Annotated in this window: 56 protein-coding genes, 1 other RNA gene and 1 riboswitch (1 of these 58 only partly in view); of the genes, 40 read left to right on the plus strand and 17 right to left on the minus strand. The window is 60.6% G+C overall.

Annotated features, from left to right (window positions below; all coding sequences use genetic code 11):
* Positions 1-60: 60 nt before the first annotated feature.
* A complete protein-coding gene (locus tag L6D82_RS22730; protein ID WP_102687538.1) occupies positions 61-963 on the plus strand; it encodes a TIGR01777 family oxidoreductase in 903 nt (300 codons plus the stop codon).
* Between the two features lie 13 nt (positions 964-976).
* Positions 977-2,002 (plus strand): ferrochelatase, encoded by a 1,026-nt coding sequence (gene hemH, locus L6D82_RS22735; protein ID WP_102716914.1) that lies wholly within the window; start codon positions 977-979, stop codon positions 2,000-2,002.
* 132 nt (positions 2,003-2,134) lie between these two features.
* Here hemH and L6D82_RS22740 read toward each other — a convergent pair whose 3' ends face one another.
* Together L6D82_RS22740 and upp are read right to left on the minus strand one after the other, a co-directional pair.
* Positions 2,135-3,409: a uracil-xanthine permease family protein gene (locus L6D82_RS22740; protein WP_007951684.1), complete on the minus strand. Its 1,275-nt coding sequence runs from the start codon at positions 3,407-3,409 to the stop codon at positions 2,135-2,137.
* Between the two features lie 2 nt (positions 3,410-3,411).
* The gene (gene upp / locus L6D82_RS22745) at positions 3,412-4,050 is read right to left on the minus strand and encodes a uracil phosphoribosyltransferase (protein WP_007951682.1); all 639 of its coding nucleotides are present in this window, start codon (positions 4,048-4,050) and stop codon (positions 3,412-3,414) included.
* Positions 4,051-4,215: 165 nt separating this feature from the next.
* Here upp and L6D82_RS22750 point away from each other — a divergent pair, with 165 nt between their 5' ends.
* The 4 genes from L6D82_RS22750 to L6D82_RS22765 all read left to right on the plus strand — a co-directional run bounded on the left by L6D82_RS22750 (position 4,216) and on the right by L6D82_RS22765 (position 6,195).
* Entirely contained in the window at positions 4,216-4,773 is a 558-nt protein-coding gene (locus tag L6D82_RS22750) for a hypoxanthine-guanine phosphoribosyltransferase (protein WP_007951681.1), read from the plus strand.
* Between the two features lie 3 nt (positions 4,774-4,776).
* Entirely contained in the window at positions 4,777-5,250 is a 474-nt protein-coding gene (locus L6D82_RS22755; RefSeq protein WP_102716913.1) for a WbuC family cupin fold metalloprotein, read from the plus strand.
* 114 nt (positions 5,251-5,364) lie between these two features.
* Entirely contained in the window at positions 5,365-5,844 is a 480-nt protein-coding gene (locus L6D82_RS22760; protein ID WP_085745374.1) for a hypothetical protein, read from the plus strand.
* A 63-nt stretch (positions 5,845-5,907) separates the two neighbouring features.
* The gene (locus L6D82_RS22765) at positions 5,908-6,195 is read left to right on the plus strand and encodes a PA4642 family protein (protein ID WP_007951679.1); all 288 of its coding nucleotides are present in this window, start codon (positions 5,908-5,910) and stop codon (positions 6,193-6,195) included.
* Positions 6,196-6,270: 75 nt separating this feature from the next.
* On the opposite strand, the gene mqo is transcribed toward L6D82_RS22765, so the two are convergent.
* The gene (gene mqo, locus L6D82_RS22770) at positions 6,271-7,779 is read right to left on the minus strand and encodes a malate dehydrogenase (quinone) (RefSeq protein WP_085745373.1); all 1,509 of its coding nucleotides are present in this window, start codon (positions 7,777-7,779) and stop codon (positions 6,271-6,273) included.
* Positions 7,780-8,479: 700 nt separating this feature from the next.
* Positions 8,480-8,713: a hypothetical protein gene (locus L6D82_RS22775; RefSeq protein ID WP_039766297.1), complete on the minus strand. Its 234-nt coding sequence runs from the start codon at positions 8,711-8,713 to the stop codon at positions 8,480-8,482.
* A gap of 190 nt (positions 8,714-8,903) precedes the next feature.
* Here L6D82_RS22775 and L6D82_RS22780 point away from each other — a divergent pair, with 190 nt between their 5' ends.
* Positions 8,904-9,488: a YajG family lipoprotein gene (locus L6D82_RS22780; protein ID WP_007951676.1), complete on the plus strand. Its 585-nt coding sequence runs from the start codon at positions 8,904-8,906 to the stop codon at positions 9,486-9,488.
* Between the two features lie 55 nt (positions 9,489-9,543).
* On the opposite strand, the gene L6D82_RS22785 is transcribed toward L6D82_RS22780, so the two are convergent.
* On the minus strand, positions 9,544-9,750 hold the full coding sequence (locus L6D82_RS22785; RefSeq protein WP_102687541.1) for a hypothetical protein: 207 nt from the start codon (positions 9,748-9,750) through the stop codon (positions 9,544-9,546).
* Between the two features lie 193 nt (positions 9,751-9,943).
* Here L6D82_RS22785 and L6D82_RS22790 point away from each other — a divergent pair, with 193 nt between their 5' ends.
* On the plus strand, positions 9,944-10,222 hold the full coding sequence (locus L6D82_RS22790) for a hypothetical protein (protein WP_011335898.1): 279 nt from the start codon (positions 9,944-9,946) through the stop codon (positions 10,220-10,222).
* A 49-nt stretch (positions 10,223-10,271) separates the two neighbouring features.
* On the opposite strand, the gene L6D82_RS22795 is transcribed toward L6D82_RS22790, so the two are convergent.
* Positions 10,272-11,435 carry a 1-acyl-sn-glycerol-3-phosphate acyltransferase gene (locus L6D82_RS22795; RefSeq protein WP_173892773.1) on the minus strand — a complete coding sequence of 388 codons (1,164 nt, stop codon included), beginning with the start codon at positions 11,433-11,435 and terminating at the stop codon, positions 10,272-10,274.
* A 142-nt stretch (positions 11,436-11,577) separates the two neighbouring features.
* Here L6D82_RS22795 and L6D82_RS22800 point away from each other — a divergent pair, with 142 nt between their 5' ends.
* Genes L6D82_RS22800 through L6D82_RS22810 form a run of 3 tightly spaced genes read left to right on the plus strand, consistent with a single transcriptional unit; the run spans position 11,578 to position 12,690 of the window.
* Positions 11,578-11,760 (plus strand): CPXCG motif-containing cysteine-rich protein, encoded by a 183-nt coding sequence (locus tag L6D82_RS22800; protein WP_011335896.1) that lies wholly within the window; start codon positions 11,578-11,580, stop codon positions 11,758-11,760.
* 9 nt (positions 11,761-11,769) lie between these two features.
* On the plus strand, positions 11,770-12,030 hold the full coding sequence (locus L6D82_RS22805; protein WP_011335895.1) for a putative signal transducing protein: 261 nt from the start codon (positions 11,770-11,772) through the stop codon (positions 12,028-12,030).
* Between the two features lie 36 nt (positions 12,031-12,066).
* Complete coding sequence (locus tag L6D82_RS22810; RefSeq protein ID WP_085745370.1) at positions 12,067-12,690, plus strand: SOS response-associated peptidase; 624 nt, start codon at positions 12,067-12,069, stop codon at positions 12,688-12,690.
* Between the two features lie 201 nt (positions 12,691-12,891).
* Here the strand turns inward: L6D82_RS22810 and L6D82_RS28860 are convergent, their stop codons facing one another.
* Positions 12,892-15,033: a methyl-accepting chemotaxis protein gene (locus L6D82_RS28860; protein WP_085745369.1), complete on the minus strand. Its 2,142-nt coding sequence runs from the start codon at positions 15,031-15,033 to the stop codon at positions 12,892-12,894.
* A 263-nt stretch (positions 15,034-15,296) separates the two neighbouring features.
* On the opposite strand from L6D82_RS28860, the gene L6D82_RS22820 reads away from it, so the two are divergent.
* Positions 15,297-16,115, plus strand: a complete 819-nt coding sequence (locus tag L6D82_RS22820; RefSeq protein ID WP_236191698.1) for a M48 family metallopeptidase — start codon at positions 15,297-15,299, stop codon at positions 16,113-16,115.
* A 44-nt stretch (positions 16,116-16,159) separates the two neighbouring features.
* On the opposite strand, the gene L6D82_RS22825 is transcribed toward L6D82_RS22820, so the two are convergent.
* The 3 genes from L6D82_RS22825 to L6D82_RS22835 all read right to left on the minus strand — a co-directional run bounded on the left by L6D82_RS22825 (position 16,160) and on the right by L6D82_RS22835 (position 18,993).
* On the minus strand, positions 16,160-16,744 hold the full coding sequence (locus L6D82_RS22825; RefSeq protein ID WP_007956837.1) for a TMEM165/GDT1 family protein: 585 nt from the start codon (positions 16,742-16,744) through the stop codon (positions 16,160-16,162).
* An 87-nt stretch (positions 16,745-16,831) separates the two neighbouring features.
* Positions 16,832-16,956: riboswitch (yybP-ykoY riboswitch) on the minus strand.
* A 39-nt stretch (positions 16,957-16,995) separates the two neighbouring features.
* Entirely contained in the window at positions 16,996-17,994 is a 999-nt protein-coding gene (locus tag L6D82_RS22830) for a class I SAM-dependent methyltransferase (protein ID WP_236191699.1), read from the minus strand.
* A 33-nt stretch (positions 17,995-18,027) separates the two neighbouring features.
* Positions 18,028-18,993 (minus strand): 2-hydroxyacid dehydrogenase, encoded by a 966-nt coding sequence (locus L6D82_RS22835; RefSeq protein WP_236191700.1) that lies wholly within the window; start codon positions 18,991-18,993, stop codon positions 18,028-18,030.
* A 91-nt stretch (positions 18,994-19,084) separates the two neighbouring features.
* On the opposite strand from L6D82_RS22835, the gene L6D82_RS22840 reads away from it, so the two are divergent.
* From L6D82_RS22840 to L6D82_RS22870, 7 genes are all read left to right on the plus strand, one after another.
* Complete coding sequence (locus L6D82_RS22840; protein ID WP_007956831.1) at positions 19,085-19,714, plus strand: LysE family translocator; 630 nt, start codon at positions 19,085-19,087, stop codon at positions 19,712-19,714.
* A 156-nt stretch (positions 19,715-19,870) separates the two neighbouring features.
* Positions 19,871-21,553, plus strand: coding sequence for a fatty acid--CoA ligase (locus L6D82_RS22845; protein WP_085606947.1), 1,683 nt, complete (start codon positions 19,871-19,873; stop codon positions 21,551-21,553).
* 336 nt (positions 21,554-21,889) lie between these two features.
* Positions 21,890-23,779, plus strand: a complete 1,890-nt coding sequence (locus L6D82_RS22850; RefSeq protein ID WP_085745365.1) for a DUF1302 domain-containing protein — start codon at positions 21,890-21,892, stop codon at positions 23,777-23,779.
* A gap of 26 nt (positions 23,780-23,805) precedes the next feature.
* Positions 23,806-25,170 (plus strand): DUF1329 domain-containing protein, encoded by a 1,365-nt coding sequence (locus L6D82_RS22855; RefSeq protein ID WP_085745364.1) that lies wholly within the window; start codon positions 23,806-23,808, stop codon positions 25,168-25,170.
* A gap of 187 nt (positions 25,171-25,357) precedes the next feature.
* Positions 25,358-28,093 carry a winged helix-turn-helix domain-containing protein gene (locus L6D82_RS22860; RefSeq protein ID WP_085745363.1) on the plus strand — a complete coding sequence of 912 codons (2,736 nt, stop codon included), beginning with the start codon at positions 25,358-25,360 and terminating at the stop codon, positions 28,091-28,093.
* Positions 28,094-28,195: 102 nt separating this feature from the next.
* Positions 28,196-28,840: an MBL fold metallo-hydrolase gene (locus tag L6D82_RS22865; RefSeq protein WP_085745362.1), complete on the plus strand. Its 645-nt coding sequence runs from the start codon at positions 28,196-28,198 to the stop codon at positions 28,838-28,840.
* Positions 28,841-28,954: 114 nt separating this feature from the next.
* Complete coding sequence (locus L6D82_RS22870; RefSeq protein WP_007956806.1) at positions 28,955-29,686, plus strand: YiaD family glycine zipper/OmpA-like lipoprotein; 732 nt, start codon at positions 28,955-28,957, stop codon at positions 29,684-29,686.
* 67 nt (positions 29,687-29,753) lie between these two features.
* On the opposite strand, the gene L6D82_RS22875 is transcribed toward L6D82_RS22870, so the two are convergent.
* On the minus strand, positions 29,754-30,188 hold the full coding sequence (locus tag L6D82_RS22875; RefSeq protein WP_007956803.1) for a Z-ring associated ZapG family protein: 435 nt from the start codon (positions 30,186-30,188) through the stop codon (positions 29,754-29,756).
* 144 nt (positions 30,189-30,332) lie between these two features.
* On the opposite strand from L6D82_RS22875, the gene L6D82_RS22880 reads away from it, so the two are divergent.
* The 3 genes from L6D82_RS22880 (at position 30,333) to zapE (ending at position 33,527) form a co-directional block, all read left to right on the plus strand.
* The gene (locus L6D82_RS22880) at positions 30,333-30,962 is read left to right on the plus strand and encodes an alpha/beta hydrolase (RefSeq protein ID WP_085745432.1); all 630 of its coding nucleotides are present in this window, start codon (positions 30,333-30,335) and stop codon (positions 30,960-30,962) included.
* A gap of 24 nt (positions 30,963-30,986) precedes the next feature.
* The gene (locus tag L6D82_RS22885; RefSeq protein ID WP_085745361.1) at positions 30,987-32,342 is read left to right on the plus strand and encodes a tryptophan--tRNA ligase; all 1,356 of its coding nucleotides are present in this window, start codon (positions 30,987-30,989) and stop codon (positions 32,340-32,342) included.
* 90 nt (positions 32,343-32,432) lie between these two features.
* Positions 32,433-33,527 (plus strand): cell division protein ZapE, encoded by a 1,095-nt coding sequence (zapE, locus tag L6D82_RS22890; protein WP_085606932.1) that lies wholly within the window; start codon positions 32,433-32,435, stop codon positions 33,525-33,527.
* Positions 33,528-33,589: 62 nt separating this feature from the next.
* Here zapE and L6D82_RS22895 read toward each other — a convergent pair whose 3' ends face one another.
* Positions 33,590-34,486 carry a GlxA family transcriptional regulator gene (locus L6D82_RS22895; RefSeq protein ID WP_236191721.1) on the minus strand — a complete coding sequence of 299 codons (897 nt, stop codon included), beginning with the start codon at positions 34,484-34,486 and terminating at the stop codon, positions 33,590-33,592.
* A gap of 246 nt (positions 34,487-34,732) precedes the next feature.
* Between L6D82_RS22895 and L6D82_RS22900 the strand changes: the two genes are divergently transcribed.
* Entirely contained in the window at positions 34,733-35,869 is a 1,137-nt protein-coding gene (locus tag L6D82_RS22900; protein ID WP_007956797.1) for an acyl-CoA dehydrogenase family protein, read from the plus strand.
* A gap of 132 nt (positions 35,870-36,001) precedes the next feature.
* Here L6D82_RS22900 and L6D82_RS22905 read toward each other — a convergent pair whose 3' ends face one another.
* Positions 36,002-37,042: an NADP(H)-dependent aldo-keto reductase gene (locus tag L6D82_RS22905; protein WP_085655282.1), complete on the minus strand. Its 1,041-nt coding sequence runs from the start codon at positions 37,040-37,042 to the stop codon at positions 36,002-36,004.
* Between the two features lie 244 nt (positions 37,043-37,286).
* Between L6D82_RS22905 and rplM the strand changes: the two genes are divergently transcribed.
* The 7 genes from rplM (at position 37,287) to L6D82_RS22940 (ending at position 42,172) form a co-directional block, all read left to right on the plus strand.
* Positions 37,287-37,715 (plus strand): 50S ribosomal protein L13, encoded by a 429-nt coding sequence (gene rplM, locus L6D82_RS22910; protein WP_003228062.1) that lies wholly within the window; start codon positions 37,287-37,289, stop codon positions 37,713-37,715.
* Positions 37,716-37,729: 14 nt separating this feature from the next.
* A complete protein-coding gene (gene rpsI / locus L6D82_RS22915) occupies positions 37,730-38,122 on the plus strand; it encodes a 30S ribosomal protein S9 (RefSeq protein ID WP_007956794.1) in 393 nt (130 codons plus the stop codon).
* Positions 38,123-38,390: 268 nt separating this feature from the next.
* Positions 38,391-38,984, plus strand: a complete 594-nt coding sequence (gene petA, locus L6D82_RS22920) for a ubiquinol-cytochrome c reductase iron-sulfur subunit (RefSeq protein ID WP_007917031.1) — start codon at positions 38,391-38,393, stop codon at positions 38,982-38,984.
* Positions 38,984-40,195: a cytochrome b gene (locus L6D82_RS22925; RefSeq protein ID WP_007956792.1), complete on the plus strand. Its 1,212-nt coding sequence runs from the start codon at positions 38,984-38,986 to the stop codon at positions 40,193-40,195. Before petA ends, L6D82_RS22925 begins: the two co-directional genes overlap by 1 nt.
* Entirely contained in the window at positions 40,195-40,977 is a 783-nt protein-coding gene (locus L6D82_RS22930) for a cytochrome c1 (protein WP_007956790.1), read from the plus strand. The genes L6D82_RS22925 and L6D82_RS22930 overlap by 1 nt, the downstream gene beginning before the upstream one ends.
* 147 nt (positions 40,978-41,124) lie before the next feature.
* Positions 41,125-41,742: a glutathione S-transferase N-terminal domain-containing protein gene (locus tag L6D82_RS22935; protein WP_011335872.1), complete on the plus strand. Its 618-nt coding sequence runs from the start codon at positions 41,125-41,127 to the stop codon at positions 41,740-41,742.
* Positions 41,743-41,758: 16 nt separating this feature from the next.
* A complete protein-coding gene (locus tag L6D82_RS22940) occupies positions 41,759-42,172 on the plus strand; it encodes a ClpXP protease specificity-enhancing factor (RefSeq protein ID WP_236191701.1) in 414 nt (137 codons plus the stop codon).
* Positions 42,173-42,223: 51 nt separating this feature from the next.
* Here L6D82_RS22940 and L6D82_RS22945 read toward each other — a convergent pair whose 3' ends face one another.
* The 4 genes from L6D82_RS22945 to L6D82_RS22960 form a co-directional block, all read right to left on the minus strand.
* On the minus strand, positions 42,224-42,802 hold the full coding sequence (locus tag L6D82_RS22945) for a BON domain-containing protein (RefSeq protein ID WP_011335871.1): 579 nt from the start codon (positions 42,800-42,802) through the stop codon (positions 42,224-42,226).
* Positions 42,799-43,392, minus strand: coding sequence for a phosphoheptose isomerase (locus tag L6D82_RS22950; RefSeq protein ID WP_007928463.1), 594 nt, complete (start codon positions 43,390-43,392; stop codon positions 42,799-42,801). Before L6D82_RS22950 ends, L6D82_RS22945 begins: the two co-directional genes overlap by 4 nt.
* Positions 43,393-43,494: 102 nt before the next feature.
* Complete coding sequence (locus L6D82_RS22955; protein WP_007956783.1) at positions 43,495-43,857, minus strand: YraN family protein; 363 nt, start codon at positions 43,855-43,857, stop codon at positions 43,495-43,497.
* Positions 43,857-45,668 (minus strand): penicillin-binding protein activator, encoded by a 1,812-nt coding sequence (locus L6D82_RS22960; protein WP_064599306.1) that lies wholly within the window; start codon positions 45,666-45,668, stop codon positions 43,857-43,859. The genes L6D82_RS22955 and L6D82_RS22960 overlap by 1 nt, the downstream gene beginning before the upstream one ends.
* 177 nt (positions 45,669-45,845) lie before the next feature.
* Between L6D82_RS22960 and rsmI the strand changes: the two genes are divergently transcribed.
* From rsmI to murD, 10 genes are all read left to right on the plus strand, one after another.
* Positions 45,846-46,751 (plus strand): 16S rRNA (cytidine(1402)-2'-O)-methyltransferase, encoded by a 906-nt coding sequence (gene rsmI / locus L6D82_RS22965; protein ID WP_085745355.1) that lies wholly within the window; start codon positions 45,846-45,848, stop codon positions 46,749-46,751.
* A 73-nt stretch (positions 46,752-46,824) separates the two neighbouring features.
* Positions 46,825-47,178: RNase P RNA component class A (gene rnpB, locus L6D82_RS22970), an RNA gene on the plus strand.
* Positions 47,179-47,579: 401 nt separating this feature from the next.
* Entirely contained in the window at positions 47,580-48,035 is a 456-nt protein-coding gene (gene mraZ, locus L6D82_RS22975) for a division/cell wall cluster transcriptional repressor MraZ (RefSeq protein ID WP_007917012.1), read from the plus strand.
* A complete protein-coding gene (gene rsmH / locus L6D82_RS22980) occupies positions 48,032-48,979 on the plus strand; it encodes a 16S rRNA (cytosine(1402)-N(4))-methyltransferase RsmH (RefSeq protein ID WP_085745354.1) in 948 nt (315 codons plus the stop codon). Before mraZ ends, rsmH begins: the two co-directional genes overlap by 4 nt.
* The gene (gene ftsL / locus L6D82_RS22985; protein ID WP_007956777.1) at positions 48,976-49,269 is read left to right on the plus strand and encodes a cell division protein FtsL; all 294 of its coding nucleotides are present in this window, start codon (positions 48,976-48,978) and stop codon (positions 49,267-49,269) included. The genes rsmH and ftsL overlap by 4 nt, the downstream gene beginning before the upstream one ends.
* A complete protein-coding gene (locus L6D82_RS22990; protein ID WP_170929382.1) occupies positions 49,269-51,008 on the plus strand; it encodes a peptidoglycan D,D-transpeptidase FtsI family protein in 1,740 nt (579 codons plus the stop codon). The genes ftsL and L6D82_RS22990 overlap by 1 nt, the downstream gene beginning before the upstream one ends.
* Positions 51,008-52,471 (plus strand): UDP-N-acetylmuramoyl-L-alanyl-D-glutamate--2,6-diaminopimelate ligase, encoded by a 1,464-nt coding sequence (locus tag L6D82_RS22995; RefSeq protein WP_236191703.1) that lies wholly within the window; start codon positions 51,008-51,010, stop codon positions 52,469-52,471. The genes L6D82_RS22990 and L6D82_RS22995 overlap by 1 nt, the downstream gene beginning before the upstream one ends.
* The gene (locus tag L6D82_RS23000; RefSeq protein WP_102716907.1) at positions 52,464-53,831 is read left to right on the plus strand and encodes a UDP-N-acetylmuramoyl-tripeptide--D-alanyl-D-alanine ligase; all 1,368 of its coding nucleotides are present in this window, start codon (positions 52,464-52,466) and stop codon (positions 53,829-53,831) included. The genes L6D82_RS22995 and L6D82_RS23000 overlap by 8 nt, the downstream gene beginning before the upstream one ends.
* Positions 53,831-54,913 (plus strand): phospho-N-acetylmuramoyl-pentapeptide-transferase, encoded by a 1,083-nt coding sequence (gene mraY / locus L6D82_RS23005; protein WP_007956769.1) that lies wholly within the window; start codon positions 53,831-53,833, stop codon positions 54,911-54,913. The genes L6D82_RS23000 and mraY overlap by 1 nt, the downstream gene beginning before the upstream one ends.
* A 5-nt stretch (positions 54,914-54,918) precedes the next feature.
* Positions 54,919-55,046: the 5' end (the start) of a UDP-N-acetylmuramoyl-L-alanine--D-glutamate ligase gene (gene murD / locus L6D82_RS23010; RefSeq protein WP_236191710.1), read on the plus strand. 1,219 nt of this gene lie beyond the right edge of the window; 128 of the gene's 1,347 nt are visible here — the first part of the coding sequence; its start codon is at positions 54,919-54,921; its stop codon lies off the right edge, out of view.

The raw sequence follows: 55,046 nt of genomic DNA on the forward strand, positions 1-55,046 counted from the left end.
GATCCCTGTTTATAAAAATAGACTAGTGATCGGGGTAAAACGCCACGCGAGGTTGAAGTCATGCACATATTGCTGACCGGCGGTACTGGATTGATCGGACGTCAGCTTTGCCGGCACTGGTCCGGGCAGGGTCATCGCCTGACGGTCTGGAGTCGTCGTCCGGAAAAAGTCGCGAAAATCTGTGGCGACCAGGTGCGTGGTATTGCGCGTCTGGAAGAACTTGGCGACGAGCCGGTCGACGTGATCGTCAACCTCGCCGGCGCGCCGATTGCCGACCGGCCGTGGACCCATCGGCGAAAGGCATTGTTGTGGAGCAGCCGGATTACGCTGACCGAATCGTTACTGGCGTGGCTGGAACATCGCGGGCAGAAACCGTCGCTGCTGATCTCGGGTTCGGCCGTGGGTTGGTACGGTGACGGCGGCGAGCGCGAGTTGACCGAAGACTCGCCGCCGGTGATCGACGATTTCGCCAGCCAGTTGTGCATCGCCTGGGAGGAAACCGCGCAACGCGCCGAAGCGATGGATATTCGTGTGGTGCTGGTGCGCACCGGGCTGGTGCTGTCGGCCGAGGGCGGCTTTTTGTCGCGCCTGCTGCTGCCGTTCAAGCTCGGGCTGGGCGGGCCTTTGGGCAACGGTCGGCAGTGGATGCCGTGGATTCATATCGATGACCAAATCGCCCTGATTGATTTTCTTCTGCACCGCAATCAGGCGAGCGGTCCTTATAATGCGTGCGCGCCGAAACCTGTGCGCAATCGCGAATTCGCCAAGACGCTGGGCAGCGTGCTGCACCGCCCGGCGTTCATGCCGATGCCGGCCCTCGCGTTGAAGGTCGGGCTCGGCGAGATGTCATTGCTATTGCTGGGTGGCCAACGGGCCACGCCGAAACGCTTGCTGGAAGCGGGATTCACTTTCCGGTTCACGGATTTACGCGCGGCCCTGGACGATCTTTCCGGCCGCCTCTGAAATAGGACGTTGCATGACCGATCACGCCTTGCTTCTGGTCAACCTGGGGTCGCCGGCCTCCACTTCGGTGGCCGACGTGCGCAGCTACCTCAATCAATTCCTGATGGACCCGTACGTGATCGACCTGCCGTGGCCGGTGCGGCGTCTGCTGGTGTCGCTGATCCTGATCAAGCGCCCGGAGCAGTCGGCCCATGCCTACGCCTCGATCTGGTGGGACGAAGGTTCGCCGCTGGTGGTGCTCAGTCGCCGTCTGCAGCAGCAGATGAAGGCGCAGTGGACTCACGGCCCGGTTGAGCTGGCCATGCGTTACGGCGAGCCATCCATTGAGACAAGCCTGTTGAAGCTGGTCGCGGCGGGGCATAAACGCATCACCCTCGCGCCGCTTTATCCACAGTTCGCCGACAGCACCACCACCACGGTGATTGAAGAAGCCAAGCGTGTGGTGCGTGAGAAAAAGCTCGATGTGCAGCTGTCGGTGTTGCAGCCGTTCTACGATCAGCCGGAATACCTCGACGCGCTGGTGGCGAGCGCCAAGCCGCACTTGCAGCAGGATTACGATCACCTGTTGCTGAGCTTCCACGGTTTGCCGGAACGGCATCTGACCAAGCTCGACCCGACCGGCAATCATTGCTTCAAAAATGAAGATTGCTGCAAGAACGCCTCGGCGGCCGTAATGGCCACCTGTTATCGCGCCCAATGCCTGCGCACAGCGGCGCTGTTCGCTGAGCGCATGGGGCTACCGGACGGCAAGTGGTCGGTGTCGTTTCAGTCGCGGCTGGGCCGGGCGAAGTGGATCGAACCCTACACCGAAGCGCGGCTGGATGAGCTGGCCAAAAACGGCGTGAAGAAGATTCTGGTGATGTGCCCGGCGTTTGTTGCCGATTGCATCGAGACCCTGGAAGAGATCGGCGATCGCGGCAAGGAACAGTTCTGCGAAGCGGGGGGAGAGGAGTTGGTGCTGGTGCCGTGCCTGAATGACGACCCGCAATGGGCGAAGGCGTTGGCAACGCTGTGTGAACGGGCGCCACTGGCCCTTTGATGATCGTCGATGATTGATCGTTCCCACGCTCCGCGTCACTGGACGCGGAGCGTCCCCAGAGGCATTCCCGCGCAGAGCGTGGGAACGATCAGTGTGGGGTGATCCGCGTGGGAACGATCTTGAAGCCAAGGCTTAGATCAGCGGCTCATCCGCCTTCTTGTGCTTCCAGCTGTCATTGCCCGGCAGGATCAGGTTCAGCGCAATCGCCACCACCGCGCACAGCGCGATGCCTTTGAGGCCGAAGTCGTCCGGGCCGGTGCCGGTGCCGACCAGCACACCGCCAATCCCGAACACCAGGGTCACCGACACGATCACCAGGTTGCGCGCCTCGCCCAGGTCGATCTTGTGACGGATCAGGGTGTTCATCCCCACCGCCGCGATCGAACCGAACAACAGGCACAGAATCCCGCCCATCACCGGCACCGGAATGCTTTGCAGCAGGGCGCCGAACTTGCCGATGAACGCCAGAGTGATGGCGAAGATCGCCGCCCAGGTCATGATTTTCGGGTTGTAGTTCTTGGTCAGCATCACCGCGCCGGTGACTTCCGCGTAGGTCGTGTTGGGTGGACCGCCGAACAGGCCGGCTGCGGTGGTGGCGATGCCGTCACCGAGCAGGGTGCGATGCAGGCCTGGTTTCTTCAGGTAGTCGCGACCGGTCACGCTGCCGACCGCAATCACGCCGCCGATGTGCTCGATCGCCGGGGCCAATGCTACCGGGACGATGAACAGGATCGCCTGCCAGTTGAACTCCGGCGCGGTGAAATGAGGAAGCGCAAACCATGGGGCCGCCGCAATCTTAGCGGTGTCGACGACACCGAAATAGAAGGACATGGCGAAACCCACGAGCACGCCGGAAATGATCGGCACCAGACGGAAGATGCCTTTGCCGAACACCGCCACGATCAACGTGGTCAGCAGCGCCGGCATCGAGATCATCATTGCGGTCTGGTAATGGATCAACTCCGAACCGTCGCCGGCCTTGCCCATCGCCATGTTCGCGGCAATCGGCGCCATGGCCAGGCCGATGGAGATGATCACCGGGCCAATTACGACTGGCGGCAGCAGACGGTCAATGAAACCGGTGCCTTTGATCTTCACGGCCAGGCCGAGGAAGGTGTAGACGAAACCGGCCGCCATCACGCCGCCCATGGTCGCGGCGAGGCCGAACTGGCCCTTGGCGAGAATGATCGGGGTGATGAAGGCGAAGCTCGATGCCAGGAACACCGGCACCTGACGCCCGGTGACGATCTGGAACAGAATCGTGCCCAGACCCGCGGTAAACAGTGCCACGTTCGGGTCCAGGCCCGTGATCAGTGGCATCAGCACCAGGGCGCCGAAAGCCACGAACAGCATCTGTGCGCCGGACAGCACCGTGCGCCAGAGCGGATCGTTGAACTCTTGCTGCATGCTTACGCGTCCTTCTGCTTGGTGCCGAAGATCTTGTCACCGGCATCGCCAAGCCCAGGAATGATGTAACCGTGCTCGTTGAGTTTCTGATCGATGGACGCGGTGTAGATGATCACGTCCGGGTGAGCTTTCTCGACAGCGGCAATGCCTTCCGGCGCGGCAACCAGCACCATCGCGCGGATGTCCTTGCAACCGGCCTTCTTCAGCAGGTCGATGGTCGCAACCATGGAGCTGCCGGTGGCGAGCATCGGGTCGATGATCATGGCCAGGCGTTCGTCGATTTCCGGAACCAGTTTTTCCAGATAGGTGTGGGCCTGCAGGGTTTCTTCGTTACGGGCAACGCCGACAGCGCTGACCTTGGCACCCGGGATCAGGCTCAGCACGCCTTCGAGCATGCCGATGCCGGCACGCAGGATCGGCACGACGGTAATCTTCTTGCCGGCGATTTTCTCGACCGACACGGTGCCGCACCAACCTTCGATGTCGTAGGTTTCCAGTGGCAGGTCTTTTGTAGCTTCATAGGTCAACAGGGCACCGACTTCCTGCGCGAGTTCGCGGAAATTCTTGGTGCTGATGTCTGCACGGCGCATAAGGCCAAGTTTGTGACGGATCAGCGGATGGCGGATCTCTTGGATGGACATGGGGAAAGGCTCCGGCGGCGGGCAAAAAAACCGGCCTAGATTAATCTATCCGAGGGTGATGTCCTATAGGACATACAGTACGTTAGTCCACAAATGCTTGATTCGGCCCCGGTTGATGCGTACCTTTGCCCGCTTTTCCGAAATCCGTCCCCCCTGGAGAGCGCCATGTCCGCTGATCTCGAGCATATCCGTCAAATCATGCGAGAGGCTGACTGCCTGTACACCGAAGCTGAAGTCGAGGCTGCCATTGCCCGCGTCGGTGCACAAATCAACGAACAACTGGCCGACAGCAACCCGGTGGTGTTCTGCGTGATGAACGGTGGTCTGATTTTTTCCGGCAAACTGCTGACTCATCTGCAGTTCCCGCTGGAAGCGTCCTACCTGCACGCCACCCGTTATCGCAACGAAACCAGCGGCGGCGACCTGTTCTGGAAAGCCAAGCCGGAAGTCTCGTTCATTGACCGCGACGTGCTGATCATCGACGACATCCTCGACGAAGGTCACACCCTGGGCGCGATCATCGACTTCTGCCGTCACGCCGGCGCGCGCAAAGTGCACACCGCTGTGCTGATCGACAAGGACCACGACCGCAAGGCTCGTCCTGACCTCAAAGCCGACTTCGTCGGTCTGCCGTGCATCGACCGTTACATCTTCGGCTACGGCATGGACTACAAAGGTTACTGGCGCAACGCCAACGGAATTTTTGCCGTCAAGGGAATGTAATCAATGAACACGCCGGGCTTTCTTGATCAAACGCTGTTTGCCGAGTTGGCCGAGAAAGCCGCGGCCAGTCCTCGCGGGCGTCAGCACCACAACTTCCATCAGATGGAGGAGGCCTGCCACCGCATGGCGGTAGGGCTGCAACCTTGCACCTACATTCCGCCACACCGTCATTTGGGTGACAACAAGGCGGAAACCTTGCTGGTACTCAAAGGAAAGCTCGGTTTGCTGATCTTTGACGAAACCGGTGCGGTGGTGAAAAAGCAGGTATTGCAGGCCGGTGGCGAGTGCCTTGGGGTGGATCTGCCAGTCGGGGTATTCCACGGTCTGGTCGTTCTGGAAGCCGACAGTCTGATGTTCGAGTGCAAGGCTGGGCCCTATCGTCCGGTTGGAGAGGGCGAGCTTGCGCACTGGGCCCCACGCGAAGGCGAGGCCGGGGTTGCGGAGTATCAGGCCTGGATGCACGCGCAATTCGACTGAGCGAATCCGCAATGAAAAGGCGCAAGCGTCCGTAGGTGAAGCTTGCGCCTTTTGCTTTACAGAACCCTGTAAAACCCGTGCTAGAGTGCTCGGCCCCGCCCCCCGGAGCCTGTCATGAGCCTCTTGATCCGCAGCTGCGCCGCCCTGTTGCTGACCCTCAGCCTGCCCCTGGCCGCCGCCCCGATGCACAGTCAATTCCTGCCGCCGGACGACCTGACCCTGCGCGATGCCGAACCCGAGCAGCAGCAACTGTTGCAGGTCACCGATTATTCCGTGGTCGTGGGGGCCCAGCGCCAGTCCAACCAACAGCCGATCCCGGTGACCTCGCCATTGATGATCCGCCTCAAGGGCAAATCCCTGAACAAGGGCGCGACGATCAATCAGGTGCTGGTCAACTTCGATGGCGAAAGCAAAAGCCTGAAAAAACCGATTTATGACGACAAGAGCAAGACCCTGACGCTCTTCTACCCGCTGGCCCAGTACCGGGTGGTGATCGATCTGTTGCGCAACGACACCGTGTATTGCCAGTTCCTGACCTATGCCAATGGCCACATCTGGGCCGATTTGCACACCGGCAGCACGCGCTCGCGTTGAGCCTTGTGCCTGCGCAGAGGTAAACTGCCCGCCCCGTGAAATGTCTGCGAGCTGGAGTCGGCAATGCGTAAAGATAAGAAGCAAGTGATTGGTGACGAGATCGGCGATGAGCAGATCAAGCTGTTCCTCGATTTTGAGCCGGTCGACGCCACCTCGCCGTCGCTGCACAAACTGGTCAAGGCTTACCGTGGCCTGCGCATCGACGATTTCGAGCGTTTTCTGACGTTCTTCGTTGCAGCCGGTTATGACGTGGACGGCAAGGACGAGCACGGCAAGACCTTCGTCGACCAGATCCGCGATCAGCGCAACGCCCCGGAATACATCGAGCTGATCGAGAAAGCACGCGGCTGATCGCCCGAAGTTTTCCACAGGCATAAAAAAACGCCCCGCACTCACCGAGTGCGGGGCGTTTTTCATGGAGACGAATCAGGCGTAGCTTTCGGTCTCGTTGCTGGCTTCAACCAGTTCCAGCGCGACGTTGTTCTGCGTGTTGATCTTGCGATACAGCGCAGCGTCGGTTTCCAGGACCTTTTCACGGGCCGGGAAGATTTCCGCCAGTTTGGCAGCCCACTCACCCTTGGCCTTGGCCGGGAAGCACTTCTCGATCAGTTCCAGCATGATCGAAACGGTCACCGAAGCACCCGGCGAAGCGCCGAGCAGGGCGGCGAGGGAGCCGTCCTTCGCAGCCACCAGTTCGGTACCGAACTGCAGGATGCCGCCTTTTTTCGGGTCTTTCTTGATGATCTGTACCCGTTGGCCGGCCACTTCGAGGCGCCAGTCTTCGGCTTTCGCCTCCGGGTAGAAACGACGCAGGGATTCCAGGCGCTGTTCCATCGACTGCATCACTTCGCTGACCAGGTACTTGGTCAGGTCCATGTTGTTTTTCGCCACGGCCAGCATCGGCCCGATGTTGCCGGCGCGAACCGACAGCGGCAGGTCCATGAAGGAGCCATGCTTGAGGAACTTGGTGGTGAAGCCGGCGTATGGCCCGAACAGCAGGGATTTCTTGCCGTCGACCACGCGGGTGTCGAGGTGCGGCACGGACATCGGTGGCGAACCCACGGCGGCCTGGCTGTAAACCTTGGCCTGGTGATGCTTGACCACTTCCGGGTTGTCGCAACGCAGCCACTGGCCGCTGATCGGGAAGCCGCCGAAGCCTTTGCTTTCTTCGATGCCCGAAGCTTGCAGCAGCGGCAGGGCCGCGCCACCGGCGCCGAGGAATACGAATTTGGCGTCGACTTCACGGCTGCTGCCGCTGTTGACGTCCTTGATGCTGACGGTCCAGCCGTTAGCGTTGCGCTTGAGACCGGTCACGCGCTTGCAGTACTTGACCTGGGCATCGGGTGCGCTGGTCAGGTGCTTGAGCAGCTGATTGGTCAGGGCGCCGAAGTTGACGTCGGTGCCGTTGATCACGCGGGTGGCGGCGAGCACCTGGTCTTTTGGACGACCCGGCATCATCAGCGGCATCCACTCGGCCATCTTCGCCTTGTCTTCGGTGTATTCCATGTCGGCGAAGGCGTGGTGCTTGCGCAGCGTATTGAAACGTTCCTTGAGGAACGACACGCCTTTCTCACCCTCGACGTAACTCAGGTGCGGAACCGGGCTGATGAAGGATTTGCACGAGCCGAACGTGCCTTTCTTGGTCAGGTACGACCAGAACTGCTTCGACACCTCGAACTGGGTGTTGATGTGCACGGCTTTCTTGATGTCGACGGTGCCGTCGGCAGCCTGTGGCGTGTAGTTCAGCTCGCACAGGCCGGCGTGGCCGGTACCGGCGTTGTTCCAGGGGTTGGAACTCTCCGCGGCACCGGAATCCATCAGCTCGACGACTTCCAGCTTGATCGCCGGGTCGAGCTCTTTGAGCAGTACTGCGAGGGTGGCACTCATGATGCCGGCCCCAACCAGAACTACGTCGACTGCTTCGTTATGCGCCATTTAACGCGTCTCCAAAATCTGCAGCACCAAATTGTCGGCATGGCTGCCAGGCGTCCAGGGCAGGTCAGTTGAGCCCCGGGTATCCTTGGTCAGGTGTGCCATGTCCGAATCTTCGCAATTTTTCGCAACTTCGACGGATGCGTGCGGCCTGGCTTCAAGAGTCCTATGAACTCATTTCGGCACGGGGCTGGCAATTCGACTTATGGTCGAGACATCCGTTTGTGCAACCAAATCCGTAGCGGACAGGCTTCAGGCTCCGGTATTCGAGGCGTTCCCGTTCCTGTGTCGTTGGGCTGTTTCAGACGCTAATGGTGCATGTTCAGACGCAAAACTATTCATTTGCTCGCCACACTCTTGTGAAGTTGTGAAAACCCGTTTTTTTCACGCTCTTTTGAAGACGTGAACCTCAAAAAGGGCTGTCCGGGGCTGGCACCGTGCCCGAGGGGGCAAACAACTCAGTGGCCGAGCGTCATGACAGCTCTGCAGATTCGCGAAAAGCGGGATTTGCCAGGGAAACAGCAAGCACGCCAGCTTCACTCGATCTGTGTGGGCGGCTCTCTGTGGGCGATTTGGATGCCAATGCAAGCGCATTGACGCTGTTGCGGGGCCCGATCAGGAGACGTCCTTATAATCGGGGGGAGATTGTATCGAAGAAATGCGGGGAGTTGGTCGAGTTTAATGACTTTTATTAGGCATCCGGTCAGATGCTCAACATCGCCTGAGCACGTGCGCGTGGGCGCTGCTGTTCGACCCGGGCGCTGGCGGGCAGTGGCTGGTGCAGCCAGTTGAGGCGGATTTCCTCGATTTCCACCCAGCCGTCACCCATCGGTTGCAGGCTGCATTGCTTGAAGGCCTGGCAATGGCCGTTGCGGTCGAGCAGGGCGAAGCTGCGGTGCAGCGGGCGTGGGGCGAACAACGAGATCAGATAGCGCATGGCAGTGCTCCTTTTGGGGATCTGTGAGCAAGATTGTCAAAAGGCCGTGACGCGAACGTGTATGGGGAGTGAAGAATGTGTGACAGGAACCGCTGGCGGCGGGTTTTGTCTGACATTTCAGTGCTGGTGACCCACAGTGGCCCACCGCTATACTGCCGGCCTGTCTGTGCCTGATTCTGGAGAGAAGAGCATGTTGCAACGCCTGTTGTTCGGTTTGATCACTGTGACCAGTTTGACCCTGGTTGGCTGCGCCCACAGCCCGCAACAACTGAGCCCGGAACCGAAGCTGACCACTCAGCTGGCACCGGTCGGCCATGGTCAGCCTGTCGTGGTCCGCGTGGTCGACGGTCGTCCGTCGCCAACTCTCGGCACCCGTGGCGGCCTGTACCCGGAAACCAGCGCCATCACCGTGCAGCGCGAGCAGATCCTGCCGAAGCTGCAGGCCCAGGCTGAAGCCGCCGTGCGTCTGCTCGGGTTCACCCCGACCAACAACGCGCCCAATGCACCGCAACTGACCGTGACCCTGGCCGAACTGAAATACCAGTCGCCGAAGGAAGGCATGTACGTGACTGAAGCCACCATCGGTGCGACCTTCCGCTCCGACGTGCAGAACGCCAACCGTCGCTACAGCGGCCGTTACGGTGCCTCGCTGGACCAGCGTTTCGGCATGGCGCCGAACCAGGAAACCAACACCAAACTGGTCAGCGATGTGCTGAGCGATGCGCTGACCCGTCTGTTCAAGGATCCGACCGTGGGTCAGGTCCTCGCCGAATAATTTTTCGGTTGATGTGAAAAAGCCCGGGGCCAGTGATGGTTCCGGGCTTTTTCGTTCAGGCAGCTTGCGAATAGAAGTCGAGGACGCTGACACCAGTCAGCAAATCAGTCTCGGGCAAGTCCGCATGCTGGTGCCCGCCGAGGGCGCAATACACCAGCCAGTGACGGTCCTGAACATTGAAGGCAAGGCTGCCGATGAGGGTCTGCTGTTCGTCGGACGGGGAGATGAGGTACAGGCGATCCTGGTTTTCAGCGTGAAGCATGTCGCGTTCCGTGTCGGTTTAGAGGCGCGCAGGGTGACTGAAACAAATGACGATGCCGTGACACAGGACAGCCATCGGTCGATTGACGGGTTATTTGTCGCAAAGGCTAGGGCAGTCGGGGAGGGTTTCGGTAGAATCCGCGCCGCGGTCGTCGGTCTGGCGTTCGCCATACCGGTTTAGATTGAGGTCTGTGATGTCGCTGCATTTGATGACGCTGTTTACCGCCCATCCCGCCAAACTGATCAACCTGCTGGCCCTGCTGTTGGCCTTCCCCGGCAGTTGGCTGCTGCACGCGACCCGCCGCCGTGAACAACGGGCGATGGCCAGTATCGCGGCCCAGCGTCAGAGTCAGCCGGATCAGGAACCGGTGCTGGATTGGGCGACCCTGCGCATGAACCGCTTCTTCTACCGCTTCGGTTTTGCCTGCCTGGGCCTGGCGTTGCTGGTGTCCTGGATCAGTACCCGCTTCTGAACGAAAAACGGCGCCCGAAGGCGCCGTTCTTGTATCCAGCCGACACCGCTTACAGCGGCAGTCCAGCCTTGACCCGGTACTGATTGCGCACCGGCGTCGCATATTGCAGCACCAGATACGGACGATGCTCTTGCGGGCAAGCGTCCAGACGGCTTTGCCATTCTTCCTGGGCCTTGGCCAGTTCCTCGGCACCGAACACTTCGGCAGCCTTCGGTACGTTCAACTGCGGATCGGCATCAGCCCACTGCGCGTATGCCAGGTAATGCACCGGGAACAACCGGTAGCCGCCGAGAATCTGCTTGTCCATTTCGACCGCCAATTGCTTGGTGTCCTCGAACAGCTCGGTGATCGGCGCGGCGAAGTTCACGTGCACCCGGCCCTTGTAGCCGGTGATGCCCTTGGCAATGCTCACGTCATCCTCGCCCGGCGCCTTGCTGTAGGTGCCGGTGGTGGCGCGGATGTACAGCTCGCGGGCCTTGGCCTGGTCGCATGGGTCGTATTCGTAGCTGATCGACACCGGGCTCAGGTTCAGCGACTGAATGACTTCGCCGAACGGCTCGTCCTTGCGGCTCATGTGGAACATCTTGAGGATCGCCGACTCGGTACGGTCGTCGCCGTCCTTCGCGCGGCCTTCGGCCTGGGCGATCCAGATCGAGGCGCAGTCATTGCGGATCGAGTGGTTGATGTAGGCCGACAGCAGTTGGTAAGCGGCCATTTTCTCGCGGCGCCCGGTGATCGAGCGATGCACGATGAAGCTCTTGTTCAAGCGCATCAGGTCGCTGACGAACGGCTTTTGCAGCAGGTTGTCGCCAATCGCGATGCGCGGGGTCGGCAGGCCGGCGTGGTACACGGCGTAGTTGACGAAGGCCGGGTCCATCACGATGTCGCGGTGGTTGGCGATGAACAGATAAGCGCTGCCGGACTTGAACTGCTCGACACCGGTGTAGGTCACGCCGTCGGTGGCGCGCTCGATGGTGTGGTCGACGTAGAACTCGACCTTGTCCTGCAAAGTGGCCACGGAGGTCACGTCGGCAAACTCACGACGCAGCCGATGGGCTATAAGTGGTTTGAGCATCCAGCCGAAGGCACCGGCAAAACGCGGGAAGCGGAAGTGGGTGAGGATATCTAGAAACGCCTTGTCGCCGAGCAGTCGCGCCAGTACCGCAGGTACTTCGCTGTCGTCGTAAGGTCGGATGGCATCGAATTCGCCCATCATGCTCTCTTGTTGGAAACGGCTAGGGTAAGTAAAGGTTTTGATCGAAAACCAACGGGGCACGGTCTGAAAAAGTAGCCAGACAAAAATAGCCCTGCAAATAGACCGGCGATTATACGCACAAGTCACCCGGGAGACCGCGATGCTGGAAAGCGCAGTATATGAATGTCCGTATTGTGGTGAAGAGGTCGAGACGACCGTGGATCTCTCCGCTGGCGACCAGACCTATATTGAAGACTGTCAGGTGTGCTGTCGGCCGATCACCTTTGTATTGCAGGTCCATGGAGAGGACTGGTTTCTGGAAGTCTTCAGCGAAAACGAGTGAGGCGCGGCCATGCAGCGAATCTACGAGCCGGAAAACCTGATGGAAGGCGAGATGCTCAAGGGCATGCTCGCCAGCGAGGGCATCGAGGCGCATCTGGTCGGGCGCGATCTGCTGGGCGGCACGGGGGAGTTGCCGATCTTCGGACTGTTGGGCCTGTCGGTCGATAACGACCAGGCCGAATACGCCCGCGAGCTGATCAGTGCGTACAATGCCGCGCTGCCGCTGCCCGGCGATGAACCGGACAGCTATCCCGGGACGCTGGTCTGTTAGGCTGGCGTTCGTTTTATTTGTGAGTCGTGCTGCCCCATGTGTGGACGTTATGCCCTGTTTCGCTGGAACCGCGATTTCGCGAGCCTGCCAGGTTTTCCCGCCGATCAGCAGGCGCAGTGGAACATTTCCCCCAACGATTCGGTGTTGATGCTGCGCGCCGAACCCGACGGCCAGCGCACGCTGGCCCGTGCCCGTTGGGGGCTGACACCGCCATGGCTGACCGACATGTCGCGCACCCCGGCCCATGCCAGGGCCGAAACCGTTGCCGAACAGCCGATGTTCCGCGAAGCCCTGCGCCTGCGCCGCTGCCTGCTGCCGGCCAACGGTTTCTACGAATGGCGCGGCAACGTGCGCAAACGGCCGTACTGGCTGACGCCGGGGGAAGGGGCGTCGTTGTTTTTTGCGGCGATCTGGGAAGCGTATCCGGTGCAGGAACAGGTGTGGCTGAGCACGGCGGTGATCACTCAGTCAGCGGCCAGTCAGCGCCGGCCGTTGATTCTTGATGAGGCGGGGCAGGCGGCGTGGCTTGATCCTGAAACGCCATTGCATGTTCTGCAGGGTTTGCTCGCCAGCGAACCCGCCGCCTTGCGCGAGCGGGTGCTGGCGAATCTGGTCAATGATCCGAAGCTCAACGGGCCGGAGTGCCTGACTCCGGCCTAGCAGCAGATCAAGAGCCCCCCTCACCCTAACCCTCTCCCGGAGGGAGAGGGGACTGACCGAGAGATATTGCAGTAATACACCGACTTGAAAGTTCTTTGCTGAATCCATAATCGACACTAATTACCAGGTCGATGTATGACGGAAGACTGCTCGGTCGGCTCCCTCTCCCTCCGGGAGAGGGCTGGGGTGAGGGGGTGGCTCTTAAACCTTGAACTGGTTGATCAACCGCCGCTGCTGCTCCGCCAGTTTGGTCAGATCGGCACTCGCCGAACTCGACTCATCCGCACCACCCGCCACCTCATTCGCCACCTGACCGATATTGATCACGTTGCGGTTGATATCGTCGGCCACCGCGCTCTGTTCTTCGGCGGCGCTGGCGATCTGGGTGTTCATGTCGTTGATCACCGATACCGCCTGAGTAATGGTCTCCAGCGCCTCGGCTGCCTTGGCCGCGTGCTGCACGCTTTCGTCGGTGCGGTTCTGGCTGTCTTCCATGACCCGCACCACATCGCGGGTGCCCTGTTGCAGTTGCTGGATCATGCTCTGGATTTCTTCGGTGGCCTTCTGGGTTTTCTGCGCCAGGTTGCGCACTTCATCGGCCACCACCGCAAAACCGCGTCCTTGTTCACCGGCGCGGGCCGCTTCGATCGCCGCGTTGAGGGCCAGCAGGTTGGTCTGCTCGGCGATTCCGCGAATGGCGATCAGGATCGCGTTGATGTTTTCGCTGTCCTTGGCCAGGGTCTGCACCACGTCCACGGCCTTGCCGATTTCTACGGCCAGCACGCCGATCGAATTCGACGTGTCGCGCACGATCTGCATGCCCTGACTGGCGGCCTGATCGGCGTGGCTGGCGGCTTGTGCCGCTTGGGTCGCGTTGCGCGCCACGTCCTGCGCGGTGGCGGTCATTTCCTGCACGGCGGTGGCGACCTGATCGATCTCGGCCATCTGTTTCTGTATGCCGATATTGGTCCGGATCGCGATGTCGGCCGTGTGCTCCGAGGAATCGCTGACGCTCTGTACCGACGACACTACCTGCGTGATCATCCCCTGCAATTTGGCGAGGAAGGTATTGAAGCCTTTGGCGATTGAACCGAGTTCGTCATTGCGATCACTGGTCAAACGACGGGTCAGATCACCTTCGCCCTGGGCGATGTCATCGAGCATGGTCACCATTTGCTTCAGCGGACGGGCGATGCCGTGGCCCACCAGCCAGATCACCAGCAAGCCGAGACCGGCAATGATCAGACCGACCATGGCCATGCCGAAGGTGTCGGATTTGCGCTGGGCGTCGAGGTCGCCTTGCAGCTTTTGCAGGTCGGCCATTACCGCGTCGAGCGGCAGTTGCAGCATCAGCGTCCAGCGCGCGTCGGTCTGGCCGATGCCGAACGGCAGGTACAACTCGATCCGGCCTTGCTCTTTATTGACGGTGTACGTCACTTCGCCGCGCTTGAGATTGGCCATGTTGGCAATCTGCTGGGCGTCGAGGATGTCGCTGACCTTCTCGCCGAATTTGCTCGGGTCCTTGGTGTAGGCGACGATCCGGCCGTTGCCGCCGATCAGGGCCATCTGTCCGGCGCCGCTGTACAGTTTCTGGTTGGCGCCCAGGAGCATTTCCTGGATGAAGTTCACCGACAGGTCGGCGCCGACGATGCCCTGGAACGCGCCGTTGAGCATGATCGGTTCAATAAAGGAGGCGAGCATGACGATCTTGTCGCCAACCTTGTACGGGGCCGGATCGATCACGCAGGATTTTTTGGTTTCCTTCGAGCACAGGTAGTACTCGCTGGCGCGCACGCCAGTGGACAGGACTTTCTGGTCGTCGACGTCCACCAGTTTGTCCAGACCGAGGGTGCCATCGTCGTTGCGGAACCACCACGGCAGGAAACGCCCGTTGGCGGCGTCGATACCGACCACGCTGGTGCCGACGTAGGCCGAATCGTTGTGGTCGAGTGCGTTCTTTTCCCAACCGATGTAGGTGCCGAGAATCTTCGGGTTCTTCTCGACGTTTTCCTTGATCAGGCTGATCAGTTGCTCACGGCTGACGGTCAGTCGCGGCTGGCCATCGGCGCCCGGCGTGCCGAGCAGGGCGTTGACGCGCACCAGCCCACCGGCAATCAGAAGCGGCGCTTCCAGTTCGCGCTGGATCTGGCTGACCTGGGTTTGTGCCAGCGAGGTCAGGCGCTGTTCGATGACTTGCTCGAACTGGGCCTGGGTTCGTTGCTGGACCATTTCCTGGGTGCGGGCACCGGAGAACAGCGCGTACAGCACCAGCGCGGCGACTACGCTGAGTACGATGGCGCCGGCCAGGGCGGCTACGGAAAACTGGATCGACTTGAACTTCATGGGAGCTCCGCACGCGAGAGGACGTCTGCGCTGCTGTATCGGCAGCCACTATTGCGCCATGAGGTAAAGAGGGAGTAATTGCAGCGCAATGTCGCAAATGGATCAGTGCGCGACGTAGTTGCAGCGGGCCTGGTGGCGGATGTGAATTTTTTCCTACAGGTCTGGCGGGAGTTTTCTGAAAGTAGATGCAACACGTCCGTTGTATCTGGCGTCGATACAATTACCCGCCTAGGATACGCGGCAGGTTTTCAGGGAGCTTTTGAATGAACAAGACATTGGTTGTAAGTGCACTGAGCGCAGCGCTGTTGCTGGCCGGTTGTCAGTCGGTCAACACCACCAGCGGCGGTGCCGTGGGCGTGGAGCGCAAGCAGTACATGTTCAGCATGCTGTCCTCGCAAGAGGTCGACCAGATGTATGCCCAGTCCTACCAGAAGACCGTGGGCGAGGCGTCCAGCAAAGGCGTGCTGGACAAGACCAGCAACGATGCCAAACGCATTCAGGCCATCGCCAACCGGCTGATCGCCCAAGCACCGAATTTCCGTCCGGATTCGGCGCAGTGGAAATGGGAAGTGAACCTGATCAAGAGTGACGAGCTCAACGCCAACTGCGGTCCTGGCGGCAAGATCATTTTCTACACCGGGCTGATCGACAGTCTGAAGCTCACCGACGATGAAATCGCCGCGGTCATGGGCCATGAAATCGCCCACGCCCTGCGCGAGCATGGTCGTGAAGCCATGTCCAAGGCCTATGGCATCGAAATGGCCAAGCAGGGTGCCGGTGCGTTGCTCGGCCTGGGTCAGGACAGCCTGGCGCTGGCCGACACTGTGGCCAACTACGGCATGACGCTGCCCAACAGCCGCGCCAACGAAAACGAGGCTGACCTGATCGGTCTGGAACTGGCAGCTCGTGCCGGCTACAACCCGAACGCCGCCATCACGTTGTGGAACAAGATGAGCAAGGCCTCTGAAGGCGCACCGCCGGAGTTCATGAGCACTCACCCGTCTTCCAGCAGCCGCACGGCTGCGTTGCAGGCGGCGATTCCGAAGGTCATGCCGCTTTACGAGAAAGCGCCCAAGTCCTGAAACCATGATCGCTCCCGCACTCGGTGCGGGAGCGATCTGCCGGATCAAACCCAGCCGCTGCTCTGCATCGCCTTGTACACCGCGACGATCGCCAGGATCAGGAACGCCGAGGCGGCCAATCGACGGATCAGGGTCAACGGCAGTTTCTCCGCCGCAAAATTACCCGCCAGTACCACCGGCACGTTGGCAATCAGCATCCCCGCCGTCGTACCGATAATCACCAGCCACAGCTCCGGGTATTGCGCGGCCAGCATCACGGTGGCGATCTGAGTCTTGTCGCCGATTTCCGCGAGGAAGAACGCAATCAGCGTGGTCAGGAATGGCCCGAACTTGCGGGCGGTGCTGGCTTCATCGTCATCCATCTTGTCCGGAACCAGCGTCCACAGAGCGGTGGCGGCAAAGCTCGCGGCAAGAATCCAGTGCAGTACCGAATCGGAGAAGAAGCTGCCGAACCAGGCGCCGACCGCACCGGCTGCCGCGTGGTTGGCCAGGGTCGCAGCGACGATACCGGCAATGATCGGCCAGGGTTTGCGGAAGCGAGCGGCGAGAATCAGCGCGAGCAGTTGCGTCTTGTCGCCGATTTCGGCCAAGGCAACGATTGCGGTGGGAACGAGTAACGAGTCCAGCATCAGGATTTCCTAAGGGGCGGGTCGACACGGCTATGACACGTACAGCCTTCCCGCCCCGGGTAAGGTGTGCGTGTCATAGGTCTTGTCAAACCCTGCGATCCGTCTGCTGCGGACGCTTGGGTCGCATACGCCATGATCTGAGGATCAAGTATGTTGACGTATGCCGGACGAGCTTGGCGCTCGTGGGAGACTACTCCCCTAGGACGGAGCGGATTCTGCCTAGGCAGAACCCATTCGGCAAGTGCTAATTTTCAGCCGCGCTTGGCCCGGTAAATCCGGAAACCATTGCCTTCGGCCTTGATCGCGCAGACTCCGAGATGCTCTTCGATCAACGGTTGATACTTCAGGAAACTGTTGGCAACCAGGCGAAGTTCGCCGCCGTTTTTCAGATGTTTGGCAGCTTTTCGCAGCAAGTTCTCGGTGGCGAAATAATCGGTGTGCACGCCGACGTGGAACGGCGGGTTGCTCAGAATCGCGTTCAAACCCATCGGCGCGGCGTCGATGCCGTCACCGGTCAGTACCTCGGCTTCCAGACCGTTGGCCGCCAGGGTCAGCCGGCTGCTGGCGGCGGCGAAGGCATCAACGTCGAGCAACGTGACCTGATTGTGCGGGTAACGACGCTTGAGCGCCGCACCGAGTACGCCGGCGCCGCAACCGAAGTCCAGCAGATGACCGCTTGGCAGTTTGTCCAGGTGCTCCAGCAGCAGGGCGCTGCCGCGATCCAGTCGGCCGTGGCTGAACACGCCCGGCAGGCTGATGACTTTCAACGGGCCTTCGGCCAGCGGCAGTTCGTAGGTCTGCGCCAGGCTTTCCAGCGGTTTGGCTTGCGGGGCGTTGGCCACGGTCACTTGCCACAGCTGGCAATGGCGCGCGCTGTCGAGCTTGCGTGGTTTGCCGAACGGGTTGAGCTGTTTGGAGGCGCCTTCGATACCGCTGCGTTTTTCCCCGACCAGATACACCTCACGCCCGGCCAGGCGCGAAGCCACGGCGTTGAGGATGTAATCGGTCAGGTCCTTGGCCTTGGGCAGGAACACCACGGCGTTGGTGAATTCGCGCTCCGGCACGTTCACGCCAAAATGGCTGCGGCCTGCGAAGCGGGCTTCGAGTGCGGCCTGATCGCCGGCGTGCCAGCACCAGCCAAACGCATCGGGCAGGCGCCCCAGCAGATCATCGGCAGGCAAACCGGCCAGCAACACCGAACCCTGGAATAACTCGGCCTGACGAAGCAGTACTTCACTGCGCGGATCCATAACTGCTCCTGTGAAAAAAAGTGCCGCAGTTTATCAACTGACGACCCGCAGCGCCTTACCGCTGAAGAACGCCTGGGTGTTTTCCACCAGTTGGCCGACGATACGCTGCCGCGCTTCGCGGCTGCCCCAGGCGTTGTGCGGGGTGACGATCAGGCGCGGGATGTCGGCAGCCAGCAGCGGATTGCCGTTGGTCGGTGGTTCGACGCTCAGTACATCGGTGGCCGCGCCGCCCAGATGACCGCTGCGCAAGGCGTCGGCCAGGGCCTGTTCGTCGATCAGCCCGCCCCGGGCGGTGTTGACCACGAACGCGCCAGGTTTCATCGAGGCGAGCTCGCGGGCGCCGATGAAATGCCGGGTGTGTTCGTTGAGCGGGCAGTGCAGGGTGAGGGCGTCGATCTGCGGCAACAGTTCTTCCAGCGGCAGACGATCCGGACGGGCCGGGCGCCCCGGAATCTGCCCCAGCAGCACGCGCATGCCGAAGGCTTCGGCCAGACGCGCGACCGCGCCGCCGAGTTCGCCGTGACCGAGCAAACCCAGGGTCTTGCCTTCCAGTTCGACAATCGGGTAATCCAGCAGGCAGAACTGTTTCGCCTGCTGCCAGCGGCCTTCGCCGACGGCTTTTTGATAATCGGCCAGACGCGTGGCGAGATTGAGCAGCAACATGATCGTGTGCTGCGCTACCGACGGCGTGCCGTAACCCTGGCAGTTGCACACCGTGATGCCGTGGGCGCGGGCGGCGGCCAGATCGACGTTGTTGGTGCCGGTGGCGGTGATCAGGATCAGCTTCAACTGTGGGTTGGCGGCCATGGCGTCGGCGTCGATGAGGATCTTGTTGCTGATTGCCACGGTCGCACCTTGCAGGCGTTCGCTCACCTGCGCAGGCAACGTCTGGGCGAACAGTTGCAGGTCGCTGAAGCAGTCACGCAAAGGGCTCAGATCGAGATCGCCAAGATCCAGCGACGGGTGATCGAGGAATACGGCGCGGTGGGCGTTCGTCATCAACTGTACCTGTTGTGCTTTGAAGGGAAGGCGTAATCTGCCGAGCCTACCAGATGAAACAACTCGTTACGCTTGGCCGAAAGGAGCCCCCATGTACTGGACCGAATTCTTGACCGTTGCCCTGATCCACCTGTTGGCCGTCGCCAGCCCCGGTCCTGATTTCGCCGTGGTGGTGCGCGAAAGCGTGACCCACGGGCGACGCGCGGGGACCTGGACCGCGTTGGGCGTGGGCACGGCGATTTTCCTGCACGTGGGTTATTCGCTGCTGGGAATCGGGCTGATCGTTTCCCAATCGATCGTATTGTTTAACGCCTTGAAATGGGCGGCCGCCGCGTACCTGCTTTACATCGGCTTCAAGGCTTTGCGTGCGCAACCGGCGAAAACCGTGACCGACGACCTGCACAAAGAAGCTGGCGAGCGCACCGCTCGGGGCGCCTTCACCTCAGGCTTCGTGACCAACGGTCTGAACCCGAAAGCCACGCTGTTCTTCCTGTCGCTGTTCACCGTGGTGATCAACCCGCACACCCCGCTGACAGTCCAGGCCGGTTACGGCATTTATCTCGCCGTCGCGACCGCCACCTGGTTCTGCCTGGTGGCCATGCTGTTCAGCCAGCAGCGCGTGCGCGCCGGTTTCGCCCGCATGGGCCACTGGTTCGACCGCACCATGGGCGCGGTGCTGATCGCCATCGGCGTGAAACTCGCGTTCACCGAGATGCATTGATCCTTCTGGGCTGTCATCTGTTTCGGCAAATGCTGGCGCAAAGCTAGCATTTGTACGGCTCTGCAAATCATTCCTTTGGCTGATTTGGCTGACGTATAACGGTTCTAGAGTACGAAACTCCAAAGCCAACACCGTGCAGTCAGAAAAGGGATTCTTATGTTGCAGACTCGCGTTATTCCGCCCGCCGAAGGGGCGTACCAGTATCCACTGCTGATCAAACGGCTGCTGATGTCGGGCGCCCGTTACGAGAAAACCCGCGAGATCATCTACCGTGACCAGCTGCGCTACAGCTACCCGACCCTGATCGAGCGGGTTGCGCGGCTGGCCAACGTACTGACGGCTGCCGGCGTGAAGGCCGGTGACACCGTGGCGGTGATGGACTGGGACAGCCATCGCTACCTCGAGTGCATGTTTGCGATCCCGATGATCGGCGCGGTGATCCACACCATCAACGTGCGCCTGTCGCCGGAACAGATCCTCTACACCATGAACCACGCCGAGGACCGCTTCGTGCTGGTCAACAGCGAGTTTGTCGGGCTGTACCAGGCCATCGCGCCACACCTGACCACGGTGGAGAAAACCTTGCTGCTGACTGATCTGCCGGAAAAAACCGCGGATTTGCCGAATCTGGTTGGGGAGTACGAGCAACTGCTGGCGGCCGCGAGTCCGCAGTACGACTTCCAGGATTTCGACGAAAACTCGGTCGCCACTACGTTTTACACCACGGGCACCACCGGCAATCCGAAGGGCGTGTACTTCACCCATCGGCAACTGGTACTGCACACCATGGGCGTGTCGACCATCATGGGCGCCATCGACAGCGTGCGGCTGCTGGGCACCAACGACGTGTACATGCCGATCACCCCGATGTTCCACGTGCATGCGTGGGGTCTGCCGTATGTGGCGACAATGCTCGGGCTCAAGCAGGTTTATCCGGGGCGTTACGACCCGGAGTTTCTGGTCGAGTTGTGGCGCAAGGAAAAGGTCACATTCTCCCATTGTGTGCCGACCATCCTGCAGATGGTGCTCAACGCCAAGGGCGCGCAAGGCACCGATTTTGGCGGCTGGAAAATCGTCATCGGCGGCAGTGCGCTCAATCGTACGCTGTACGAAACGGCCAAGAGCAAGGGCATTCAACTGACGGCCGCCTATGGCATGTCGGAAACCGGGCCGCTGGTCTCGTGCGCGCACCTCAACGATGAATTGATGGCAGGCACCGAAGACGAGCGCACCACCTACCGCATCAAGGCCGGCGTGCCGGGGCCATTGGTCGAAGCGGCGATTGTCGACACCGAGGGCAATTTCCTCCCGGCGGACGGCGAGACCCAGGGCGAACTGGTGTTGCGTGCACCGTGGCTGACCGAGGGTTATTTCAACGAACCGCAGAAGGGCGCCGAGCTGTGGGCCGGCGGCTGGCTGCACACCGGCGACGTCGCCACGCTCGACAGCATGGGCGTGATCGACATTCGCGACCGGATCAAGGACGTGATCAAGACCGGCGGCGAGTGGATCTCCTCGCTGGACCTCGAAGACCTGATCAGCCGTCACGTCGCGGTACGTGAAGTAGCAGTGGTGGGCATCGCCGATCCGCAGTGGGGCGAGCGTCCGTTTGCCTTGCTGGTGGTCCGCGAAGGGCACGCCATCGGGGCGCGCGAGCTCAAGGAACACCTCAAGCCATTCGTTGAACTGGGGCACTTGAGCAAGTGGGCGATTCCGAGCCAGATCGCGCTTGTTACTGAAATTCCCAAGACCAGTGTCGGCAAGCTCGACAAGAAGCGCATCCGCCTCGACATCACCGAATGGCAGGCCAACAACAGCACCTTCCTCTCGACGCTCTGAGCCTCCTCTGGCGCGCCGAAAACGGCGCGCCAGACCCACCAAGCAAGCGCTTGGCTTGTGAAATTCGAATTTTCAGCCATCCTTGCCGTGCCGACATGTGTCGGACTGGCGAAAGGACTGTTCCAGAGTGGCCGGCAGCTGCAAATCACACTTTAGAGGGATCAAGCAGTACCACCTGCTGGCTATAGTCCGCTCAAGGATTTTTAAGAACGGGGCAAACGCACAAACGGGGCGATGCAACATTGAAGCGATCTCGGGAAGCCTCTGGCGCCCGGTCCTTCAGGCGTTTTTAAAAGTACTCACTGCCATAACAATAATGCACATGGAGTAGCGTCGATGACCTCAGTAAACCAGTTCTGGCGCCGGGCAAAGCTGCCTCTGGCCGTCAGTCTTGCTTCTTCGCTCGCCGGGCCCGCATTCGGCGTCAGTTTCAACGTCGGTGAAATCGAAGGCCAGTTCGACTCCTCCCTGTCGATCGGTGCCAGCTGGTCCACCCAGAGCCCGAACAAGAACCTCATCGGCGTCAACAACGGCGGTCACGGTCTGTCCCAGACTTCCGACGACGGCCATGCCAACTTCAAGAGCGGCGAAACGTTCTCGAAGATCTTCAAGGGCATCCATGACCTCGAACTGAAATACGGCGATACCGGCGTGTTCGTCCGTGGCAAGTACTGGTACGACTTCGAACTCAAGGACGAGAGTCGCGAGTTCAAGGACATCAGCGACAGCAACCGCAAGGAAGGCGCCAAGTCCGCCGGCGGTCAGATCCTCGATGCCTTCGTCTACCACAACTATTCGATCGCCGATCAGCCGGGCTCCGTGCGCCTGGGCAAACAGGTGGTGAGCTGGGGTGAAAGTACCTTCATCGGCGGTGGCATCAACTCGATCAACCCGATCGACGTGTCCGCATTCCGTCGTCCGGGCGCCGAGATCAAGGAAGGCCTGATCCCGGTCAACATGTTCTACGTGTCCCAGAGCCTGACCGAAAACCTGTCCGCCGAAGCCTTCTATCAGCTCGAGTGGGACCAGACTGTCGTCGACAACTGCGGCACCTTCTTCTCCCAGCCGGACATCATTGCCGACGGCTGCACCGACAACCTGCGCGTGCTGAACAAGCGTTCGCAGATCCCGGCCATTGCCCTGGGGCCATTGGCTGCCAACGGCGTCGACGTCAACGAGGAAGGCGTGCTGGTACGTCGCGGTCCTGATCGGGATGCCCGAGACAGCGGTCAGTGGGGCGCGTCCCTCAAATACATGTTCGAGCCACTGGACACCGAGTTCGGTGCCTACTTCATGAACTATCACAGCCGTGCGCCGATCTTCAGCGCCACGGGTGCACCGCAATCGGTCTACAACGGCGTGGCGGCATTGCCGGCAGCATTCCGGGCCCTGGGGCCGCTGGTGGTTGCAGGCAACTCGAACTACTTCGTCGAGTATCCAGAAGACATCCGCCTGTACGGTCTGAGCTTCTCCACCACCCTGCCTACCGGCACCGCCTGGAGCGGTGAAATCAGCTACCGTCCGAATGCGCCGGTACAACTGAACTCTACCGACATCCTGTTCGCCGGTGTGCGTCCCCTGGGCGGCACGTTTGCGAACGCATCGCTGCTCGACGGCGTGCCGGGTCAGGATCTGCACGGTTACGAGCGCAAGGAAATCACTCAACTGCAGACCACCTTCACGCACTTCTTCGATCAGGTCATGGGCGCGAGCCGTCTGACGCTGGTGGGTGAAGTGGGCGCGACTTACGTGGGCGGTCTGGAGAGCCGATCCGACAAGCGCTATGGCCGCGACCCGGTCTTCGGCCCGGGCGAATTGCCAGCCACCGGCGGCACCAACACCTGCGTCAACATCCTCAACAACGGCACCATCAATGGCGCCGGGCCAGGTTCCCCACAGAACAACCGTAGCCGCAATTGCAACAATGACGGTTTCACCACGTCGGTGTCCTGGGGTTATCGCGGTCGCGCCATCTGGGAATACAACGACGTGTTCGCCGGCGTGAACCTCAAGCCGAACGTGGCCTGGTCCCATGACGTCAGCGGCTACTCGCCAGGCCCTGGCGGCAACTTTGAAGAAGGTCGCAAGGCGGTGAGCCTGGGCGTCGATGCCGAGTACCAGAACACCTATACCGCGAGCCTGGCTTACACCAACTTCTTCGACGGCAAGTACACCACCGTGGATGACCGCGACTTCGTGGCGCTCAGCCTCGGCGTGAACTTCTAAGCACTGCATTCAGGACGAACGAATTTATGAAAATAACAAAGAGTCTGTTCCACGCCGGTGTTCTGGGCCTGTCGCTGCTGGCGACCGGCGTCATGGCGGCAGTGCCTGCCGCCGAAGCGGACAAACTGGGCAAGAGCCTGACCCCGATGGGCGCCGAAATGGCCGGTAACGCCGACGGCTCGATCCCGGCCTGGAAACCGATGCCGAAGAACGCCGGCACTGTCGACAGCAAAGGCTTCCTGTCCGACCCGTACGCCAGTGAAAAACCGCTGTTCACCATTACCAAACAGAACGTCGATCAGTACAAGGCCAAGCTCGCGCCGGGTCAGTACGCGATGTTCCAGCGTTACCCTGATACCTTCAAGATGCCGGTCTACCCATCCCATCGCGGTGCCACCGTGCCGGATGCGGTATTCGCCGCCATCAAGAAGAACGCCACCACCACGACGCTGGTGTCGGGCGGCAACGGCCTGGAAAACTTCGATACCGCCGTGCCGTTCCCGATTCCGAAAACCGGTGTGGAAGTCATCTGGAACCACATCACCCGCTATCGCGGCGGCAGCGTGACCCGTCTGGTGACCCAGGCCACGCCGCAACCGAACGGCTCGTTCAGCCTGGTGTATTTCCAGGACCAGTTCGTGTTCCGCGACAAGATGAAAGATTACGATCCGGCGAACCCGGGCAACATCCTGTTCTACTTCAAGCAGAAAGTGACCGCGCCGGCACGTCTGGCCGGTGGTGTACTGCTGGTGCACGAAACCCTCGATCAGGTGAAGGAACCGCGTTCGGCGTGGGTCTACAACGCCGGTCAGCGTCGTGTGCGCCGCGCACCGCAAGTGTCCTATGACGGCCCGGGTACCGCGGCGGATGGTCTGCGTACTTCCGACAACCTGGACATGTTCAACGGCGCACCGGATCGCTACGACTGGAAACTGGTCGGCAAGCAAGAGATGTACATCGCCTCCGACAGCTACAAGCTCGACGATCCAAAGCTCAAGTATGCCGACATCATCAAGGCCGGGCACATCAACCAGGATCTGGCGCGCTATGAACTGCGTCGCGTCTGGCACGTGACCGCGACCCTGAAGGAAGGTCAGCGTCACATCTACGCCAAGCGTGACTTCTTCATCGACGAAGACACCTGGCAAGCGGCCGTGATCGATCACTATGACGGTCGCAACCAACTGTGGCGCGTGGCGGAAGCTCACTCCCAGGACTACTACAACGTGCAGGTGCCTTGGTACACCCTGGAAACCCTCTACGACCTGCAGTCCGGCCGCTACCTGGCTCTGGGCATGAAGAACGAAGAGAAATCGGCGTATGACTTCGGTTTCACTGCAACCACCGCAGACTTCACGCCCCAAGCCCTGCGCCAGGACGGTATTCGCTAAGCTCCTGTAAACCGAGGCCGCATCCTCGTTAAAACGCCCCGACCGGTTCGGGGCGTTTTTTTGCCTGTCGCTTTTTCCGTAGCCTTTTTGTAGCCATTTGTAGCAACGACCTTCATAACCGCTCCGTTTAAGGCTAGTCTGCGGGCATCTGCTACGCCGCCAACAGCCCTACAAACAAGAGCCGGCCATGACTGATCTGTCCCCACTTCCGGGCCCTGCAAGCGTTGCCGTCGCGGCACTGGACGGACGTTTTTTCCGTCCGCCGCTACCCGACGGCTACGTGCTGCGACCCCGTTTGTGCGAGCGCCTGAGCGCCGGGCTCGGAGGGCGTTTGTTGCTGGTCAGCGCCCCGGCCGGGTTCGGCAAGAGCTCGCTGGCGGTGGAGTTCTGTCAGAGTCTGCCGGCGCACTGGCAAAGCCTGTGGCTGGGTCTGAGTCCGCGGGACAACGATCCGGGGCGGTTTCTCGAGCGACTGCTCGAAGGTCTGCAGGACTATTTTCCGCAATTGGGCAGCCGGGCACTGGGACTGCTGAAAATGCGTCAACGTCATCAGCCGTTTGCGTTCGAAGAATGGCTCGACGGCCTGCTGGATGAACTGGCGCTGCATCTGCAACCGACGGCTCCGCTGCTGTTGGTACTGGATGACTACCACCTCGCTCAAGGGCCGGTGCTCGACCGTTGCCTGCAATTTTTCCTCAATCATTTACCGGACGGCCTGGTGGTCATGGTCACCAGTCGGCAGCGCCCGGACTGGCACCTGGCACGTCTGCGCCTGTCGCGCCAGTTGCTGGAACTGCACGAACAGGACCTGCGCCTGACCCACGACGAAGCCTTGGCACTGCTTGATCGTCACAGCAGTTCCCTGCGCGGTGAAGCGCTGGAAAACCTGATCCAGCGCAGCGAAGGCTGGGTGGCCGGGCTGCGTTTCTGGCTGCTGGCGATCGCTGAAGTCGGCACCGAATCAGCCTTGCCACAAGCGTTGAACGGCGGGGAAGGGCTGATCCGCGAATATCTGCTGGAAGAAGTCATCGATTGCCTGCCCGCCGAGGTCCAGGCGTTTCTTTATGACACCGCGCCGCAGGAACGCTTTTGCAGCGAGCTGTGCGACGCGGTGCGCGAAGCCCACGACAGTGCGGAAATCCTGCGTTTCCTGCTGGCGCACCAGGTGTTCCTCGTGCCGCTGGACGAGCATGGGCACTGGTATCGTTATCACCACCTGTTTTCCGACCTGTTGCGCAGCCGGCCTATCGCCCGGGCACTGGTGCCGGCCGCGACGCTGCATCTGCGCGCCTGCCGCTGGTTCAATGCCCAGGGCCTTCTGGATGAAGCTGTCGAGCAGGCACTGCGCGCAGGGCATCTGGACGTCGCTGCCAATCTGGTACAGAACCTTTCCGAGGAGCAACTGCTGGCTGAGCAGAACGTCGGCATGCTGCTGCGCTGGAAAATGGACTTGCCCGACAGCCTGCTGATCAGCACCCCGCGCCTGATCGTGTTGTACAGCTGGGCGCTGGGGCTGGCCTGTCAGCTTGATGCGGCCGAAGAGCTCGCCAGTCATCTGAGTCGTTTTCTGCCGGCACCTTCGGCCACCGCCCAGAAATCCATGCTGGCCCAATGGCTGGCCCTCAAGGGCATCATCGCCCGCGGGCGGGGCCATCGCGAGCAGACCATCGAGTATTGCAGCGAAGCACTGGAAAGCCTGCCGGCCAAGCGTTACGGCCAGCGTCTGATGTGCCTGTCGACCCTCTCCAATCTCGCGATTGCCGACGGCGATCTGTGGCGTGCACGGGGCCTGAACCGCGAGTCGCTTGAGCTGGCGCAGCGGGTCGGCAATCCCTTGTTCGAGGCGCTGGCGCATTATGATCGTGCCCGCGTCCTGCAGGCCCGCGGCGAAATCCTGCGCGCGCTCGATGAAGTGCGCCAAGGGTTGGAGCGCTTGCGCGGATTGTCCGCGCAGCGTTTGTACGCCGTGCGTGCGCGACTGACGCTGTATGAGGGTTTTCTGCTGGCCATGCGATTGCAGCCTCAGGCGGCAAGGGCGCGATTGCAGGCGGGCCTGACTGAAGCAAGGGCCTGTCGTGACATCAGCGTGCTGATCGGCCACTGCGTGATCGCCCGGCTCGACGGCAGCAGCGGCGATTTCGCCAAGGCCTTCGCCGAACTGGCCGAAGCCGAAAGGCTGATGCACATATGGGATGTCCCGCCGATCTACTACCTGGCGATGATCACCCTGGTCAAATGTGAGCTGTGGCTGGCTCAGGGGCGTATCGATCTGGCCGAAGCCTGGCTGGCGCGACTGGGCCAGACCTACACCGGTGAATACGCGGCGGCACCGCCGGAATTTCATCCGCAACTGCCCTTGCACGTCGAGCTGCAACAGGCGTTGCTGGACGTCATACAGGGGCAACCGATGCTCGCCGAAGGGCGATTGAACGTGCTGCTGGAGAACGGCCAGCAAACCGGACGGCAACTGCTCAGCGTGATGGCGCTGACGCAAAAAGTGGTGTTGCTGTTGGCAAACAATCGTGAGCCTGAAGCGCGCAAGGCATTGAGTCAGGCACTGGAAGCGGCGTCCGGCGGCGTCCTGCAACCTTTCGATGTGCTGGTCAAAGAGCATGCTGACTGGTTGCGCGGGCAACTGTCACTGACTGCACCGACAGCTGCCGGTCAGCAATTGCTGGAACATTTCCCCCAGGCGCCGGCTCGTCCTGCAGCGGAATCCACGACGACCGAATCGCTCAGCAGTCGTGAGCTCGCCGTCCTGAGGTTGATCGCTCAGGGCTGCTCGAATCAGGAAATCAGTGATCAGCTGTTCATCTCGCTGCACACCGTGAAAACGCACGCCAGTCACATCAACAGCAAGCTGGGTGTGGAACGGCGCACGCAAGCGGTGGCGCGGGCGAAAGAGTTGGGGGTGTTGAACTGAATCTGCTGTTTTGCGCTGTGTCGGCATCCTGCGATGCCAACAACGTAAAATGGCGGAAATCAGCCTCTGCGCACTGTCTTCAATGTCTGTTCAGGATCTCCCATGACCGCTGCAAATCCCGCGCTCATTCGCGAAACTTTCCCCGTCGGCCCGCTCCAGTGCAACTGCACGATCATCGGCGATCCGATCACCAAAAAAGCCATTGTCGTCGATCCGGGCGGCAACCCTGACCTGATCATGGCCCGGCTCGATGCCCTCGGTCTGAAAGTGGTCAGCATCATTCACACTCACGCGCACCTCGACCACTTCCTGGCTTCCGGACAGATGAAAGAGAAGACCGGCGCCACCTTGCATCTGCACAAAGAGGATCAGTTCCTGTGGGACAACCTCGAGATGCAGTGCCAGATGTTCGGCGTGCCTTACACCCCGGTGCCGTCTCCCGATCGCTGGTTGAGCGATGATGAAGAGCTGGCCTGCGGCTGTGGCGTGGCGCTGCACACGCCGGGGCATACGCCAGGTTCCATGAGCTTCTGGTTTTCCGAGGCTAAGCTGTTGATTGCCGGCGACACGCTGTTTCGTCGCGGAGTAGGGCGCACGGATTTGTGGGGCGGCGATCAGGCGACCATCGTGCGATCGATCAAGCAACGGCTATACACCCTGGATGAAGACGCGACCGTTGTAGCCGGGCATGGTCCGGATACGCGTCTGGGGGATGAGATGCGCGAGAACCCGTTTGTGCGTGCCTAAACATTTTGTCACGGGTGCCCGGCGGAATTTTTGTGCATTGTCATGATCCAACGCCCGCACGGGCCAGTTGCCAATGGCCGCTGCACCACAGAATGCAAAATGTAGGAGCACTCCATGTTCACCACGCGTCGTTTGATTATTGTCGCTACTGCCGTGGCCGTCTTGTCCGGCTGCGCCTCGCCCAACCCGTATGACAATCAGGGTCAGGCCGACGGTGGCTCCCAGGGCATGAGCAAAACCGCCAAGTACGGTGGCCTCGGTGCGCTGGCCGGCGCGCTGGCCGGTGCCGCCATCGACCACAACAACCGCGGCAAGGGTGCGCTGATCGGCGCAGCCGTCGTCGGTGCCTCGGCCGCCGGTTACGGCTACTACGCCGACCAGCAGGAGAAAAAACTGCGCGCCAGCATGGCCAACACAGGGGTTGAAGTGCAGCGTCAGGGCGATCAGATCAAGCTGATCATGCCGGGCAACATCACCTTCGCCACCGATTCGGCGAACATAGCTTCCAGTTTCTATCAGCCGCTGAACAACCTGGCCAACTCGCTCAAAGAGTTCAACCAGAACCAGATCGAAATCGTCGGTTACACTGACAGCACTGGCAGTCGTCAGCACAACATGGACCTGTCCCAGCGTCGTGCGCAGAGCGTGGCGACCTACCTGACTTCGCAAGGCGTCAGCGGTGCCAACCTGAGTGCCCGCGGTGCCGGTCCGGATAATCCGATCGCCAGCAACGGTGACGTCAATGGCCGGGCGCAGAACCGTCGCGTCGAGGTTAACCTCAAGGCGATTCCGGGCCAGCAGTACGGTGGTCAGCAGCAGCCGGGCACGGTTCAGCAGTACCCGTAACCGTCAGGTACAAAAAAGCCCCCGGACAAGTGATTGTCCGGGGGCTTTTTGTTGGCGCGAAAGCTGATTACTTCTTCAGGCCGTAATGCTCGTCGAGCATGCCCGGCGAGTTCGGGGTCTTCGGCGCGTAGTCACGCGGCGGTTCCTGATCCCGTGGTGGCGTCAGGCGTTCCCGTGGGGCCTGTGCCGCGTCGGCGTGCAGCGAGGCCAGCAAGCGTTGACGGGTCTGCTCGTCCAGGGCCAGGCGGTTGGCACCCTCGGCGAGGTGATCCTGCACTTCCTGATAGCTCTGGGTCAGCTTCTTGACCAGATTGGCGGTGCTGTTGAAGTGGGTCACCACTTCGTTCTGATAACTGTCGAAACGTTCCTGAATATCATCCAGTTGACGCTGCGTGCGGCTGGGCGCGGCGTTCGGCGCAACGCGAGCGATCAGGAAACCAATGGCGACACCCACAACCAGGGCAAGAGTCGGTAACAACCAAACTAAGAGCGAGTGTTCCACGAGTCCTTCCTCTATAAACGGCTTTGCTTTACGTTAACGGCTCGAACCTGCGCTGTATACCGCGATTCACTCGCAATAGACTGGCACAGACAATTTGCTAGACGAGTCGACCCGATCCGAGGTCACGGAGTTCCTTCCTTGCTGATGCGTGAAACCCCTGTAGTGATTGATGGCCCGGTGGGGCAACTTGAGTCTTTGTATCTGGACAATGAGCAGCCACGCGGCATCGCGCTGATCTGCCACCCGAACCCGGTGCAGGGCGGCACCATGCTCAACAAGGTCGTCTCGACCCTGCAGCGCACCGCGCGCGACGCCGGCCTGATCACCTTGCGCTTCAACTATCGCGGCGTCGGTGCCAGCGAAGGTTCCCATGACATGGGCACCGGTGAAGTCGATGACGCCCAAGCCGCTGCCGCATGGCTGCTGGAAAAACATCCGGATCTGCCGCTGACCCTGTTCGGTTTCTCCTTCGGTGGATTTGTTGCAGCAAGTCTCGGCGGTCGTCTCGAATCCCGGGGCATCACGCTCAAGCATCTGTTCATGGTCGCGCCGGCGGTGATGCGTCTGGGCGATCAGGATCAATTGCCGCAGCAGGGTGAGCTGACCGTGATCCAGCCGGAAACCGATGAAGTGATCGATCCGCAGCTGGTCTACGACTGGTCTGAAAAACTCCCGCGCCCCCATGAGCTGCTGAAAGTGGCAGAATGCGGACACTTTTTTCATGGCAAGCTGACCGATCTCAAGGATCTGATCCTGCCGCGTCTCTCGAATTGATTGCAGTCTGACAAGCGATTACCCATGACGAACCGTACCCGCATCCTCACCGGCATCACCACCACCGGCACCCCGCACCTGGGCAACTACGCCGGCGCCATCCGCCCGGCGATTCTCGCCAGCCGCGACAGCAACGCCGACTCGTTCTACTTCCTGGCCGACTATCACGCCCTGATCAAGTGCGATGACCCGCTGCGCATCCAGCGCTCGCGTCTGGAAATCGCCGCGACCTGGCTGGCCGGTGGCCTGGATGTGGATCGAGTGACCTTCTACCGTCAGTCCGACATCCCTGAAATCCCCGAGCTGACCTGGCTGCTGACCTGCGTTGCCGCCAAAGGCCTGCTCAACCGCGCCCACGCCTACAAGGCTTCGGTGGACAAGAACGTCGAGAGCGGCGAAGACCCGGATGCCGGTATCACCATGGGTTTGTACAGCTATCCGGTACTGATGGCGGCGGACATTCTGATGTTCAACGCGCACAAGGTGCCGGTCGGTCGCGATCAGATCCAGCACGTGGAAATGGCCCGTGACATCGGCCAGCGCTTCAACCACCTGTTCGGCCAGGGCAAGGAGTTCTTCACCATGCCCGAAGCGCTGATCGAGGAAAGCGTGGCCACGTTGCCGGGCCTGGACGGTCGCAAGATGTCCAAGAGCTACGACAACACCATTCCGCTGTTCTCCAGCGCCAAGGAAATGAAGGACGCGATCTCGCGAATCGTTACCGACTCCAAAGCGCCGGGCGAAGCGAAAGATCCGGACAACTCGCACCTGTTCACCCTGTTCCAGGCGTTCGCCACACCGGCGCAGGCCGACGAGTTCCGCAGCGAGCTGCTGGGCGGTCTGGGTTGGGGCGAGGCGAAGAACCGTCTGTTCCAGCTGCTGGACAACGAGTTGGGCGAGTCCCGCGAGCGTTATCACCAGTTGATCGAGCGTCCGGCAGATCTGGAGGACATCCTGCAACACGGCGCCAAGAAGGCTCGTGCGGTGGCGACGCCGTTCCTCAACGAGTTGCGCGAAGCGGTCGGCCTGCGCTCCTTCGTCAATCAGGTTCAGGTGGCCGCGACCTCCAAGAAGAAAGCCGCGAAAGCCGCACGTTTCGTCAGCTTCCGTGAAGACGACGGCAGCTTCCGTTTCCGTCTGCTGGCGGCCGACGGCGAGCAATTGCTGCTGTCGCGCAACTTCGCCGACGGTAAAACCGCCGGTCAGGTGACCAAGCAGCTGCAATCGGGTCAGGCGCTGGATGTGCGCAGCGAAGAGCTGAGCTTCAGCGTCTGGCTGGAAGGCGAGTGCGTTGGCGACAGCCCGGCGTTCGCCGACGTGGCTGCGCGGGATGCGGCCGTCGAGGCCTTGCGGGTCGCTCTGACACCGGTTCAGGAATAATCAACGGGCCGGCCCGACCAAGGGCCGATTGCCATTCCCACGGGCCATCGCTACAGTGACGGCCCGTTTTTGTTGCCTTGCTAACGAATTATGACGCCCCTAGAACGATATCAAGCTGATCTGAAACGCCCGGACTTCTTCCATGATGCGGCGCAGGAAACTGCCGTGCGTCATCTGCAACGCCTGTACGACGATCTGATCGCGGCCGAGCAGAACAAGCCGGGTTTGCTGGGCAAGCTGTTTGGCAAAAAGGATCAGACGCCGGTCAAGGGCCTGTACTTCTGGGGCGGCGTGGGTCGCGGCAAGACTTACCTGGTGGACACCTTCTTCGAAGCACTGCCATTCAAGGAAAAGACCCGCACTCACTTCCACCGCTTCATGAAGCGCGTGCACGAAGAAATGAAAACCCTCGGCGGCGAGAAAAACCCGCTGACCATCATCGCCAAGCGCTTCGCGACGGAATCGCGGGTCATTTGCTTCGATGAGTTCTTCGTCTCTGACATCACCGACGCCATGATTCTCGGCACGCTGATGGAAGAGCTGTTCAAGAACGGCGTGACCCTGGTCGCCACGTCGAACATTGTGCCGGACGGCCTGTACAAGGACGGCCTGCAACGCGCGCGCTTCCTGCCGGCCATCGCGCTGATCAAGCAGAACACCGAGATCGTCAACGTCGACAGCGGCGTCGACTACCGTCTGCGTCACCTCGAACAAGCGGAGCTGTTCCACTTCCCGCTCGACGAAGCCGCCCATGAAAGCCTGCGCAAGAGCTTCCGCGCGCTGACGCCGGAATGCACGGCGGCGGTGGAAAACGATGTGCTGATCATTGAGAACCGCGAAATCCGTGCCCTGCGTACTTGCGATGATGTGGCCTGGTTCGACTTCCGCGAGCTGTGCGACGGCCCACGCAGCCAGAACGACTACATCGAACTGGGCAAGATCTTCCACGCCGTGCTGCTCAGTGGCGTGGAGCAGATGAGCGTCACCACCGACGACATTGCCCGACGCTTCATCAACATGGTCGACGAGTTCTACGACCGTAACGTCAAGCTGATCATTTCTGCCGAAGTGGAGTTGAAAGACCTGTACACCGGCGGACGTCTGACGTTCGAGTTCCAGCGTACCCTCAGCCGTCTGCTGGAAATGCAATCCCACGAATTCCTGTCCCGGGCACACAAGCCTTAAGCGGATTCGGCAAACAAAAAGGGCCTGCAGATGCAGGCCCTTTTTTGTGTCTGGTCGAATCGTCAGGCAGCTTGCTGGAACTGCTGCCGGTACTGGTTCGGCGACAGTTCGGTGTGCTGGCGGAACAGCCGTGCGAAGAAGCTCGCATCGTCGTAGCCGACTTCGTAGCTGATGGTCTTGATGCTCTTGCGACTGCCGGAGAGCAAGCCCTTGGCGGTCTCGATGCGCAGCCGTTGCAGATAGTGCAGCGGCTTGTCGCCGGTGGCGGTCTGGAAGCGGCGCATGAAGTTGCGGATGCTCATGCCGTGCTCGCGCGCCACGTCTTCGAAGCGGAACTTGTCGGCGAAATGCTCTTCGAGCCAGTGCTGGATCTGCAGGATGATCACGTCCTGGTGCAACTTCTGACCGCCGAAACCAATGCGTCCCGGGGCGTAGCTGCGCTGCACTTCATAGAGAATGTCGCGGGCCACAGCCTGGGCCACATTGGCGCCGCAGAAGCGCTCGATCAGATAAATGTAGAGATCGCAGGCCGAGGTCGTACCGCCGGCGCAATACAGGTTGTCGGCGTCGGTCAGGTGCTTGTCCTGATTCAGGTAGACCTGCGGGAAACGCTCGGCGAAGGCATTGAAGAAGCGCCAGTAGGTGGTCGCTTCCTTGCCGTTGAGCAACCCGGCTTCGGCCAGCCAGAACACCCCGGTGGCCTCGCCGCACAGCACGGCGCCCCGGGCGTGCTGTTCGCGCAGCCACGGCAGGATCTGTGGATAACGTTGGCACAGCGTATCGAAATCGTCCCAGAACGCCGGGAGGATGATGACGTCGGCGTTTTCCAGGCCGCCGTCCACCGGCATGACCACGTTACTGAAGCTGTTCACCGGTTTGCCGTCGGGGCTGACCAGGCGTGTTTCGAACGCCGGAGTCAGGCCGTGGCCCAGTTGTTTGCCGTAACGCAGGCTGGCCAGATGAAAGAAATCCTTGGCTTGCATGAGGGTGGAAGCGAAAACCCGGTCGATCGCCAGGATGCTGACGCGCCGCAAGGGCGTGGAGACTTGCTTGGACATAATTCAACTTTTGTTTTTATAAGGGAAAGTGGTCACCAGACGGCTGGATCGTCTTATTTTTTGTCGGATGTGTCCAGTGTCCTGTATCGGAAGCGGGGCTTAGTCTCTGAAGGAATGATTCCTCCAACAATAAAGAAAAGGTGACGCATGATTCCCAGAACCTTGTTCAGCTCCGAGCACGAATTGTTCCGCGACAGCGTACGAACATTCCTCGAAAAAGAGGCCGTGCCGTTCCATGGGCAATGGGAAAAACAAGGCTACATCGACCGCAAACTGTGGAACAAGGCGGGGGAGGCGGGGATGCTCTGTTCGCACCTGCCGGAGGAATACGGCGGGTTGGGCGCAGATTTTCTTTACAGCGCGGTTGTCATCGAGGAAGTGGGGCGGCTGGGTCTGACCGGCATCGGTTTCTCGCTGCATTCGGACATTGTTGCGCCGTACATCCTGCATTACGGCAGCGAGGCGCTGAAGCAGAAGTACCTGCCAAAACTGGTGTCCGGCGAGATGGTCACCGCGATCGCCATGACTGAACCGGGTGCCGGTTCCGACCTGCAAGGGGTCAAGACCACGGCGGTGCTGGATGGCGACGAATATGTGATCAACGGCTCGAAAACCTTTATCACCAATGGCTTCCTGGCGGATCTGGTGATCGTCGTCGCCAAGACCGATCCCAAGGCCGGCGCCAAGGGCACCAGCCTGTTTCTGGTGGAGGCGAACACGCCGGGCTTCGACAAGGGCAAGCGCCTGGAGAAGGTCGGAATGAAGGCGCAGGACACGTCGGAATTGTTCTTCCAGGACGTGCGAGTGCCGAAAGAAAACCTGCTGGGTCAGGCCGGGGCAGGGTTTGCCTATCTGATGCAGGAACTGCCGCAGGAGCGTCTGACTGTGGCGATTGGCGGTCTGGCTTCAGCCGAGGCGGCGCTGCAATGGACGCTGGATTACACCCGCGAGCGCAAGGCGTTCGGCAAGTCGATTGCCGACTTCCAGAATACCCGCTTCAAACTGGCGGAAATGGCCACCGAGATTCAGATCGGCCGGGTGTTCGTCGACCGCTGCCTGGAGCTGCATCTGCAAGGCAAGCTCGATGTGCCGACGGCGGCGATGGCCAAGTATTGGGGCACCGACCTGCAATGCAAGGTGCTCGACGAGTGCGTGCAGCTGCACGGCGGCTACGGTTTCATGTGGGAATACCCGGTGGCCCGGGCCTGGGCGGATGCGCGGGTGCAGCGGATCTATGCCGGCACCAATGAAATCATGAAGGAGATCATTGCGCGGTCGCTTTGATCCGAGCGTGTGATCGTTCCCACGCTCTGCGTGGGAATGCCGCCATGGACGCTCTGCGTCCGCTTTGGGAGTGACGCGGAGCATCGCGGTATGCGTTCCCACGCTGAGCGTGGGAACGATCATCGTCCTGGATCACGGCGCCGGGTTCGGATGATCCTTGTGAATCGCTTCGATCCCTTCCAGCACTTCCTTCGACAGTTTCAGCTCGTAGCTGGCGATGTTGCTGTCCAGTTGCTCCAGCGTTGTCGCTCCGATGATGTTGCTGGTGACGAACGGTTGCTGATTCACAAAGGCCAGGGCCATTTGTGCCGGATCCAGGCCGTGTTCACGGGCCAGCGCCACGTAACGGCTGCAGGCCGCCTCCGATTGCGGGTTGAAATAGCGGCTGAAGCGGCTGTAGAGGCTCAGGCGGCCTTTCGGCGGGCGCGCCCCACCTTCGTACTTGCCCGACAGGAAACCGAACGCCAGCGGCGAATAGGCGAGCAGGCCGCACTGTTCACGGATGGCGATTTCCGCCAGGCCGATCTCGAAGCTGCGGTTGAGCAGGTTGTACGGGTTCTGGATCGAGACGGCGCGCGGCCAGCCACGGGCTTCGGCCAGGGCGAGAAAACGCATGGTGCCCCACGGGGTCTCGTTGGACAGACCGATGTGACGGATCTTGCCGGCCTTCACTTGCTCATCGAGCGCTTCGAGGGTGTCTTCGAGCGGCGTCAGGTTGGCTTCGGTCTGGTGCTTGTAGCCCAGTTGTCCGAAAAAGTTGGTGCTGCGCTCCGGCCAGTGCAATTGATACAGATCGATGTAATCGGTCTGCAGGCGCTTGAGGCTGGCGTCCACGGCCTCGGTGATGTGCTGGCGGTTGTGGCGCAGGTTCTTGTCGCGGATGTAGTCGATGGTGTTGCCGGGGCCGGCGATCTTGCTGGCGAGAATCCAGTCGGCGCGGTCGCCACGGCTCTTGAAGTAATTGCCGATGTAGCGCTCGGTGGTGGCGTAGGTGTCGGCTTTTGGCGGCACCGGGTACATTTCGGCAGTGTCGAGGAAATTGATCCCGGCCTCTTTTGCCCGTTCGATCTGGGCGAAGGCTTCAGCTTCAGTGTTTTGCTCGCCCCAGGTCATGGTGCCGAGGCAGATTGCACTCACGTTCAGGTCGGTACGGCCTAGCTGGCGATAGTCCATCGGGTGCTCCTTGGGCAAAACAAGCATAAAAGCAGGTTGAAATTTTTTTCGCAATCTGCATAATTGCCGACCTCTTTCTGCAGTGGAAGTGATGCGCCGCCGCCGAAGAATCTTGCCGTTGAACGGACGCGCCGACCCGAGCCCCCGAAAGCGTCTGTATCCGGCTGCCTTTGACTTGTCAAAGTACGCACTATTCAGTAAGATCCGCCGTCTTATTTACAGGCGGCCCCTGAGGCTATAAAGAATGAAAACTTTTACTGCTAAACCGGAAACAGTAAAGCGCGACTGGTTTGTCGTCGACGCTGCTGGTCAGACCCTGGGTCGTCTGGCCACCGAAATCGCGAGCCGTCTGCGTGGCAAGCACAAGCCTGAGTACACTCCTCACGTTGACACCGGCGACTACATCGTCGTAATCAACGCCGAGCAGATCCGTGTTACCGGTGCTAAAACCACTGACAAAATGTACTACTCCCACTCCGGTTTCCCGGGCGGCATCAAGTCGATCAACTTTGAAAAGCTGATCGCCAAGGCCCCTGAGCGCGTGATCGAGACCGCGGTTAAAGGCATGCTGCCTAAAAACCCACTGGGTCGCGACATGTACCGTAAGCTGAAAGTCTATGCGGGCGCTGCACACCCTCATACTGCTCAGCAGCCCCAAGAACTGAAGATTTAACGGAATAGTTCATTATGTCGGCGACTCAAAATTACGGCACTGGCCGTCGCAAGACCGCAACCGCACGCGTTTTCCTGCGTCCGGGTACTGGTAACATCTCCATCAACAACCGCTCCCTGGACACGTTCTTCGGTCGCGAAACTGCCCGCATGGTAGTTCGTCAGCCGCTGGAACTGACTGAGACTGTCGAGAAGTTCGACATCTACGTCACCGTCATCGGTGGTGGTGTAAGTGGTCAAGCTGGCGCAATCCGCCACGGCATCACTCGCGCTCTGATGGACTACGACGAAACCCTGCGTAGCGCTCTGCGCAAAGCTGGCTTCGTTACCCGCGACGCCCGTGAAGTTGAACGTAAGAAAGTTGGTCTGCGTAAAGCGCGTAAGCGTCCGCAGTACTCGAAGCGTTAATTTCGCTTCCACGTTCAAAAAGAACGCCCGATTCCTCACGGAACCGGGCGTTTTTTTATGCGTGCGATTTCTTGAATAATTGCGCTGTGACAACTTGCCACATTCGTAGACCCCCTATACTACAAGGCTTGAGGGCCAGCCCTCCGGGTAATTACCTTGTCAGAATTGGGGGTTTTCATTACCATTCGGCAAAATTTTTATAAGTACATAGTTTCAATTTAGTAGATGCCTGATTTAACAGGCCACAAAGCTGATGGGAGAGGACTGAATGAGCAATGACGGCGTGAATGCAGGCCGGCGTCGCTTCTTGGTAGCAGCCACATCCGTGGTGGGTGCTGCAGGAGCGGTGGGGGCTGCGGTCCCGTTCGTGGGGTCATGGTTTCCCAGTGCCAAGGCGAAGGCTGCCGGAGCACCGGTGAAAGTGAATGTCAGCAAAATCGAGCCAGGACAGCAGATGATTGCTGAATGGCGCGGCCAGCCGGTGTTCATTGTCCGCCGTACCGAGGAAATCCTGGGGAATCTCAAGAAGATCGAGGGCCAGCTCTCCGATCCGACCTCCAAAAACTCCACGCAACCCACTTATGTCGACCCTGAAGTGCGTTCGATCAAGCCGGAAATCCTCCTGCTGATCGGGATTTGCACTCACCTGGGTTGCTCACCGACCTTCCGTCCCGAAGTGGCACCCGCAGATCTGGGCAAAGACTGGGTAGGCGGCTATTTCTGCCCTTGCCACGGTTCCCACTACGATCTGGCTGGCCGCGTCTACAAGTCGCAACCTGCGCCTTTGAACCTGCCAGTACCCCCGCATTCCTATGAGACCGATGACCTGATTGTCATTGGCGTCGATACGGAGAAAGCGTGATGAGCAAGTTCATGGATTGGGTTGATGCGCGCTTCCCCGCCACCAAGATGTGGGAAGACCACCTCAGCAAGTATTACGCTCCAAAAAACTTCAACTTCTTCTACTTCTTCGGCTCGCTGGCGCTGCTCGTTCTGGTCAACCAGATCGTCACCGGTGTCTGGCTGACGATGAGCTACACCCCGTCGGCGGAAGAGGCGTTCGCCTCCGTCGAATACATCATGCGCGACGTCGAGTACGGTTCGATCCTGCGCCTGCTGCACTCCACCGGCGCTTCGGCGTTCTTCATCGTGGTCTATCTGCACATGTTCCGTGGCCTGCTCTACGGTTCGTACCAGAAACCGCGCGAGCTGGTGTGGGTCTTCGGGATGCTGATCTACCTGGCGCTGATGGCCGAAGCCTTCATGGGTTACCTGCTGCCGTGGGGCCAGATGTCCTACTGGGGTGCCCAGGTGATCATTTCGCTGTTCGGCGCGATCCCGGTCATCGGCAACGACCTGACCCAGTGGATCCGCGGTGACTACCTGATTTCCGGGATCACCCTGAACCGCTTCTTCGCCCTGCACGTGGTTGCCCTGCCGATCGTGATTCTCGGTCTGGTGGTGCTGCACATCCTGGCGCTGCACGAAGTCGGTTCGAACAACCCGGACGGCGTGGACATCAAGAAGCACAAAGACGAAAACGGTATCCCGCTGGACGGTATCGCCTTCCACCCGTACTACACCGTAAAAGATATCGTCGGCGTCGTGGTGTTCCTGTTCATCTTCTGCTTCATTGTGTTCTTCTTCCCGGAAATGGGCGGTTACTTCCTCGAAAAGCCTAACTTCGAGCAAGCCAACCCGTTCAAGACCCCTGAGCACATTGCACCGGTCTGGTACTTCACACCGTTCTACGCAATCTTGCGTGCGGTCCCTGACAAGCTCATGGGTGTTATCGCCATGGGGGCGGCGATTGCGGTGCTGTTCGTCCTGCCGTGGCTCGACCGCAGCCCGGTCAAGTCGATGCGCTACAAAGGCTGGATGAGCAAGATCTGGCTGGTGGTGTTCTGCATTTCGTTCGTGATCCTCGGCATCCTGGGCGTTCTGGCCCCGACGCCAGGCCGTACGCTGCTGTCGCAGGTCTGCACCTTCCTGTACTTCGCCTACTTCATTCTGATGCCGTTCTACACCAGGCTCGAGAAGACCAAACCGGTTCCGGAAAGGGTGACTGGCTGATGAAAAAGTTATTTTTTGCTCTGATTTTTGCTGCTCTGCCAGTGCTGTCTTTCGCGGCCGAACACGGTGGTCCGGAACTGGAAAAGGTCGACATCGACGTTTCCGACAAGGCTGCCCTGCAGGATGGTGCGCGTACCTTCGCCAACTATTGCATGGGTTGCCACAGTGCCAAGTTCCAGCGTTACGAGCGTGTGGCCGATGATCTCGGCGTTCCGCACGAACTGATGCTGGAAAAACTGGTGTTCACCGGCGCCAAGATCGGCGATCACATGAACATCGGCATGCAGCCGGCCGACGCCAAGACCTGGTTCGGCGCAGCGCCGCCGGACCTGACGCTGGTGGCTCGTGTTCGCGGCACTGACTGGCTCTACGGTTACCTCAAGTCGTTCTACGAAGATCCTGCACGTCCATGGGGCGTGAACAACAAGGTCTTCCCGAACGTCGGCATGCCTAACGTGCTGGTCGGCCTGCAAGGTCGTCAGGTCGTAGGTTGCAAACAGGTGCAGATTGTCGAAGACGGCAAGAAGCAATATGACCCGCTGACCGGTACGCCTCTGACTCATGAAGCGTGCGATCAGTTGACCATCGTGCCGAAAACCGGAACCCTCAACGAAGAGCAGTTCGATGAGAAGGTCAAGAATCTGGTAACCTTCCTGGCTTACTCGGCTAACCCGGTTAAGCTGCAACATCAGCGCATCGGTACTTACGTCTTGTTGTACCTGGCGTTCTTCTTTGTGTTCGCCTATCTGCTCAAGCGTGAATACTGGAAAGACGTGCACTGATACGCTTCAAGCAATTGCTGTTAATCGCGCGCGCCCAAGGGCGCCTCTGAAAACGCAACGCCTGGTTCGCCAGCCGTTGCGGGAGGCGCCCTCTGGGCGCGCGCGTTTTTCCGGCTCCGACTATTTCAACAAGCGAGGAGGATCGCCATGGGCGTGACCAATCGGTTGGCCTGTTACTCCGACCCCGCCGACCACTATTCCCACCGAGTGCGCATCGTGCTTGCAGAGAAGGGTGTCAGCGCCGAAATCATTTTTGTGGAGGCTGGTCGTCAGCCGCCTAAACTGATTGAAGTGAACCCTTACGGCAGTCTGCCCACGCTGGTCGATCGTGACCTGGCGTTGTGGGAGTCGACCGTGGTGATGGAATACCTGGATGAGCGTTACCCGCATCCGCCATTGATGCCCGTGTACCCGGTGGCGCGTGCCAACAGCCGTCTGCTGATTCACCGCATTCAGCGTGACTGGTGTGGTCTGGTGGATCTGATTCTGGATTCGCGCACCAAGGAAGCGGCCCGTGCCGTGGCGCGCAAGGAATTGCGCGAAAGCCTGACGGGCGTGTCGCCGCTGTTTGCCGACAAGCCGTTTTTCCTCAGTGAGGAACAAAGTCTGGTGGATTGCTGCCTATTGCCAATACTCTGGCGTTTGCCGATTCTGGGTATAGAACTGCCGCGGCCGGCCAAGCCGCTGCTTGATTATATGGAGCGCCAGTTTGCGCGTGAGGCTTTCCAGGCGAGTCTGTCTGGTGTCGAACGCGACATGCGCTAAGGCTTAAGGAGCCGCTATGAACTCCAGTCGACCTTATCTGGTCCGCGCGCTCTACGAGTGGATTGTGGATAACGATTGCACCCCGCACATGCTGGTCAATTCCGAGTACCCGGCGGTGCAGGTGCCACAGGGCTTTGCCAGTGACGGGCAGATTGTCCTGAACATTTCGCCGAGTGCCGTGCGGCACTTGCACATGGACAACGACGTTGTGACCTTCGAAGGTCGCTTCGGTGGCGTCCCGCACAGTCTGTACGTGCCGATTGCTGCAATCCTGGGGATCTATGCCCGGGAGAACGGTCAAGGCATGGTGTTCGATCTGGAGTCGCCGATGGATGACGAAGACGAGATCGATCAGGATGACGATGTTCCGCCACCGGACAGCGAGCCACCGCGCCCAAGCGGCCGGCCAAGCCTTAAAGTGGTGAAGTAATAAAAAAAGGCGATCCGGTTGGATCGCCTTTTTTGTGCCTGCGTTTTGCGGTCAGTCGATGTATTCGAACAGCTTCACAATCTTCTGCACACCGGAAACGCCCTGCACCAGATTGGTCGCCTGGGCGGCTTCCTGTTTGGTCAGCAGGCCCAGCAGATAGACGATGCCGTTCTCGGTCACGACCTTGATCCGCGAGCCGGGAATGCTGGCGTCGGTGAGCATCTGGGTCTTGATCTTGGTGGTCAGCCAGGCATCGTTCTGGCGGGCCAGCAGGGAGGAGGGCTGCAACACTTGCAGTTCGTTATGGACCTTTTTCACGCGCTGAACGTTGGCGGCAGCCTGTTCGGCCTTTTCCTTGAGGTCTGCGCGCGGGGTCTGGCCAGCCAGCAAAACGACGCCGTTGAAGCTGGTGACGACGATGTGCGAGTCGTTGTCCAGGGCCGGATCGGCCTTGGCTACGTTGACGCCGACTTTGGTTTCGATCAGCGAGTCATCGATCTTGCTGCCGAAAGTGCGGGTGCCGCGGTCGTCTTCGATCGGCGCTTCACGGCTGGCATTCACCACCGAGGTGCAGCCGCTGATGCCGAGGCACAGGGTCAAGGCCAGAAGGCCAAGGCGATTAGGGGTCATTCTTCACTCCCGAACAGTTGGCTGTCGATCAGATCGCAAAGGCAATGGATCGCCAGCAAGTGGACTTCCTGAATACGTGCGGTGACGTTGGCCGGTACGCGAATCTCGACGTCTTCGGGCAGCAGCAGTGAAGCCATGCCTCCGCCATCGCGTCCGGTCAATGCTACGACAATCATTTCGCGATCATGTGCGGCCTGGATCGCCTGAATAATGTTCGCCGAGTTGCCGCTGGTCGAAATCGCCAGCAATACGTCACCCGGCTGGCCGAGTGCACGGATCTGCTTGGAGAACACTTCGTTGTAGCTGTAGTCGTTGGCGATCGAGGTGATGGTCGAGCTGTCGGTAGTCAGCGCGATCGCCGGCAGGCTAGGGCGCTCACGCTCGAAACGGTTGAGCAGTTCCGAGGAGAAGTGCTGGGCATCGCCGGCCGAGCCGCCGTTGCCGCACGAGAGCATTTTCCCCTCATTGAGCAGCGCGTTGACCATCACCTGGCTGGCTTGCTCGATGTGCGGTGCAAGTACGTCCATCGCCTGTTGCTTGGTGTCGATGCTGGCCTGGAAAAGCTGGCGAATTCGGGATTGCATGTCCATCTGTGTGACCTTAATTAGCGCGGCTGTCCGGCACGTGAATGTGCAGCCCGCAAAGCAAAGAGCAAAAGTGTTGAGTGAAAGTGTCCGGGTCGGAGCAGGCGGTCAACTGTCGAACGCATTCTGCAACCAGTTCAGCTGACCCTGGTGGCTGTCGATGGCCACCACGTCGAAGCGGCAGGGGGAATTGGCCCAACGCGACTCGCGCTGAAGAAAATACTGTGCGGCGAAAATCAGTTTCTGCCGTTTGCGCCCATCGATGCTGTCGAGTGCGCCACCCCATTGAGTGTTCTTTCGGTAACGGACTTCGACGAATACTACTGTATCGCCATCAAGCATGACCAGATCAAGCTCGCCGCGTTTACATAACCAGTTCTGCGCCAGCAGGCGCAGACCCTGGTGTTGCAGATGCTCGAGCGCCTGACGCTCGGCATCCTTGCCGCTTTGCAGGTGTGACCTGTCGGGCATCAGCGTGGAGTGTCCGGCAGGCGCTGGATCTGACCGCTGACGAACTGTGCCCATGGCAACTGACGGACGACGCGTTGGGACTGGGTCATTCCCAGGCTGCCCGACTGGCCTTCGATGCGGCTGTCCGGCAATGCTTTCAGTTGATCCAGACGTGGCGCCAGACGATAGGCATCGACGCCCATAGCATACAGGCGACCGAGGCTGCCGGCGGCTTGTGGCCATTGCGCGGTGACCTGCTGGCGCAGCGGATCGCTGGTTTCCAGCAGCCACGGGGTTTCGCAGAAGCGCACGCCGTTCATGTCGTTGTACTGGTTCACGTCACCGCTGGCGCTGAACACGTGGGAGGTCGCATAGACCGGCACGTCACCGGCGTACTGAAAGTTCAGGGTCGGCTTGATCTGCTGCGCCTGCTGAGGGGTGGCGGCGAGGAAGATGAATTCGATGTCCTGGCGACGCGAAGGCTGGGCGGCAACGTTGGTGCCGGCAGCATTCTGCAGGCTCTTGGCGCGAGCTTCGCTCTGACGCAGCTGGAACATGTCGGCGATCTGCTGGGCCAGTTGCACCGGCTGGTCGACGCGTTCGGTGGCGACAATGCTGCCGCCGTTGGCTTGCCAGTCCTGGCTGAAAGCACGCAGGACGCGGTCGCCCCATTCGCCTTTCGGCACCATGATGGCGGCGCGATGCAGACCGTCGGCACGGGCGCGGCGTGAGACTTCGCGGGCTTCGTCTTCAGCGGCCAGACCGAACTGGAACAGCTGCGCCGGACCTTGATCGCCTTCGCTGTAGTTCAGGGCGAGGGTGGTGATCGGCAGTTGCGGGCGAGTGCTCAACTGTTTGACCAGCGGTTTCTCCAACGGGCCGACGACCAGTTGCACGCCATCGGCCTGGGCCTTGCGGTAGAACTCGTCGAGGTTGGTCAGTTTCGAGCTGTCATAGAACTCGATGGCCGGCGGTTTCTGACCGGCTTGCTGAGCCTGATAGTGCGCGGCCATGAAGCCGTCACGCAGGGCCTTGCCGACCGAGGCCAGTTGGCCGTCCTGCGGCAGGAGCAGGGCGATCTTGCTCAGGGGCTGGCTGGCCAGTTCCTTGAGTTTGGTCAGGGGCAGCGGCAGGTTGATCGCGGCTGGGTGCTTTGGATGCTGATTGCGCCAGTTGTCGATGGCGGCTTGCTGCTGTTCCAGAGTGCCGGCGGTTTTCACGGCCAGAGCCAGGCTCATCCAGCCGCCGAGGTCATCGGTGGTGTTCGCTTGCAGTTGATCGGCCGGCAGCGATGCAATCAGGGTCCAGATCGCTTCGTGGTTCTTGCTGGCGGCTTCACCTTCCAGCATCGGCGCGATGAAGATGCGCTCGCGGGCGGCGGCCAGGGTCTGACCGTCGGCTTCAAGGGCGCGGGCGTGAACGGTGCCGGCGCGAACTTGCAGCGGTACCGACATTTCGCTCAGGCGTTGCAGGCTTGGATGGCTCAAGGCAGTCAGCGCGGCTTTCGGCTGGTTGCGAGTCATGGCCAGCTCAGCAGACAGCGTGCTGGCAAATGCCTGCTGGCCCGGCTGGAGTTGCTCCATCGGCACTTGCTGCAGGATTTGCGCGGACTGTCCGGCATTGCCCTGGCGGTATGCCATGTCTGCCGCACTCAGGCGCAGCAGAGCGGCCTTGTCCGGCGATTTGGCCTGGGCAGCCTGTTCGAGCAGTTGCTCGATGGTGGCATCCGGGGTCCGTGGAAGTTCGCCAAGGCTGGAGGAAGGGGAGCTGGCGCAAGCCGCCAGCAAGGCAGCGAGGCAGAGGGCAGTGAACAGCCGCAGGCAAGCGATCATGTAAGTGTTCCTGATACTCGATCAAATTAGCGTCGAATTGTACCCAAGCACTGGCCGGGGCGCGATGTTACTGGCGTGAAACCGTCAATTTAGCTGATACAAAGAGTGCGCAGCCTCACAATGGTGCGACAAACCGTGTCCGACCCGGGCGCGTCGACCGGCGCACGACGCGCTACAATGGCGGCTTTTACCGATCATGAGGTGTGCGCTTTGACTGCTCCAGGTCCTTTGAATTCCGCTGCGGGCTCGCTTTATGTGGTGGCGACGCCCATCGGCAACCTGGATGACATCAGCGCCCGGGCGTTGAAGATCCTGCGCGAGGTGGCGCTGATCGCCGCCGAAGATACGCGCCATTCCCAGCGCCTGATGCAGCACTTTGGCATCTCCACGCCGCTGGCAGCCTGTCATGAACACAACGAGCGGGATGAGGGCAGTCGCTTCATTACCCGTCTGTTGGCGGGCGACAACGTCGCACTGATTTCTGATGCCGGTACGCCGCTGATCTCCGATCCCGGTTATCACCTGGTGCGTCAGGCGCGTGCGGCCGGGATCAATGTGGTGCCGGTGCCAGGTGCGTGCGCGTTGATCGCGGCGTTGTCGGCTGCCGGTCTGCCATCCGACCGCTTTATCTTCGAAGGTTTTCTGCCGGCCAAGGCTGTGGGGCGCAAAGCACGCCTGGAAGCCATTAAAGAAGAGCCGCGCACGCTGATTTTCTACGAGGCGCCGCATCGCATTCTGGAATGTCTGCGGGATATGGAAGCGGTGTTCGGCGCTGATCGTCCGGCATTGCTCGCTCGTGAAATCACCAAGACCTTTGAAACGCTCAAGGGCTTGCCGCTGAGCGAGTTGCGGGCATTCGTCGAGGCCGACAGCAATCAGCAGCGTGGCGAATGCGTCGTGGTGGTGGCGGGCTGGACCGCGCCGGAGTCTGAAGATGCCGTCAGCAGCGAGGCGATGCGCATCCTCAACCTGTTGCTGGAAGAGATGCCGCTCAAGCGTGCGGCGGCTCTGGCGGCGCAAATCACCGGTGAGCGCAAAAACGTGCTGTATCAGGTGGCGCTGGACCGGCAAAAAGACGCGTAACCCGTCGCGCAGACCGGTTTGCGGGCTATTAGCGCTTGTTCTTCGGCCGCTCTGCCGTTAACCTGCGCGGCGGAGAGTCGATCGGACAGTCGCTGCCCTCTATGAAAATTAGGGGGGGGAGGAAAGTCCGGGCTCCATAGGGCGAAGTGCCAGGTAATGCCTGGGAGGCGTGAGCCTACGGAAAGTGCCACAGAAAATAACCGCCTAAGCGCTTCGGCGCCGGTAAGGGTGAAAAGGTGCGGTAAGAGCGCACCGCACGTCTGGCAACAGTTCGTGGCTAGGTAAACCCCACTTGGAGCAAGACCAAATAGGGTCCCAAGGCGTGGCCCGCGCTGGGACCGGGTAGGTTGCTAAAGATGTCCAGTGATGGCCATCGTAGACGAATGACTGTTCAAGACAGAACCCGGCTTACAGATCGACTCTCCACCTTTTTCTTTTCCCTGCTTGAATTAAAGGCGACAGGGCTGTTTATTATCAGCAGGCCTGCGCTGAAACCGGCAGCGGCAAACGCAGTAATAGCCAGTTCCCACCGTGCTTCAATCAACAGCAGAAGCGCTTTTGTAATACCGAAAAAATCTTACTCTTAACAAATTACTTTAACTTTCGAGCGCAGCTTTCAGTGCTGCTTCAAGTTATTGGATAAAAGCATCCGCCAGATTCTCGTTGCTCCTCCTTTTATGCTCCTAAATCTCCGTTCTGTAAGGGTTTTCCTTTAATCCGCGCCTTGACGGTGTGGTGGGCGCATTCCTATAGTGTGCGCAAGTGGCGGAAAGTGGCATGAAGTGGGTTTTTTGAGCTCAAAACGATAAAAATTGGAGAAACGCAGACGTGTTTCGCGGAGCTAACGCTATCAGTCTCGACGCAAAGGGCCGTCTCGCCATGCCGAGCCGGTACCGTGACGAGCTCGATTCGCGCAGTTCCGGCCAGTTGATCGTGACCATTGATGCCGTTGATCCATGTTTGTGTGTCTACCCGCTCGATGAGTGGGAAATTATTGAAACCAAGTTGCGCGCGCTCCCTTCGCTTCGCGAAGAGAACCGTCGTCTGCAACGTTTATTGATTGGTAATGCCGTTGACCTCGAGCTCGACGGCAGTGGTCGTTTCCTGGTGCCGCCGCGCCTGCGCGAATACGCGAAGCTCGACAAGCGCGCGATGCTGGTGGGCCAACTGAACAAGTTCCAACTGTGGGACGAAGATGCCTGGAATGCGGTTTCTGCCGCTGACCTGGCTGCCATACAACAACCGGGCGCCATGCCTGACGAACTGCGTGATCTGATCCTGTGACTATTGATAGCGGCTTTAACCACATCACCGTACTGCTTGACGAAGCCGTCGAGGCTCTCGCCGTACGTCCTGATGGCTGCTATCTGGACGGCACGTTCGGGCGCGGCGGGCACAGCCGGTTGATCCTGAGCAAGCTCGGGCCGGATGGTCGGCTCATCGGATTCGACAAGGATCCTCAAGCGATTGCCACCGGGCAAACGCTGGCGGCCGAAGACGGCCGCTTTGTCGTTGTGCAGCGCAGCTTTGCCGAGCTCGGTTCGGTGGTTGCCGAACAGGGGCTGGCCGGCAAGGTCAGCGGCATTCTGCTGGATCTGGGCGTCTCTTCGCCGCAGCTCGATGATGCCGAGCGTGGCTTCAGCTTCCTCAACGATGGCCCGCTGGACATGCGCATGGATCCGTCCCGTGGCATCAGCGCAGCCGAGTTCGTCAATACCGCGCCAGTGGAAGAAATCGCCCGTGTTTTCAAGGAATACGGCGAAGAACGTTTCTCCGGCCGCATGGCCCGTGCCGTGGCCGAACGCCGTGACATCACGCCGTTCGAGCGCACCGCCGATCTGGCCGAAGTCCTGAAAGTCGCCAACCCGGCGTGGGAGAAGGGCAAGAACCCGGCAACCCGCGCTTTCCAGGGCCTGCGCATTCACGTCAACAACGAACTGGGCGATCTGGAAGCGGGTCTTGTAGCCGCGCTCGAATGCCTGGAAGTGGGCGGCCGTCTGGTCGTGATCAGCTTCCACTCGCTGGAAGACCGTATCGTCAAACTGTTCATGCGCAAGCTGGTGAAAGGCGAAGCCGACAACCTGCCGCGCAACCTGCCGGTTCGCCACGTTGCGTTCGAACCGAAAATCAAAGTCCATGGCAAAGCGCAGACGGCCTCCGACGCCGAACTCAAAGCCAACCCACGTTCCCGTAGCGCCGTCATGCGCGTCGCGGAGAAGCTGCGGTGAGCAAGCTTTTCGCCAAGCCACTGCCCGGCGGCAGCTTTTTCATGCTGCTGCTGTTCATCGGCGTGCTCGTGTCGGCCATCGGCGTGTCTTACAGCGCCCACTGGAACCGGCAGTTGCTCAACACCCTGTACAACGAACTGAGCGTGCGCGACAAGGCGCAGGCCGAGTGGGGGCGCCTGATCCTGGAGCAAAGCACCTGGACCGCCCACAGCCGGATCGAAGTGCTGGCCACTGAACAACTGAAGATGCACATCCCAGGCGCAGCTGACGTGAAGATGGTGGCGCCATGATGAAACTCGAGGGGGCTCTCTTCCCGTGGCGTTTCCGTCTGATGGTGGCACTTCTCGGCGTGATGGTCGCGGCGATCTGCTGGCGCATCATCGACCTGCAAGTGGTTGACCGTGACTTCCTCAAAGGTCAGGGCGATGCGCGCAGTCTTCGGCACATTCCGATTCCGGCTCACCGTGGTCTGATCACCGACCGTAACGGCGAGCCTCTGGCCGTGAGTACCCCGGTGACCACGCTGTGGGCGAACGCCAAGGAAATGCAGACCGCCAAAGAGAAGTGGCCTGCGCTCGCTGCCGCGCTGGGGCAGGATCCGAAAGCCCTGGCCGAACGTCTCGAAGCCCAGGCCAACAAAGAATTCATTTATCTGGTGCGCGGGTTGACCCCCGAGCAGGGCCAGGCCGTGCTCGACCTGAAAGTGCCGGGCGTCTACGGCATCGAAGAATTCCGCCGGTTCTATCCGGCCGGTGAAGTGACGGCGCACATGGTCGGGTTCACCGACATCGATGACCACGGTCGTGAAGGCGTCGAACTGGCCTACGATGAATGGCTGGCCGGCGTGCCCGGCAAGCGGCAAGTCATCAAGGATCGGCGCGGACGGCTGATCAAGGATGTCCAGGTCACCAAAAACGCCAAGGCCGGCAAGCCCTTGGCGTTGTCGATTGACCTGCGCCTGCAATATCTGGCCAACCGTGAGCTGCGCAACGCGATCATCGAGAACGGCGCCAAGGCCGGCAGTCTGGTGATCATGGACGTGAAGACCGGCGAGATTCTCGCCATGGTCAACCAGCCGACCTACAACCCGAACAACCGTCGCAACCTGCAACCGGCGATGATGCGTAACCGCGCGATGATCGACGTGTTCGAACCCGGTTCGACCATGAAAGCAATCTCGATGAGCGCCGCGATCGAAACCGGCCGCTGGAAACCGAGCGACACCGTCGAGGTGTATCCGGGCTCCCTGCAGATCGGCAAGTACACCATCAAGGACGTATCGAAGACCGAAGGTCCGGTGCTCGACCTGACCGGCATTCTGATCAATTCCAGTAACGTCGGCATGAGTAAGGTCGCGTTCGATATCGGCGGCGAAACCATTTTCCGCCTCGCACAGAAAGTCGGCCTCGGCCAGGACACCGGCCTCGGCTTCCCGGGCGAACGTGTCGGCAACCTGCCGAACTACCGCGAGTGGCGCAAGGCCGAGACCGCAACGCTGTCGTACGGCTACGGTATTTCGGTGACGGCAATTCAGCTGGTGCATGCATTCTCGGCGCTGGCCAACAACGGTCGTCTCGCACCGCTGACCCTGATCAAAACCGACAAGGCACCGCAGACCACCCAGGTGCTGCCGGAAGCCGTCGCGAAAACCATGCAAGGCATGCTGCAACAAGTGATCGAAGCTCCGCGCGGCGTGTTCCGTGCGCAGGTGCCGGCGTATCACGTGGGTGGCAAGTCCGGTACCGCGCGTAAAACGTCGGTCGGCACCAAGGGCTATGCCGAAAACTCTTACCGCTCGCTGTTCGCCGGCTTCGGCCCGATGAGCGATCCACGTTATGCAATCGTCGTGGTGATCGATGAACCGACCAAGGCCGGCTATTTCGGTGGTCTGGTCTCGGCGCCGGTGTTCAGCCGTGTGATGTCGGGCACTCTGCGCCTGATGAACGTCACCCCGGACAACCTGCCGACCACACAACAGGCCAACGCCACCCCGGCCGTTCCGCTGAAAGCCAATGGAGGGCGCGGCTGATGTCTCTGAGTCTGAACAAGATTTTCCCCCACGCCGGCCACGATCTGTTGATCCGTGAACTGGCGCTCGACAGTCGCAATGTACGCGCGGGGGACCTGTTCCTCGCGGTGCCGGGCGGCAAGTTCGACGGGCGTGCGCACATTGCCGACGCCTTGCAGCGCGGTGCTGCCGCCGTGGCCTATGAAGTGGAAGGCGCCACCGTGCTGCCGATCACCGAAGTGCCGCTGATTCCGGTCAAAGGCCTGGCAGCGCAGCTGTCGGACATCGCCGGACGTTTTTACGGTGAGCCAAGTCATCACCTGAACCTGATCGGCGTGACCGGCACCAACGGCAAGACCAGCGTGACCCAACTGGTGGCGCAGGCGCTGGACCTGCTCGGCCAGCATTGCGGCATCGTCGGCACTTTGGGTTCCGGTTTTCATGGCGCGCTGCAAAGCGGCCTGCACACCACGCCGAATCCGATCGCCATGCAGGCGACTCTGGGCGACCTGAAAAAGGCCGGCGCCAAAGCCGTGGCCATGGAAGTTTCGTCCCACGGTCTGGATCAGGGCCGGGTTACTGCGCTGGCGTTCGACGTCGCAGTGATGACCAACCTGTCCCGTGATCACCTGGATTACCACGGCACCATGGAGGCCTACGCCGAGGCGAAGGCCAAGCTGTTTGCCTGGAATGACCTGAATTGCCGCGTGGTCAACCTCGACGACGATTTCGGCCGGCAACTGGCCGTTGAAAAGCGCGAGTCGCGGCTGATCACTTACAGCCTCCTCGACAGCAGCGCCTACCTCTATGTGCGTGAAGCGCAGTTCGACGACCATGGCGTGCGCGCCACGCTGGTGACGCCGCAGGGCGAGCACCATCTGCGCAGTACGCTGCTCGGTCGTTTCAACCTGAGCAACGTACTGGCCGCCGTCGGCGCCTTGCTCGGTCTGGACTACGCCCTCGACGAAATTCTCAAGGTGTTGCCGAAGCTCGAAGGCCCGGCCGGACGCATGCAGCGTCTCGGCGGTGGCACCCAGCCGCTGGTGGTGGTCGATTACGCCCACACCCCGGACGCGCTGGAAAAAGTGCTGACCGCGTTGCGCCCGCACGTTAAAGGCCAGCTGCTGTGCCTGTTCGGCTGCGGCGGTGATCGCGATCGCGGCAAACGTCCGCTGATGGCCGAAGTGGTCGAGCGTCTGGCTGACCGCGTGCTGGTGACCGATGACAATCCGCGCACCGAAGATCCGGCGGTGATTTTCGATGACATCCGCGCTGGCTTCACGGCTGTGGATAACGTGACGTTCGTGGCCGGCCGTGGCCAGGCCATCGCGCAACTGATTGCCGGCGCTTCGGCGGATGACGTGATCGTTCTGGCCGGCAAAGGTCACGAGGACTATCAGGAAATCAACGGCGAGCGCCATGCGTTTTCCGATCTGGTCGAGGCTGATCACGCCCTGACCGCGTGGGAGGTGGCCCATGCTTAAGGCCCTGAAACTCAGCGAACTGACCAACGCGCTCGACGCCCGTCTGGTCAGTGCCGACGCCAGTTTTGACGGCGTGAGCATCGACAGCCGCGCGATCAAGGCTGGCCAACTGTTTATTGCCCTGACCGGCCCGCGTTTCGACGGTCATGACTATCTGAATGAAGTCGCCGCCAAAGGCGCCGTTGCGGCATTGGTCGAGCGCGAAGTCGCCGACAGCACGCTGCCGCAATTGCTGGTCAAGGACACCCGCCAGGCCCTCGGCCAGTTGGGTGCGCTGAACCGTGCCGCGTTCACCAAACCGGTCGCGGCCGTTACCGGTTCCAGCGGCAAGACCACGGTCAAGGAAATGCTCGCGAGCATCCTGCGCACGCGCGGCTCGGTGCACGCGACCCGTGGCAACCTGAACAACGACCTCGGCGTACCGCTGACCCTGCTCGAACTCGCCCCGGAACACAGCGCGGCAGTGATCGAACTGGGTGCCTCGCGCCTGGGTGAAATCGCTTACACCGTAGGGCTGACCAAGCCGCACGTGGCGATCCTCAACAACGCCGGGACCGCCCATGTCGGTGAGTTCGGCGGGCCGGAGAAAATCGTTGAAGCCAAAGGCGAAATCATCGAAGGGCTGGCGGCCGACGGCGTCGCCGTGCTGAACCTCGATGACAAGGCGTTTGGTATCTGGAAGACCCGCGCCGGCGCCCGCAAGGTGCTGACGTTTGCCTTGAGCAACACTCAGGCGGATTTTTACGCCAGCGACCTGGCTACCGATGCCCGCGGCTGCCCGGCGTTCAACCTGCACAGTCCTGAAGGTGTGGAGCGGGTTCAACTGAACCTGCTCGGCACCCACAACGTCGCCAACGCCATGGCCGCCGCCGCTGCCGCTCACGCACTGGGCGTGTCGCTGTTCGGCATCGCCACCGGGCTTGGCGCGGTACAACCGGTCAAGGGTCGCACCGTCGCGCAACTGGCTAAAAACGGCATGCGCGTGATCGATGACACTTACAACGCGAACCCCACCTCGATGTGCGCGGCCGTTGATATACTCGCCGGCTTTTCCGGCCGCACCGTCCTGGTGCTCGGGGATATCGGCGAGTTGGGCGACTGGGCGGAGCAGGGGCACCGCGACGTGGGCGAATACGCCCGAGGCAAGGTTTCCGCGCTATACGCCGTCGGGCCGAACATGGTCCACGCCGTGAACGCATTCGGTAACGAGGCGCATCACTTCGGCACCCAAGCCGAACTGATCCAGGCCCTCGACGCCGAGCAGGACAAAAACACCACCATTTTGATCAAGGGTTCGCGCAGCGCAGCGATGGAAAACATCGTTGCGGCCCTGTGCGGGTCCAGTCTGGAGAAACATTAATGCTGCTGCTGCTAGCGGAGTATCTGCAACAGTTCTACAAAGGCTTCGCGGTCTTCCAGTACCTGACCCTGCGCGGGATCCTCGGTGTGCTGACCGCGCTGGTCTTGTCGCTGTGCTACGGCCCGTGGATGATCCGCACCCTGCAGAACCGTCAGATCGGCCAATCGGTTCGTAACGACGGCCCGCAATCGCACCTGTCCAAATCCGGTACGCCGACCATGGGCGGCGCGCTGATCCTGTCTTCGATCGGTGTCAGCACCCTGCTGTGGGCTGACCTGAGCAACCGTTATGTGTGGGTCGTGTTGCTGGTGACCTTGCTGTTCGGCGCCATCGGCTGGGTCGACGACTACCGCAAGGTGATCGAGAAGAACTCCCGTGGTCTGCCGAGTCGCTGGAAATATTTCTGGCAGTCGGTGTTCGGCCTCGGTGCGGCGATCTTCCTTTATATGACTGCCAGCACTCCGGTGGAAACCACCCTGATCCTGCCGATGCTCAAGGACTACAGCATTCCGCTGGGCGCCGGCTTCATCGTGCTGACTTACTTCGTGATCGTTGGCTCGAGCAACGCGGTCAACCTCACCGACGGCCTCGATGGCCTGGCGATCATGCCGACAGTGATGGTCGGCGGTGGCCTGGGCATTTTCTGCTACCTGTCGGGTAACGTGAAATTCGCTGAATACCTGCTGATCCCGTACGTACCGGGCGCAGGCGAACTGATCGTGTTCTGCGGCGCGCTGATCGGTGCCGGCCTGGGCTTCCTGTGGTTCAACACCTACCCGGCGCAAGTCTTCATGGGTGACGTCGGCGCACTGGCGCTGGGCGCAGCCCTGGGCACCATCGCGGTGATCGTCCGTCAGGAAATAGTCCTGTTCATCATGGGCGGCGTGTTCGTGATGGAAACCCTGTCAGTCGTCATTCAGGTTGCGTCCTTTAAGCTGACCGGTCGCCGTGTGTTCCGTATGGCGCCGATTCACCACCACTTTGAACTCAAAGGCTGGCCCGAGCCGCGCGTGATCGTCCGTTTCTGGATCATCACCGTGATTCTCGTGCTGATCGGCCTTGCCACCCTGAAGCTGAGGTAGAACGAGTGTCTCTGATCGCTTCTGACCACTTCCGCATCGTTGTCGGCCTCGGCAAGAGCGGCATGTCCCTGGTTCGCTTCCTGGCGAACCGGGGCGTGGCGTTTGCCGTGGCCGATACGCGGGAAAATCCACC

The sequence above is a fragment of the Pseudomonas paraglycinae genome, assembly GCF_021601625.1.
Taxonomy (GTDB): Bacteria; Pseudomonadota; Gammaproteobacteria; order Pseudomonadales; family Pseudomonadaceae; genus Aquipseudomonas; species Aquipseudomonas paraglycinae.

What these genes read in the sequence shown, in the direction of transcription:
- L6D82_RS22730 (WP_102687538.1), top strand. Translation starts at nt 61, where the DNA reads ATGCACATATTGCTGACCGGCGGTACTGGATTGATCGGACGTCAGCTT.
- hemH (WP_102716914.1), top strand. Translation starts at nt 977, where the DNA reads ATGACCGATCACGCCTTGCTTCTGGTCAACCTGGGGTCGCCGGCCTCC.
- L6D82_RS22740 (WP_007951684.1), bottom strand. Translation starts at nt 3,409, where the DNA reads ATGCAGCAAGAGTTCAACGATCCGCTCTGGCGCACGGTGCTGTCCGGC.
- upp (WP_007951682.1), bottom strand. Translation starts at nt 4,050, where the DNA reads ATGTCCATCCAAGAGATCCGCCATCCGCTGATCCGTCACAAACTTGGC.
- L6D82_RS22750 (WP_007951681.1), top strand. Translation starts at nt 4,216, where the DNA reads ATGTCCGCTGATCTCGAGCATATCCGTCAAATCATGCGAGAGGCTGAC.
- L6D82_RS22755 (WP_102716913.1), top strand. Translation starts at nt 4,777, where the DNA reads ATGAACACGCCGGGCTTTCTTGATCAAACGCTGTTTGCCGAGTTGGCC.
- L6D82_RS22760 (WP_085745374.1), top strand. Translation starts at nt 5,365, where the DNA reads ATGAGCCTCTTGATCCGCAGCTGCGCCGCCCTGTTGCTGACCCTCAGC.
- L6D82_RS22765 (WP_007951679.1), top strand. Translation starts at nt 5,908, where the DNA reads ATGCGTAAAGATAAGAAGCAAGTGATTGGTGACGAGATCGGCGATGAG.
- mqo (WP_085745373.1), bottom strand. Translation starts at nt 7,779, where the DNA reads ATGGCGCATAACGAAGCAGTCGACGTAGTTCTGGTTGGGGCCGGCATC.
- L6D82_RS22775 (WP_039766297.1), bottom strand. Translation starts at nt 8,713, where the DNA reads ATGCGCTATCTGATCTCGTTGTTCGCCCCACGCCCGCTGCACCGCAGC.
- L6D82_RS22780 (WP_007951676.1), top strand. Translation starts at nt 8,904, where the DNA reads ATGTTGCAACGCCTGTTGTTCGGTTTGATCACTGTGACCAGTTTGACC.
- L6D82_RS22785 (WP_102687541.1), bottom strand. Translation starts at nt 9,750, where the DNA reads ATGCTTCACGCTGAAAACCAGGATCGCCTGTACCTCATCTCCCCGTCC.
- L6D82_RS22790 (WP_011335898.1), top strand. Translation starts at nt 9,944, where the DNA reads ATGTCGCTGCATTTGATGACGCTGTTTACCGCCCATCCCGCCAAACTG.
- L6D82_RS22795 (WP_173892773.1), bottom strand. Translation starts at nt 11,435, where the DNA reads ATGGGCGAATTCGATGCCATCCGACCTTACGACGACAGCGAAGTACCT.
- L6D82_RS22800 (WP_011335896.1), top strand. Translation starts at nt 11,578, where the DNA reads ATGCTGGAAAGCGCAGTATATGAATGTCCGTATTGTGGTGAAGAGGTC.
- L6D82_RS22805 (WP_011335895.1), top strand. Translation starts at nt 11,770, where the DNA reads ATGCAGCGAATCTACGAGCCGGAAAACCTGATGGAAGGCGAGATGCTC.
- L6D82_RS22810 (WP_085745370.1), top strand. Translation starts at nt 12,067, where the DNA reads ATGTGTGGACGTTATGCCCTGTTTCGCTGGAACCGCGATTTCGCGAGC.
- L6D82_RS28860 (WP_085745369.1), bottom strand. Translation starts at nt 15,033, where the DNA reads ATGAAGTTCAAGTCGATCCAGTTTTCCGTAGCCGCCCTGGCCGGCGCC.
- L6D82_RS22820 (WP_236191698.1), top strand. Translation starts at nt 15,297, where the DNA reads ATGAACAAGACATTGGTTGTAAGTGCACTGAGCGCAGCGCTGTTGCTG.
- L6D82_RS22825 (WP_007956837.1), bottom strand. Translation starts at nt 16,744, where the DNA reads ATGCTGGACTCGTTACTCGTTCCCACCGCAATCGTTGCCTTGGCCGAA.
- L6D82_RS22830 (WP_236191699.1), bottom strand. Translation starts at nt 17,994, where the DNA reads ATGGATCCGCGCAGTGAAGTACTGCTTCGTCAGGCCGAGTTATTCCAG.
- L6D82_RS22835 (WP_236191700.1), bottom strand. Translation starts at nt 18,993, where the DNA reads ATGACGAACGCCCACCGCGCCGTATTCCTCGATCACCCGTCGCTGGAT.
- L6D82_RS22840 (WP_007956831.1), top strand. Translation starts at nt 19,085, where the DNA reads ATGTACTGGACCGAATTCTTGACCGTTGCCCTGATCCACCTGTTGGCC.
- L6D82_RS22845 (WP_085606947.1), top strand. Translation starts at nt 19,871, where the DNA reads ATGTTGCAGACTCGCGTTATTCCGCCCGCCGAAGGGGCGTACCAGTAT.
- L6D82_RS22850 (WP_085745365.1), top strand. Translation starts at nt 21,890, where the DNA reads ATGACCTCAGTAAACCAGTTCTGGCGCCGGGCAAAGCTGCCTCTGGCC.
- L6D82_RS22855 (WP_085745364.1), top strand. Translation starts at nt 23,806, where the DNA reads ATGAAAATAACAAAGAGTCTGTTCCACGCCGGTGTTCTGGGCCTGTCG.
- L6D82_RS22860 (WP_085745363.1), top strand. Translation starts at nt 25,358, where the DNA reads ATGACTGATCTGTCCCCACTTCCGGGCCCTGCAAGCGTTGCCGTCGCG.
- L6D82_RS22865 (WP_085745362.1), top strand. Translation starts at nt 28,196, where the DNA reads ATGACCGCTGCAAATCCCGCGCTCATTCGCGAAACTTTCCCCGTCGGC.
- L6D82_RS22870 (WP_007956806.1), top strand. Translation starts at nt 28,955, where the DNA reads ATGTTCACCACGCGTCGTTTGATTATTGTCGCTACTGCCGTGGCCGTC.
- L6D82_RS22880 (WP_085745432.1), top strand. Translation starts at nt 30,333, where the DNA reads ATGCGTGAAACCCCTGTAGTGATTGATGGCCCGGTGGGGCAACTTGAG.
- L6D82_RS22885 (WP_085745361.1), top strand. Translation starts at nt 30,987, where the DNA reads ATGACGAACCGTACCCGCATCCTCACCGGCATCACCACCACCGGCACC.
- zapE (WP_085606932.1), top strand. Translation starts at nt 32,433, where the DNA reads ATGACGCCCCTAGAACGATATCAAGCTGATCTGAAACGCCCGGACTTC.
- L6D82_RS22900 (WP_007956797.1), top strand. Translation starts at nt 34,733, where the DNA reads ATGATTCCCAGAACCTTGTTCAGCTCCGAGCACGAATTGTTCCGCGAC.
- L6D82_RS22905 (WP_085655282.1), bottom strand. Translation starts at nt 37,042, where the DNA reads ATGGACTATCGCCAGCTAGGCCGTACCGACCTGAACGTGAGTGCAATC.
- rplM (WP_003228062.1), top strand. Translation starts at nt 37,287, where the DNA reads ATGAAAACTTTTACTGCTAAACCGGAAACAGTAAAGCGCGACTGGTTT.
- rpsI (WP_007956794.1), top strand. Translation starts at nt 37,730, where the DNA reads ATGTCGGCGACTCAAAATTACGGCACTGGCCGTCGCAAGACCGCAACC.
- petA (WP_007917031.1), top strand. Translation starts at nt 38,391, where the DNA reads ATGAGCAATGACGGCGTGAATGCAGGCCGGCGTCGCTTCTTGGTAGCA.
- L6D82_RS22925 (WP_007956792.1), top strand. Translation starts at nt 38,984, where the DNA reads ATGAGCAAGTTCATGGATTGGGTTGATGCGCGCTTCCCCGCCACCAAG.
- L6D82_RS22930 (WP_007956790.1), top strand. Translation starts at nt 40,195, where the DNA reads ATGAAAAAGTTATTTTTTGCTCTGATTTTTGCTGCTCTGCCAGTGCTG.
- L6D82_RS22935 (WP_011335872.1), top strand. Translation starts at nt 41,125, where the DNA reads ATGGGCGTGACCAATCGGTTGGCCTGTTACTCCGACCCCGCCGACCAC.
- L6D82_RS22940 (WP_236191701.1), top strand. Translation starts at nt 41,759, where the DNA reads ATGAACTCCAGTCGACCTTATCTGGTCCGCGCGCTCTACGAGTGGATT.
- L6D82_RS22945 (WP_011335871.1), bottom strand. Translation starts at nt 42,802, where the DNA reads ATGACCCCTAATCGCCTTGGCCTTCTGGCCTTGACCCTGTGCCTCGGC.
- L6D82_RS22950 (WP_007928463.1), bottom strand. Translation starts at nt 43,392, where the DNA reads ATGGACATGCAATCCCGAATTCGCCAGCTTTTCCAGGCCAGCATCGAC.
- L6D82_RS22955 (WP_007956783.1), bottom strand. Translation starts at nt 43,857, where the DNA reads ATGCCCGACAGGTCACACCTGCAAAGCGGCAAGGATGCCGAGCGTCAG.
- L6D82_RS22960 (WP_064599306.1), bottom strand. Translation starts at nt 45,668, where the DNA reads ATGATCGCTTGCCTGCGGCTGTTCACTGCCCTCTGCCTCGCTGCCTTG.
- rsmI (WP_085745355.1), top strand. Translation starts at nt 45,846, where the DNA reads ATGGCGGCTTTTACCGATCATGAGGTGTGCGCTTTGACTGCTCCAGGT.
- L6D82_RS22990 (WP_170929382.1), top strand. Translation starts at nt 49,269, where the DNA reads ATGAAACTCGAGGGGGCTCTCTTCCCGTGGCGTTTCCGTCTGATGGTG.
- L6D82_RS22995 (WP_236191703.1), top strand. Translation starts at nt 51,008, where the DNA reads ATGTCTCTGAGTCTGAACAAGATTTTCCCCCACGCCGGCCACGATCTG.
- L6D82_RS23000 (WP_102716907.1), top strand. Translation starts at nt 52,464, where the DNA reads ATGCTTAAGGCCCTGAAACTCAGCGAACTGACCAACGCGCTCGACGCC.
- mraY (WP_007956769.1), top strand. Translation starts at nt 53,831, where the DNA reads ATGCTGCTGCTGCTAGCGGAGTATCTGCAACAGTTCTACAAAGGCTTC.